The sequence below is a fragment of the Allobosea sp. 10L417 genome (assembly GCF_056395485.1).
In genome coordinates this window covers 1-55,354 of record NZ_JBFTJP010000009.1, presented here as the reverse complement: position 1 = coordinate 55,354, position 55,354 = coordinate 1, and the positions used below count along the sequence as shown (strand labels likewise).

Sequence of the window (55,354 nt, the reverse complement as noted above, 5' to 3'; positions counted from 1 at the left end):
GCTCGAAGCGGCTTTCGGTCCGCATCTCGATGACGTCGCGGAAGCCTTCCGTGGTGATCAGGGCGGTCTTGGCGCCGCGCCGCTCGATCAGCGCATTGGTCGCCAGCGTCGTGCCATGGATGATCTGCCCGACGGCGGAAGCCGCGATGCCCGCCTTGGAGCAGACCCTGTGCATCCCCTCGATGATCGCATCCTCGGGCGCTGAATAGGTCGTCAGTACCTTCGTCGAGTATCTCTGCCCGCCCTGTTCGAGCACGACATCCGTGAAGGTTCCCCCGATATCGACGCCCAGGCGGGCCCCGAGAATGGACATGGCTCACTCGCCTCCGTTGTCTGAGGGAGGAAAGATGGAATGGGCAGCCGATGCCGTCGAATTATTATTTTCTATATAACTCGATAAGATAACTTTATCGCTTGAATCAGCGCGCGGCTGCCTCCATGGGCCGCCGCGCATCGCCCTGATGATGCCGTGCAGCCCTTTCGCCGGCGAGCTCGGCGGCCCGCTTCAGCAGAAAACTGGCAGGCGTATGAGCGTATGACGCGGTGAAGATCAGCGCGCTGGGCTTCCACTCATAGGGGAATTCCACAAGCTCTCCCGTGTCGAGGAGCCTTTCGACGAGCGTCTGCGACATCGGTGCGATGCCGAGGCCGTCGATGGTCATCTGCAGGCTGGCTGCGAGACTGCTCGACGGCACGATCCGAACCGGCCTCTCCCAGTTGTCTCGAAAATGCGCGGAGAGCTCGACGAAATGGCGCGTGTTGCGCGCATGGGTCAGGATCGTATGCGAGGCCATCGTCGCCAGATCCGAGCCGACGAGCCCGAGCCGTGGCGAGGCCACCCACAGATAGGGTACGGAGCCGAGATCGACATTGGTGATGTTGAAGTTCGAGATCGGGCCGTTCAGTAGGCACAGGTCGAGCGAGCGCGAAACCAGCTCCTCACGCAGGTTGATCGTCAGGTCGACCCTCAGCTCGACATCGACGTTCGGGAAGACCTGCCGCAGGTCGAGCAGATAGTCGCGCAGCCAGGTCTGGGCGATGAGCTCGGCGACGCCGAGCCTGAGAATGCCAATCTGCTGATCGGAGCGGATCGACTGTTGCGAGAACTCCTCCGAGGCTTGCAGCACGCGCTCGGCTTGCCCCAGCAGGGAATGGCCGATCGGCGTCAAGGCGACCGAGCCGGAGTCGCGATGGAACAGCCGCACCCCCAAAACGGATTCGAGCTGAGAGATGCGCACCGAGATATTGGGCTGGGTCGTATTCAGGCGTTCCGCCGTTGCCCTGAAGCTGCCGAGCTTGGCCACCCAAACGAAGCTTTCGAGCTGCTTCAACGTCCAGTTCGGCATCCGCCTCCATAGCCTCCAGACAAGCAATTTTCGGGCCGCACCATCGGCCAATAAACAAAATCTATCGCAACAACAGATAATTTCAATTGGATGCTATCGCGATAACGCGCTCGACTGACCTTTAGCCGCCGATCGAGCCTCGGCCCGGTTCCGGCTCCTGAAACTCGCGCGGGTCTCGCCGCAGCGGGACAAGAACGAGGGGAACCATGAACCGCAGAGCCTTGATTGCGTCCGCCGCCCTTGCGTTGAGCCTCGGGCTGGCCGCTCCCGCCACCGCCCAGACGAGCTGGACGATGGCCTCCGGCTATCCGGAAAGCAGCTTCTTCACCCAGAACATCCGACAGATGATCAAGGAGATCGAGGAGAAGAGCGGCGGCAAGCTCAAGATCGATCTGCGCTCCAACGACAGCCTGATCAAGCTCGATGCGGTGAAGCGCGCCGTCCAGTCCGGCCAGATCCAGATCGGCGAGATCCGCCTCGGCGTCTACGGCAACGAGGCGGCGATGTACAATCTCGACAACATCCCCGGCGTTGCGACGACCTACGACCAGGCCACCAAGCTGACGGAGGCCCAGGCTCCGTTCTTCGACGGAATGTTCAAGAAGAACGGGCTGCGCGCCATTTCCTACGTCGCCTGGCCGGGGCAGGGCTTCTACACCAAGGAGCCGCTGAAGGGGCTCGCAGACCTCAAGGGGCAGAAGCTGCGGATCTATTCCAAGCAGACCCAGATCATGGGCGAGAAGCTCGGCATGGAAGCACTGATCCTGCCCTTCGCCGAGGTGCCGCAGGCCTTCTCGACCGGCATGATCCAGTCGCTCTGGACCAGCGCCCAGACCGGGACCGACGTCCAGATCTGGGATTACGTCAAGCACTTCACCTATACCGGGACGATGCACAACAAGAACGCGATCCTGGTCAATGAGCGCGCGTTCCGCCAGCTCGATCCGGCAACGCAGAAGGTGGTGCTCGAAGCCGGCGAGGCCGCGACCAAGCGCGGCTGGGAGATGTCGAAGAAGGCCGGCGAGGAGCGGGAGAACGTCCTGAAGGGCCATGGCGTGACGATCGCCCAGTCGCCGAAAGACGTTCTCGACGCCATCGCAGCCGCCGGCAAGGGCATGGTCCAGGACTGGCTGGCCACGGCCAGCGCCGAGGAGAAAGCCGTTTACGAAACCTATCAGAAGAGCCTCAACTGACGGCCCGCCTGCGCGCCATCCATTCCATGAACAGTGGCCAGCGGGGTGACCGGTGATACGTGGGGTTCTCGACAGGTTCTATGAGGCGTGCGGCTATCTCGCCGCCGTCTTCATGGTCGGCATCGGGCTGGCCATCGTCGCCCAGATCGTCGGACGGATGCGGGGCGTCACGATAGACGCCACCGAGGCGGCGGGCTTGTGCCTGGCGGCCTCGACCTTCTTCGGCCTCGCCCACACCTTCCGGCGCGGCGGCCATGTTCGCATCAATCTGATCGTCGACCGTCTGCCGAAGCGTTGGCGGCGGGGCGTCGAGCTCTTCAACTGCTTGCTGGGCACGGTGGTCGTGTCGTTCCTTGCCTGGCATGTCAGCGCGCTGGCGCTGCAATCGCGTGAATTCAACGATGTCAGCCCAGGCCTGCTGGCGATGCCGTTCTGGATACCGCAAACCGGCGTCGCCTTGGGCGTGACCGCGCTGGCGATCGCCTTCATCGACGAGCTCCTCTGGCTCCTGACCGGCGGCAAGCCTCGCTACGAGGCACCCGACGAGATCGAACTCGACAGGCCGGTGGCATAGGGGCCGATGATGGACACGACCGTTCTTGCTTCGCTGGTCCTTGCCGGCTCCCTGCTCCTGCTGCTCGCGGGCGGCGTCTGGGTCGCGCTCTCGCTGCTCACCGTCGGCATGGTGATGATGGGGCTCTTCACCAGCGCGCCGATGGGCTCGCTGATCGCCTCGACGCTCTGGGATTCGAGTTGGGGGTGGGCGCTGACCTCGCTCCCGCTCTTCATCTGGATGGGCGAGATCCTGTTCCGCTCCAAATTGTCGGCGGACATGTTCCAGGGGCTGGCGCCCTGGGTGTCGCGGCTGCCGGGCCGGCTGCTCCATGTCAACGTGCTCGGCTGCGGCATCATGGCGGCGGTCGCCGGTTCGTCGGCGGTGACCTGCGCCACGATCGGGCGCATCAGCGTGCCTGAGCTGGAGAAGCGGGGCTATCCGCTCAACATGACCATAGGCACGCTGGCGGGCTCCGGTACGCTCGGCCTGCTGATCCCGCCCTCGATCATCATGATCGTCTATGGCGTGACGGCCGAGGTCTCGATCGCGCGGCTTTTCATCGCCGGCGTCCTGCCCGGGCTGCTGCTGATGGCGCTCTTCATGGGCTATACGGCGATCTGGAGTCTGCTGAACCCCGACAGGATGCCGCCGGCCGAGCCGCCGGTGCCCTTTCTGGAAAAGATCTACCGCTCGCGGCGTCTGATCCCGGTGGCGCTTCTGATCGGCTCGGTCGTCGGCTCGATCTATGGCGGCATCGCCACCCCGACCGAGGCCGCGACCATCGGCGTGATCGGAGCGCTCATCCTCGCAGCGGTCGGTGGCGGGCTCACCCGGCAGAACTTCATGGAAGGGCTGATGGCGGCCATGCGGACCTCCTGCATGATCTCCTTCATCATCGCCTGCGCCGCCTGTCTGACGATCGCCGTCGCCTTCGTCGACATCCCCCGGTCTCTGGCGAGCTGGGTCGAGGCCATGCACCTCTCGCCCTATGCGCTGCTGGCGGTGTTGGCCGTGTTCATGTTGATCCTCGGCTGCTTCCTCGAGGGCATCTCGATCATCGTGCTGACCTCCTCGGTGATGCTGCCAATGGTGCAGGCGGCCGGCATCGACCTGCTCTGGTTCGGCATCTTCGTGGTGATCCTGATCGAGGCGGCGCAGATCACCCCGCCGGTCGGGTTCAACCTGTTCGTGCTGCAGAGCATCACCGGCAAGAACATCCTGGCGGTGACGAAGGCGGCGATCCCCTATTTCTGCGTGCTGATGCTGCTGCTCGTGCTCATCACTTTGTTCCCGCAGATCGTGACCGCCTTGCCGAAGATGATGGCGGGCTGACGGGGCGGAGCGTATCCGCCTGCGGGCGGACACGCGATACCTGCAAATCGCAAGTCAGGATGGCTGGTCGCGCGTCGGTCCGTTCGCGCGCCCGGATGCTGACGAGGATGTCCAGCCGTCAGCCGGCACCAAACGAACGTCGGCGCCGCCATGCGCCGCCGCGGACAAGGCCGGAACGCCGCCGGGCGATGCCTCGATCGCCTGGGTGACAAGCCGGTACTTCACGGTCGTCAGCGCCAGACCTCGCGCCCAGTCGACCACGTCATTCCACGGGTCGACGATCCGTGCGGTCGCGGACAGAAAGGTGACGACGGTCGCGATCTCGGTCTGTCCCTGGATGACCAGAATGCAGCCGATCCCGAGCACCAGCAGGTTGCCCAGGGAATAGGTCAGGTTCATCAGGAAGTTGAGAGAGAATTTGATCTCGAACATGCCGAGGTTGATCGTGAAGACCTCGTCCAGTCGACGCGCGCTCGATTCCGCTCTCGACGGAGACAGGATCTCCTCGCCGAAGCGCCGCAGAATGCGGGTTCGCTGCGCGACGCGTCGGTTGATCGCCCGTTGCATCAGCGGCACGAACACGAATTGCGGCATCAGGATTAGAAGGCTGACGACCATCATCTTGAGGTCGAGCACGGCGAGATAGATGAAGACGCTCGCCAGAAAGCCGATCTCGACGATGGGAAGGCTGAGGCTAGAGCCGACGAACGCGCCGATGTCGTCGGCTTCCCCAAGGATCATGGCGAGGCCGGTTCCATTGGTGAGGGCGGAGTCCTCGGCGTCCTGGCCCTCCAGCCTGCGGGTCACCACGAGGCGCAGATCCCGCGTCGCGCATTCGCCAAGCCAGGCGCGGTAGATGTTCATGGCCAGCTTCGCCAGCCCGAACGTCAGCAGGAGGGCGAATTGCAGCGCGACGAGAGTCAGGATCGCGGAGAGGCTGCCGGCATGGACGGCCGCGTCGATGATGCGCCGCTGCGTTTCGATCGGAGCGGCATTGAGAAGGAAGACGGCGACGGACAGCGCACAGACCGCCGCCTGATGCCAGCCGCCCGAGCAGAGGACGAAGCGCAGGAACGAGGAGGGCAGGGCGAAGCCCTGCGCATGCGGGGGCGGGGGCTCGGCTATCGCCGCGATAAAGTGCGAGAACTTCATGGAATGAGCACCGCCGCACCTTGCAACTTCCCGCTGCGCAGTGCGGACAGCGCCTCATTTGCCTGGTTCAGCGGGTAGATCGTCGTTTTGGTTGCAATGCCGGCCTGCCGCGCAACAGACAGAAATTCGCGGCCATCGGCCCGCGTGAGATTGGCGACGGAGACCAGCTCGCGCTCCTGCCACAGCAAGTCGTAGCTGAAGCTCGGGATGTCGCTCATGTGGATGCCGCCGCAGACGACGCGCCCACCCTTGACCACAGCACTCAGCGCCAGCGGCACGAGCGCTCCGACAGGCGCGAAGATCAGTGCGGCGTCGAGGGGCTCGGGAGGCTTTTCCTCGGAGCTGCCGGCCCAGCGAGCGCCGAGCGAGCGCGCATGGGCCTGCGCCGCCTCGTCGCCCGGGCGCGTGAACGCGTAGACCTCGCGGCCCTGCCAACGGCAAATCTGCGCCAGGATATGAGCGGCCGCCCCGAAGCCGTAGAGGCCGATCCGCCGCGCTGCCCCCGCGCTGCGCAGGCTCCTCCATCCGATCAGTCCCGCGCACATCAGCGGCGCGGCGGCGACGGGATCGGGAAAATCGTCCAGCGGGAAGACGTAGGCCGCGTCGGCGACGACATGAGTGGCGAAGCCGCCGTCGCGCGTATAGCCGGTGAACTCCGGAGCGTCGCAGAGGTTTTCCCGGAGGCTGCGGCAATAGGGGCAGTGTCCGCAGGTGTGCCCGAGCCAGCCGACACCGACACGCCTTCCCAGAAGTGCGTCGGCGGTGCCCGGCCCGAGCAAATCGACCCGGCCGACGATCTCGTGACCGGGCACGCGCGGGCATTGCAGGCCCCGCAACTCGCCGTCGACGACATGCAGGTCCGTGCGGCAGATCGCACAGGCCTCGACCCTGATCCGCAATTCCCCGGAGCGCGGTATCGGATCGGGGCGCCGCTCCTCGACAAGCGGTTGGCCAGGAACCTTCAGAACCATCGCTTTCATCGGCTTCTCCGGCCAACGCGCAACGGAAGGATGCCGGCGCGATGCCGAGCCGGCCTTGATCAAGCTCAAGGATTATACGGCTCTCAAGGCGAATCTTGGCGAAGAGTTTCCGCCGGTGCCGCGGACAATCCCGTCCACTCGGCCGTTCCGCCTGGCGCCGTGCCCGGCACATGCCCGAATGCGCACATCCTGCCAAAGAGCGCTGGGCGGAGCAGCCTGACGGCAGTCAGCTGCAGAAAGCTGGCGGATGAGCCGTCCGAGCTGCCTTGCGGGCGCTCAGACGGGCTCCAAGGGCAGCCTCTCAGGCCGCGGCCTTCCGGGGGCCCGGCCAGTTCGACGTGTCTTGGGCGCTGATCCCGGTCCAGGCATCCATATTCCGGCGGGCGAGCGTCGACAGCTTCTCGGCTTCGTCGGCGTAGGCGCCTCCGATACCCCTGGCAAAATCCTGATGAACGTCGACCGCCTGAGCGATCTCCTTGCAACGGCCGAGCTTGGCGCAGAATTCGGCCTGGGCCTGCATTCGGCGCCCCATGAAGGCCAGGACTTCGGAGACCATGGCGAACTGGGTTTCCCAGAGCTTCTGCGGCAGCACGGTCGCCGAGCCGAACTGCGCTTTGACGAGTTGCATGCCTTCATCGATCATGGCGGTGGCCCCGTTCTGGTCGGCGGGAAGGGAGTCGGAGACAGGCTTCATCGTAGGCATGTGAACCTCCTGCGTTGTCTCAGCCGCCTGAGCTGCGGCAGTGCGGAGTTTCCTCGGGGCGCGTCGCCCGGTCCTTGACGCATCGCAAATTCGGACCGCGGCCGAGGTTTTTCGATGGCTTCCTTCAGTGCCGGCATCCTGATGTATCGCCTGGCGGAAGAGGGCGCAGAGGTTCTGCTCGTCCATCCGGGCGGCCCGTTCTGGCAGCGCAAGGATCTTGGAGCCTGGTCTATCCCCAAGGGCGAGGCGCAGCCGGGCGAGACAGCACAGGAGACTGCGCGGCGGGAATTCACGGAAGAAGTGGGGGCGGCGCCCGACGGCCCTCTCATTCCGCTCGGGTGCATTCGGCAACGGGCGGGGAAGGTCGTCGAAGCCTTTGCGCTGAGGGGGGACCTTGCCGCGGAGCAAAGTCGCTGCACCAGCGAGGCCGAGATGGAATGGCCGCGCGGCAGCGGCCATATCCGCCGCTTTCCCGAAATCGACAGGGCGGCGTGGTTTTCGCTTCCCGAGGCTCGGCGGCGCATCCTGGAGGCGCAGGCCGAGCTTCTCGATCGCCTCGAGAAGAAGCTGGCCGACGAAGGCGATCGAGCCTGACCGCCGCTCGACGTCATGATCGCGGTGCGCTGGCGCGATGCAGCGGCGTGCGGCCCGAGCGGTCGCCGAGCCGGGCTTGATCTGGCGCAAACGCCGGCTCTTGCGTTCGGAGTATGATCGGCACTCCATCGTCCGCGGAGGTAGCCCATGAAAACGGCAATCACGCACGGGCCGGAATCCTGCAGGTCAGACCCGCCCAGGTTCACGATCGAGACCGCTCAGGACTATGCGCTCGCGAGGCACCGCATCAAAGCGCTCCTCGTACAGGATGGAACCAGTTTCCGGGAGTTGGAGGCGCTCAAGGACGCAGTCCGCGATTGGAAGTTGCGCCATCCTGCGCATGAACAGGGCAACTGAAGCGACACCAATATTCGCGTTCGCCCCGCGAAGCTGCGCTTGTTTCGGCGTTCGTCAAGGCCGCGCGGTCGATATCCTGCGCATGCTCAGGGATATGACCGCGCACGGATGGCGGCAGATCCGCATGGCTCACATAGGGTATGAACAAATTGCCGCAACTTGCTGCTACATATGTCCTCGCGGACAAGACCTGCGACCGGCCGTCTCGAACGCCAACAAGGCAAGCCGGCGTCGTCCCGAGACAATTCGCCTCGGCGGCCAGCCTCGATACCCGCATTGAGACGCGCTTCCCTTCTAGGCGCCGGTCAGAAGCCGTTCTATCGCGTGGATCGGATGCTTGGTCAGGTCTTTGTCGACCTCTGCGACGATGCGAGAGCGCGATTGCTCGTCGAGGTGCTGCCGGAGCACTGCGAGGATACGCGGGGGCGCCACCAATACGATGCCTCGCGAGCGGCCGGACTGGCTGGCAAGATTGAGGGCAGCCGCGGTTTCGCGTGCGAACTGCTTCTCCGCCAGGTCATGCCAGTCTGTTTCGTCGGTCGCGCTGGTGGGCGCGACGGCATTTTGCATGCGACCGGGCCGATCCGCTCCCTGCTGACCGTTCGGCGGGTTTGGCGAGGCCTGCTTGATCTGCTCGACTTCGAGCTTGAGGAGCGTCGGGCTGCCTTCGTTTCGCAGAAACATCGCCTTGCGGGCATCGCAGATGATCACCCATGCGTCGTGCGGAATCCGTAGGTTCATGGCGTTGCTCCTTGCGATGACCGGGGCGGCTTCAGCGGGAAATAATCTCGCGAACGAGGCTGATAAAGGCGCGCAAATGCAGCAAGAAAGAGAAGGCAGGCTTTTCGTCCAGTTGGTTGACGATTGCCGGGGCACGGTCGCGCCAGTTTCGCCAGGAGCGCCCGACCTTGGCGATCCAGCCACATGCGCTCGCTTCGGGCATGGCAGCCCCCTAAGGTGCAACCAGCTCAGATAATCGCAGCGCCGCCCCCGGTCCTTGATCCGCGTCAAGGACGAAAACCGATCGAGGACGCGAGACGATTGGCGGCCAGCTCATCCTGAAATCGTTCCGCTTTGCAGGGGCGTCAGGCCGTCGATATTGACAAGCATCAATGTCGTTTTTGGGGACTGAAGAATAGTGGCTCGTCCGAGGGGAGCCTTGTCATGCAGGTTGCCAGCCAGAATGAAACGATCTGCTATCTCGGATCGTGCGATGCTTTCGGAGGCGGCGCGGAGTGGATGGAGATGGTCTCCACCCACATCTCGATCGTCCTGCTGATCGGCTCCCGGGCCCTCAAGCTGAAACGACCCGTCAAGCTGCCCTATGTCGATCTGTCGACGCCGGAACGACGCTTGGCGATGTGCGAGCAAGAACTGCTGCTGAACCGCCGGACCGCTCCCGACCTCTATCGCGCGGTCCACCGGATCACGCGGGAGCAGAACGGCGATCTTGCGCTGAACGGCCGGGGCGAATTGGTCGATGCCGTCCTGGAAATGGAACGCTTCAACGACAATTTCCTGTTCGATCGGATGGCAGAGAGAAAGCATCTCACCGCGCCCGACATGGCTGCGCTCGCCGGTGCGATCGCGCGATTTCATCGCGCGGCGCCCATCTCGCCGGACGGCGAGGGCGCAAGGCGGATGGAGCGCGTGCTGTCGGTCAATGAGCGAGCTTTCGCCAATGCGGAGCTTCTCCCGCATCGCGAGGTCGAACCGGTGATCGCGGGGTGCCGCGAAGCGCTCGCGCGCCATGCCAGCTTGCTGAACCAGCGGGCACGGCAGGGAATGGTTCGGCGCGGGCATGGCGATCTGCATCTGCGCAACATCTGCCTGTTCGAGGGCAAGCCGTTGCTCTTCGATTGTCTCGAGTTCGATGAGGATCTGGCGACCGTGGATATCCTCTACGATCTCGCCTTCGTTCTCATGGACCTCTGGCACCGCAAGCTCGAGACACTCGCGAACGTCCTCTTCAATCGCTATCTCGATGCCATCGACGACGAGTCCGGCCTGTGCCTGCTACCGTTCTTCATGGCGGTGAGGGCCGCCGTGCGCGCGCATGTGACCGCAGTGGATAGCGGCAGACCGAAGGCCTCGCGATTGGCCGAGGCACGCGCCTATCTCCAGCTCTGCCGCAACCTTCTGAAGGCGCGGTCCCCTGTGCTGGTCGCGGTCGGCGGCTATTCCGGCTCCGGGAAATCGACGCTTGCGGCGAAGCTCGCGCCATCGCTTGGGCCGCCGCCGGGGGCCCGCATCGCCGCGAGCGACCGCATTCGGAAGAAGCTGTGCGGCGTCGCCCCAGAGATCCGCCTGTCGGCGGATGGCTATAGCGCTGACGTTTCCGCCCGGACCTATGCCGCGATGATGCAGGTTGCAGAAGCGACGCTGGCGCAAGGTCACGCGGCCGTCGCGGATGCCGTCTTCGATCGGCGCGTGGACCGGGAACGGATCGGCGAGGTGGCTCGCCATGCAGGCATGCCGTTCTGCGGCCTCTGGCTGCAGGCGCCGCAAGAGACGCTGGTGCGACGGGTCTCGGCGCGCTGTGGCGATCCCTCCGACGCCACGCCCGGCGTCGTGATCGACCAGATTGCCCGGCATGGCGCGGCGACGGAATGGACGAGGATCGCGGCCGAGGAGAACATCGACGGCGTGCTTCGAAGCACGTTCGAAGAGGCGCCGGCGTTGAAATACCTGCACGATATGGGTCGATAGCATCTCCGTCCCAAGTGGTGCCTGCGCGGCATCAGGCGGTGATCTCGTCCGCGAAGATCGTACGACCGCGCTCCCCGGCAAAATACTGCCTGAGCCAGGGATCCTTGTGCTTGAGCAGATCCTGTAGCGACCCGAGGGCGATGACTTTGCCGTGCGCGATGGCCGCGACCCTGTCGCAGGTCGTATGAAGGCTGCTCAGGTCATGAGTGATCATCATCACCGTCAGGTTCAAGCTCGCCTTCAGGGTCAGCAAAAGCTGATCGAACGCATCGGCCGCGATCGGATCGAGCCCTGACGTCGGCTCGTCGAGAAACAGGACCTCGGGATCGAGGGCGAGGGCACGTGCCAGGGCCGCCCGCTTGGTCATGCCACCAGAGAGCTCGGCGGGATATTTTTCCGCTGCATCTGGCGGCAATCCGACCAGATCGAGCTTGAGGATTGCCATCTCGGCGAGCAGGCTCGGCGACAGATGCAGGAGCTCGCGCATCGGCAGCTGGATATTCTCGGCGATCGTCAACGATGAGAACAGGGCGCCTTGCTGGAACATGACGCCGCAGCGCTGTTCGAGCAATCGCCTCTCGTTCTCCCGCAGATCATCGATGTTCCTGCCGAAGAGCTCGATGACGCCGCTTCGCTTGGGCACAAGGCCCAGAATGGTGCGTGCCAGGACCGACTTGCCGGATCCGGACGCGCCGATCACGCCGAGAACCTCGCCGCGCATGACGTCGAGGTCGAGATGGTCCAGCACGGTCTTGTCGCCGAACGCGACTGCAAGGTCCCGAACGCGGATGGCGACCTCACCGCTGTCCGGAGCCATGTCTCGTTCGGTCGAAGCCATGGATAACTCTCCGGCTGCGCACCATCATACACCCGAGCCGCAGGTGCTGCCGATCGGATAAGCCGGCAGACCAACGGCTGCGGTTGCGCTAGTGCGCGAGGAAAAGCGGCACGGGAGCGCTGTCGAGCAGATCCGCAGTCACGCCGCCCAGCACCCACTCCCTGAAGCGCGAATGACCGTAGGCTCCGGCGACGATCAGGTCTGCCGAGATCCTGCGGGCTTCGGCCAGGATGGCGTCGCCCGCGGAGGTTTCGGTGTCGAGAACGGTCGCCGTCGCCTCGACGCCGTGACGGACGAGATGGGCGCAGATGTCGGCGAGGACTTCGGCGCCGCCCATCCGTCCGTGGGCTTCCTCCCGGACCGTGACGACATGGACCTGCGTCGCCTGAACGATCAGAGGCAAAGCCTCGGCCACGGCGCGGGCGCTTTGCCGCGTGTCGGTCCATCCGACAAGGACGGTCTGGATCGCGGAACGCGGCAGGGCCTTGGGCGGCACGAGGTAGAGCCCTCTTCCGCCATCGAACATGACGCGCTCGAGCAGGGGACGCCAGCGTGCCTGACTATCGTCGCGCGGGCAGGTCGCGATGAAGAGGTCGTTCCAGCGGGCTTCCGTGGCGACGGCCTGTTCGAGGATACCGGGGAAAGCATCGACACGGCGCAACTCATGCGCAGGGTCGAGGCGCGTCAATCGCTGGCGCAGCCGCTTCTCGCTGGCATCTCCTTCCTCGGTTACGTCATCGACCAATTGCCCGATGGCGGAGGTGCCGAATTCACCGACGAAAATGGCAGGGTCGGGCAGGAGATTGGTAAAGACCCCGGTGAGGCGGGCACCGTGCCGCGCCGCGAGCGCTTCAGCGTGAGCCAGGCGGACCTCATCTTCCGGCGAACCGTCCAGATGAACCGCGATGTCGCGATAGGCAGCGTTGCCGGCGGCTCGTGCCTTCGCCGAGGCGCCTGACGATTGAGTGAAGTCCTTCATGCCAACCTCCGCATCGATAGCGCTGTTCATGGCGCCTATCGAGCAGCGGAAACAGGCCGGCCGCATTGATTCTCATCAAAACGAGACAGGGGTTCCCGGCGTTTGCGCTGAATCAAATGCAGCGGCGCGGATTCGCGGCAAGCTGGGGCTACGAAACCACAACGGCGATTTCGGAGAGCGAACATGCCGCCAATGCTTCAGTCCAGCGCATTGTCCGGGGGCCGGGCGGACGAGCCGCCCCAAGATGATGTGCGCCGCCGTCTTCCGAGAGCCAGGCCGCATCGAGCTCGAAGACAAGCCGATTCCGGATGTCGGGCCGCTCGACGCGCTGCTGCGCATCACGACCACGACGATCTGCGGCACCGACATCCATATCCTCAAAGGCGAGTATCCGGTCGCACGCGGCCTCACCATCGGCCATGAGCCAGTCGGCGTGATCGAGAAGCTGGGATCCGAGGTGAGGGGCTTCCGGGAGGGCCAGCGCGTGATCGCCGGTGCGATCACGCCGTCCGGACACAGCGCCGCCTGCCTCTGCGGCTGCGCCTCGCAGGATGGCCCTGGCGAGCGCCACGGCTTCAAGGCGATGGGTGGCTGGCGCTTCGGCAATACCATCGACGGGGCGCAGGCCGAATATCTGCTCGTGCCGGACGCCATGGTCAATCTCGCCCATGTGCCTTCCGGTCTGACCGACGAGCAGGTGCTGATGTGTCCCGACATCATGTCGACCGGCTTCTCCGGTGCCGAGAGCGGCGGCGTGAGGATCGGCGACTGCGTCGCGGTCTTCGCGCAGGGACCGATCGGGCTATGCGCCACGGCCGGAGCGCGCCTGATGGGGGCGACCCGGATCATCGCCGTGGAGAGCATCCCCGAGCGGCAGGCCGTGGCACGCAGGCTGGGAGCCGACGAGATCGTCGATTTCTCGAAGAGCGACCCGGTCGACGAGATCATGCGGCTGACGGAGGGCAGGGGCGTCGACGTCGCGATCGAGGCGCTTGGACGGCAGGAAACTTTTTCCGCGGCGTTGCGCGTGCTGCGGCCGGGCGGAACGCTCTCGTCGCTGGGCGTCTATTCCAGCGACCTGACGATCCCGCTCGGGGCTTTCGCCGCGGGCCTCGGCGACCACCGCATCGTCAGCACGCTCTGTCCCGGCGGCAAGGAGCGGATGCGGCGCCTGATCGAGGTCGTCGCTTCCGGCCGCGTCGATCTGGAGCCGCTGGTCACGCACCGATACCCGCTGGAGCGCATCAAGGACGCTTACGAGCTGTTCTCCCATCAGCGTGACGGCGTGCTCAAGGTTGCCATCACGCCGTAAGCGGCAGAGCCATGGACCAGCGCGTCACGCCATCGCCGGTTCAGCAGCCGGTTCTCGTTCTGGCCGACGAACCGACGGGCAACCTCGACAGCAAATCGGCCGATGGCGTGTTCGGGCTGATGCGCGAGGCGAATGGGCGCTCCGGCACCGGCTTTTTGATGGTGCCCCACAGCATGGATCTGGCCCGCCGCCGCGACAGGATCATCACCGCGATCGATGGGAGCATCAGCGGGAGCCCGGGATGACCATGGAACCAGCGAAAGCGGCGGCGGCAGGCGAGGGCGAGTTCTGGCGGGAAGGCCGCTGCGCGTCGCTGCAGCGCCTCGGGGCGACTCCGGATGGCTTGAGCGATGCGGAGGCGGCCGAGCGTCTGCGCCGCTGCGGACCCAATCTCGCGGTGGCCAGCCTGCGGCGCGGATTGCCGTTCAAGATCGCCAAGCGGCTTGTCGAGCCTCTGATCGCGATCCTGCTGATCGCCGCGTTGATCTCGGGCGTTACGGGCGATTGGCAGAGCCTGATCATCATCGTCCTCATCGTGCTGGCTTCGATCGCTCTCGATGTCTTCCAGGAGACCCAGGCCGAGAACGCCGTCGATGCCTTGCGGCGCACCGTTGCGGTTCAAGTCACGGCCGTTCGGAGCGGGCGGCCGGTCGAGATTCCGGTAAGGGAGGTGGTGGCAGGCGACGTGGTCGCGCTCCGTGCCGGCGATCTGATCCCGGCCGACGGGCTGATCCTCGAGAGCCATGACGCGATGGCCGACGAGGCGGTGCTCACGGGCGAGCCCTTTCCCGTCGAGAAGCTGGCCGCGGAATCCGACCGAGGCAACGACGGAACCGATACCGCGCTCTTCGGCGGAACGAGCCTCGTCGCCGGCGAGGCCAGGATGCTCGTGGTGGCGACGGGTGCCGATACGCGGCTAGGTTCGATCTCCCGCTCCATGCAGGCGAGCGAGCCGCCGACGGCCTTCGAACGGGGCGTTCATGGCCTCGGAATGCTGATCCTGCGCCTCACCGGCTTCCTGGTTCTGTTCGTCCTGCTGACGCAGCTCGTGCGGCACGGTCTGTCGATCGAGAGCTTCCTGTTCGCCGTCGCGCTTGCCGTCGGCCTGACGCCGGAGCTGCTGCCGGTGGTGATGACGGTGACGCTCGCGCGCGGTGCCCTGCGGATGGCTGCGCGCAAGGTCGTCGTGAAGCGCCTCTCCGCGATACACGATCTCGGCGCGATGGACGTCTTGTGTACCGACAAGACGGGGACGCTGACGGAAGCGCGGATCGCCCATGTCGGGAGCTTCGGCTGCGACGGCATCGAAAATGCCGACGTGACCGCGCTCGCGAGGGTGAACAGCCGCTTCTGCAGCGGGCTGCGCAACAACCTCGACACCGCCCTGCTCGCCGGCTCAGAAGACGATGACGGCTCCTGGCGTCCTCTGGCCGATCTGCCTTTCGATTTCGAGCGGCGCCGCTCCTCGGTCCTCGTAGCGAGAGGCGACGAACGGGAGATGATCGTCAAAGGCGCTCCCGAGGCCTTGCTCGCCTTATGCGACCGGTTCGAGGCAGCGGATGGCAATGCCGTCAGGCTTGAGGACGCGGCCAGAGGCCGGCTRCTCGCCCTCATCGATGCCAAGGGCGCGCAGGGGCTGCGCCTGCTCGGCATCGCCCGCCGATCCATGGCGCCGGGAACCGATGCGCTGGTCCGCGAAGACGAGGCCGGGCTCGTCTTTGCCGGCTGCGCCGCCTTCATCGATCCGCCGAAGACCTCGGCAGGCGCAGCCGTTCGCCAGCTCGCGGCGGCCGGCGTGCGCGTCAAGGTGATCTCCGGCGATGCGGCTCCCGTCGTCCGCCATCTGGCGGAAACGCTGGCGCTCCCGTCGCGCGGCCTGATGACGGGCGAGGAGATCGCGGCATTGGGTGACGCTGCGCTTGCCGCCCGGATCGGCAACATCGACTTGTTCGTCCGGGTCGCGCCGGAGCAGAAGGCGCGCATCGTCCTGGCGCTGCGCAGGGCAGGGCACACGGTCGGCTTCATCGGCGACGGCATCAACGATGCGCCGGCCATCCACGCCGCCGATGTCGGCCTGTCCGTCGAGGGCGGCACGGAAGTCGCGCGCGAGGCGGCCGCGATCGTCCTCCTCGCGCCCGATCTCGGCGTGCTCGCGCAGGGCATCGCCGAGGGGCGGCGCACCTATGCGAACATCATGAAGTATGTCCGTATGGGCACGAGCTCGAATTTCGGCAACATGCTCTCGATGGCACTGGCCTCGATGGTGCTGCCGTTCCTTCCGCTCAACCCACTGCAGATCCTGGTCAACAATATCCTCTACGACCTCTCCGAGGTCGGCATCCCCTTCGACGAGGCCGATCCCGCCGACCTCGAGCGACCGCGACGCTGGGACATGAACGCCGTCCTGCGTTTCACGCTCGTCATGGGCCCGCTCTCCTCACTGTTCGACGCCGCGACATTCGCCGTTCTGCTCGGCGTTTTCGGCGCCGGTGTGGAGATGTTCAGGACCGCATGGTTCGTCGAGTCGATCCTGACACAGATCCTGGTGATCTTCGTCATCCGCACGGCGGCTCCCTGCTGGCGCAGCCGGCCGCACCGCTTCCTTGTCGCAACCTCGCTGGGCGCGCTGGCGATCGCGTTGATCCTGGCGCTGACGCCGGTCGGACGCCCGCTCGGTTTCATAGGGCTGCCGATGCCGATCCTACTGTCCATTCTGGCCATCGCGGCCTTCTATCTCGTCCTCGCCGAGCTGCTGAAGCCGCTGGCGATGCGTGCCGGCACCGGCAGGGGAAAGCCCCGCGCTGCCGGCGCCGCCATGCGCCGCCGCGCCCGGCCGTTCTGAGCGGCCGGCTGGGCAGGCCGCCGCGGAACGCCGCCGGGCGGTGCCTCGATCGGCATCAATCGTATCGGAACGATCGCGCGATCTGGTCCTCGATCGGCTTCACGAGATAGACGAAGGCGGTGCGCAGGCCGGTCTGGATGAAGGCCTCGACTGGCATGCCCGGAAGCAGCACCTTGCCATCGAGCCGCTTCACTTCGTTCAGCCCCAGGCTTATGCGGGCGGTGTAGAAGGAGACACCCGTCTTCTCGTCAGTGGAGGCGTCGGCCGAGATCCGGATCAGGCGCCCCTCCAGGTCGGGGGTCGTGCGACTGTCGAAAGCAGGAAATCGCAATACGACAGCCTGGCCGATGCGCAACCGGTCGATCATGGCCGGCTCGATGCGCGTCTCGATGACGAGCCCGTCCGTCTCGGGCACGATCAGCATGATCTGCTCCGCCGGCGAAATGACGCCGCCGATCGTGTGCACCGTGCTCTGGTGAACGATGCCGTCCTGCGGCGCGCGCATCTCGGTCCGGTCGAGCTGGTCGACCGCTGYGATGCGCCGCTCGGAGAGATCGGCGATCTTGCCGTCGACATCGCGCAGCTCGGTCGTGACCTCGCGACGCAGGTCCTCGTCGATCTGCAGGATCTGCAGCTCGATCTCGGCGATGCGCCCCTTCACCCGGGCCGTGTCGGCAATGAGGCTGCCCTGCTCGCCGGCGAGTCGCGAGGCCTCGCGCTGCAGCGCCGTCAGCCGCGACAGCGCGACGAGGTTCTGGTCGTAGAGCTTCTGTACGGCGTCGAGCTCCTGCTTGATCAAGCCGGCCTGCGCCTGCTTCGCCTCGATCTGGGCCGCGATCCCCCTGATCTCCTCGCGCGACTGGACGATGCGCTCGCGGAACTGCGAGCGCTGCAGCTCGGCCGCGCTGCGTCGCGTGCGGAACAGGGTCTGCTCGCTGTCCAGGGCCTGGATCACCGTCGGCGCTCTCGCCCGCTCCGCCAGCTCCGTTGGGACGACGACCTCGGCCTTGCCGTCGCGCTCGGCCTCGAGGCGGGCCTTGCGGGCCTGGAACCTGCGCAGTTCGATCTCGATCAGTGCCAGGCTTGCCCTGGCATGGGTCTCGTCGAGCCTGACCAGGACGTCACCGGCCTTGACGTGGTCGCCGTCCTTGACCCGGATCTCCGCTACGATGCCGCCGGCTGCATGCTGGATGCGGCGGACATTGCTCTCGACAACGATCTTTCCGGAGGCGATGACCGCGCCCGCCAGCGGTGCCGTCGCGGCCCAGAGCCCGACCGTGCCGCAGAGCACGGCGATGGTGGCGACGCCGGCGATCGCCGCCCGGCGGATATCGCGGCGGGGATCGAGGCGGCGCGCGATCTTCCGGCTCGCACCTGACAGGTGCCCACCCACCACGTTCTCGTTAGCCGTGCGCATCGGTTGTCACGATCCTCTTCGAAGCCTGGAAGCCGGCGCCCGCCGCTGCCGGGGCAGCCGCCAGACTCTTCCGCAGGATCTCCTCCTTCGGCCCGAACGCCTGGACTTGGCCCTCGGCCAGGATCAGGACGAGGTCGGTGCCAGCGAGCGCCGAGGGGCGGTGGGCAATGACGATCACGATGCCGCCGCGCTCGCGCACGCTGCCGACGGCGGCGGTGAGCGCCGCATCGCCCGCTGCATCGAGGCTAGCGTTCGGTTCGTCGAGCACAACCAGGAACGGGTCGCGGTAGAGCGCCCGGGCGAGCGCGATATGCTGCCGCTGGCCGCCGGAAAGAAGGCTGCCGGCTTCGCCGATCGGCGTCTCGAAGCCCCTGGGCAGGCCGAGGATCATGGCGTAGGCGCCGGCCGCCTTGGCTGCGGCGAGAACGGCCTCCTCGCTGATGTCCGGATCGAAGCGGGCGATGTTCTCCGCCACCGTGCCGGCGAAGAGCTGCACGTCCTGCGGCATGTAGCCGATGATCCCGCCGCGCTGCTCGGGGGCCCATTGGTCGAGCGTCGCGCCGTCGAGACGCAGGCTGCCGCGCATGAGCGGCCAGACCCCGACCACTGCCCGCGCCAGCGTCGACTTGCCGGAGGCGGAGGGGCCGATGATCGCAAGCCCTTGCCCCGCATTCAGCGCAAAGCCTGCATCCTTCACGATCGGGCTCTGGGCGCCCGGCGCCGCGACAAAGACATGTTCCAGCACCAGCCGCTCCGTCGGCCGGTCCGGCGCGATGGAGGGATGGGCGCGCGGCTCCGCCAGCGCCGCCTTCAGCCGCTGCCAGGCCTGGCGGGCACCGATGAAGGGCCGCCAGCTGCCGATGGCGAGTTCGATCGGCGCCAGCGCCCGGCCGCTCAGGATCGAGGCGGCGATCATCACGCCCGAGGAGGCCTCGTTCTTCATCACCAGCCAGGCGCCGAGGCCGAGCATGGCCGACTGCAGCATGAAGCGGATGGTCTTCGACATCGTGCCGAGCGTGCTGACGAGATCGGACGAGCCAAGATTGGTCACGACGTAACGGTCGTTTATGCGGTCGAACAGAGTGGCGACGCGCCGCTCCATGCCGAGCGCGCCGATCACTTCGGCATTGCGCCTGGCGGCCTCGAGCAGGGCCGAGCGCTCGGCACCCGCGCGAGACGACTCGCGCGCGGGGCCACGCGTCAGCACTTCGGTCAGCAAGGCGATGAAGATGAGGATCGCCGCGCCGGCGACCAGGGTCCAGCCGAGAGAAGGGTGCAGCAGGAAGCACAGGCCGCCATAGAGGGGGATCCAGGGCAGGTCGAACAGCGTCGTCGGCCCGAGCCCCGAGAAAAAGCCGCGCACGCTGTCGAGGTCGCGTGAGAGCTGAATGCCGCCCGGCCCGCCGCGCAGGTGCGTACCGAGGATTGCGCCGACCACCGGCGCGCTGAGTTGGCGGTCGAGCACGATCCCGATCCGGATCATGATACGCTGGCGCAGCCAATCGAACAGGCCGAGCAGAATGTAGAGGGCTGCGACAATGATCGAGAGCGCGACCAGCGTCGGCACGCTTCGCGAGGGCAGCACCCGGTCATAGACCTGCAGCATGTAGATCGACCCGGTCAGCATCAGCACGTTGACCAGGGCAGAGAACAGCGCGACCGCCAGGAAGGCGGAGCGGCAGGATGCCAACGCCTCGCTGGCAGCATCGGAAGAGGGCTTGGGAAGCAAGGCAGCCATCCCTAAGCAGATGTGAACGGGTCAGACAGGGCCCACCCTATGGCCCCGGCGGATCTCACCGGAGATCCGCCTTCGGCCAACGGCAGGCAAGATTTTCCGGAACTTCCGACAGCTGCGCTCCGCAGAACGAGCCACCGGCAAACCCCGCTTTGCTTTCAGGCGAACAAAAAATCACTATGCGTCAGCATGTGCGTGAAATTGTGCAGCGTAACCTGGTCCGCCCCGGCGGTAATGACGGTGTCGGAGCCGCTTTGCGCGATAGTCAGATCAGCGAAGGAATGTACGCCAGCCACACCGCTGAACCCGATCTTGTCATGCTGGGCCTGACTGAAATCTTCGATGGTGTTATTGGTCCCGACCGTCATCGAACCAGAATCCTTGAACAGGAACAGATCGGCGCCGCCACGCGCCTGGTCGCTCAGTTGTCCGTCGCCCCACATGTCGTTGCTGACCGCGGATCCGGATGCAGCTGTCCCGGCGATCAAGGTATCATTGCCGCCCCTGGCGAAGCCTGACAGGGTTGCGGCGTCACCGAAGAGGCTGTTCGTCACCGTGCCTGCGCCGCTGTTGCTGCCACCGGTCAGCGTATCGTTGCCGCCTCTCGCCGCGTCGCGCATGGATTGCGCGTCGCCATAGAACTGGTTGACGACATCCCCGGAACCGACGCCGCCCGACAGGCGGTCATTGCCGCCGGCAGCATCGCCGAACATCGTCTGCGCGTCGCCATAGGCCGCATTCGTGAACTGCGCGGATAGTCCCTCATTGCCGGCAAAGAACGCGACGTCATCGCCGCCCTGAGCCCGGCCGAACATGTTGTGGCCGGCATCACCGAAGAAAGTGTTGCTGGAGCCGGGACCGCTGGTGAAGGTGTCGTTGCCGCCCTTGGCAAAGTCGACCATGTCGAACGCGTCACCGTAGAAAAAGTTGGTGGAAAAGGCGCCATTATTTGTGAAACTGTCGTCGCCGCCCCGCGCATGACCGGACATGCTGCGCCCGGCGTCGCCGGCGAAAACGTTGTTGCTGAAGGCGCCGCCACCCGTGAAATCGTCGTTGCCGCCTTGGGCGAAATCCGACATGTCGCGGAGCGCATCACCGTAGAAACTGTTGTCGGCATCTTGGCCGCCGCCAGTGAAGCTGTCATTGCCGCCTCGAGCATGGTCGAGCATGCTGCCGACCGTGTCGCCATAGAAGGTGTTGTTGGCCTGGTTGCTGGCGCCGATGAAGTTGTCGCTGCCGCCCCGAGCATGGCTGGACATATCGCCGCCCGCATCTCCGATGAAAATGTTGTTGGACAGGGCAGCGCCCACGAAACGATCATCGCCGCCCTGAGCCTGACCGGACATCCGGCCGCCCGCATCGCCGAAAAAAGTGTTGGTGGAGAGGCCTCCACCCGTGAAGGCGTCATTGCCGCCCTTGCCTTGGTCGAGCATGTCGCCACCCACGTCACCGTAGGCCGTGTTGGTGGAGCTGAGCGCACCCCTGAAAGAGTCGTTGCCGCCCTGAGCATGGTCGAGCACGTTGCCGACCGCGTCACCGTAGAAGGTGTAGCTGGCAGGGGCGCCGCCGCTGAACGTGTCGTTGCCGCCCCGGGAATGATCGCGCAGGTTGCCGCCGGCGTCGCCAATCAAAACAGTGTTGGTCGGATCGCCGGCAAGAGTGTCATCAGCGCCCAATTGATGATCGGTCAGATCACCCGGGGTAAACGGCACGCGGTGAGACATGGTCATGCTCCCACTGAGTTACCCCAGCGCCCGTCGCGATATTAGGCTGATATGCCCGAGCCCACAACGAGCACAAACGGGGTAGTTCGCTTGGATCGACGACACTCCGGGCGCTCCGCGCATGCTCGCTGCCAAGCAGGAGCCAGCCTCCAGTTGCATCGGCCGAAGGACACACCGCTCAGCAAAGCCGGCTTTCTCGGGGGGCCTCGCTCGCGCAACGAGCCAAGCACGCGCAATGCATTTTCGATCGCTCGATGCTCGGTAGGGCGGATCCGAGCGAGATCGCGATCGGAGCCGAGAGCTCGGCGCGGGGCGGCGAGCTTCAGCAACGCGGGGGGCAGGCGGTCGGGGCAGGTCCCGGATTTGTGAAGCCTTTGCCTGCAGACCGGATCTTGGGGCGGGCTATGGTCATTGGGCGGTGAGCACATTCGCCGCAATCTTGAAGCAGGGGTCGGTCGAGTGACGCATCCAAGGAAAACGGCCGGGCGTCCGAGTGGTTGGTCGGTGACGATCGCTTTGCTTGTCGCCCTGTTCAGCGCGGCAACTGCTTATGCACAGGAGGGGGCGGCCAACAGTCCGGCCGCTGGAGCCAGGCCCTCGGCCGAGGTCGCGGAACGGCGAGTGGTCACGGCGTCCAGTTTGCCGCCCGCGTCGATCACACAGCATGAACTCGCTCTGGATGAAGGCCTTCTGCGATACACCGCCATTGCGGGCGCACTTCCGGTGCGCGAAGCCTCCGGCCGAGTTCTGGGAGAGATCGCGTATATTGCCTATCAGCGCTCGCTCGCCGGCGAAAAGGCCGATCAGCGTCGCCGTCCGGTGATCTTCGCCTTCAATGGCGGACCGGGCGCCGCTTCAGCCTTTCTCAATGTCGGGGCATTCGGACCCAAACGCGTTGCGTTCGGGCGACCGGGCGATGCGCCATCTGCTCCGCCAACCCTGGTAGACAATCGAGAGACCTGGCTCAGTTTCGCCGATCTCGTCTTCATCGATCCGGTTGGAACAGGGTTCAGCCGGTTCTCATCTGGCGCGGACGACGCGCGGGGCATGCTCTGGTCCGTCGAGGGGGACTATCGCTCGCTCTCGCGCTTCATCGTCAATTGGTTGAGGGCAAACGACAGGATTGGCTCGCCCGTCTATCTGGTCGGCGAGAGCTACGGTGGATTCCGGGCCCCCAAAATCGCCGGCGAATTGCAGACCTCGGACGGCATCGGCGTTTCCGGCCTGATCCTGATCTCGCCGGTTCTGGACTTCACCTTCCAGCGGGACGCGCGCGACACGCCGCTGAAATGGGCGGTCTCTTTGCCCTCCTTGGCAGCAACCCACTTGGAGGCAAGAGGCAAATTCTCGCCCGAGCGGCTCGCGGAGGTCGAGGCCTATGCCACCGGCGAATACGTCATTGATCTTTTGAAGGGGCCGCGCGACGCCCAGGCTCGCGCTCGCATCGTTGAACGCGTGGCGGGATTCACGGGGCTCGATCGGGATCTTGTCGAGCGCCGCGGTGGCAAGATCGATAATGGCACCTTTTTGCGCGAGGCAGGGCGAAAGGACTTTGTCGTCGGCAGCCCTTATGACGGAGCGGTTGCCGCGATGGATCCCGAGCCGGATGCCGCTCGTAGCCGGGCGCCGGATGCCGTCCTGGAGGCGGCGACCGCACCGCTGACGAGCGCGATGCTGATTCACTACGCAAACGATCTGAAATGGAGCCCCGACGGGCGCTATATGCTGCTCAACAACGAAGTCAGCAATCGTTGGAGTTACGGCCCGGGGCGGGGCGATCGGGAGTCGATCTCGGAGCTGCGGAAGCTTCTGGCGCTGGACCCTCATATCCGCGTGCTCGTCGCCCATGGTTACGCCGACCTCGTCACGCCGTACCTCGAAAGCAAGCTCCTGCTCGACCAACTTCCCGCTCTCGGCGATCCCAGACGGGTTAAGCTATCGCTGTTTGAAGGGGGGCATATGTTCTACTCCCGGGACAAATCGCGCGCCGAATTACGCGATGCAGTTCGGCAGATCGTGGAGCCGCGCCAGGAGCTTTAGCGCGACACAGACCGAGGCCGCGCGATGCAATTTCGTGAGGGCTGGCGCGCGATGTGGGGTTTGGGGCGAACACCCAACGTCCGGAAGTGGCGCTGGGCGCACCCGCACGGTCAAGCTTTAAGATGAAGCGTAACCAGGACGGTCACTGTGGCGCCATCGGGTAGCGTTGCTGCGACGCGCAGGAAATTGCCGAAATGCGACAGGCGCTGGAAAGTAACGGCGTCCTTCGCCGCTGGCAGCGCGAACTCCGAGCCTTCATGGCACCAGTGCATGCCGTCGGCGGAGATTTCGATCCGCGCCTTCGGCAGAGGTCCTTCGGGGTCCTTCAGCGCTCTGACGAAGACGATCGCCTCCTTCGCCCAGCCCGCCTCGTAGGGCTCTGTCGCACTGGTCCCCGTCCAGGTTTCGTTGCGGGCGACGACGGCGGTCAGGTTTTCGGGCAGCATCAGAAATCCCCCGACAGGCAGACGGAGTCGAGATAGGCGAAGGCGCGCTTGTTGGTATCCGTCTCGGCGAAGAAGGCGAGGTTCAGCATGCACCACAGGTTCTTCATCGCGGGGATGCGGATGCAGTCGAAGCCGTCCATGGCGAAGACCCGGTCATTGACCTGGAAGCGCGTCGCCTGCATCGCGGCGAGGTCGAAATCGAAGCGCAGATAGTGCCAGTTCACCTTGGTCGGAATCTCGTTGTAGCAGAGCCGCTGCTCTCCGCCCGGCAGATCCTCCCAGTCCTCGGGCGCGAGGTGGTAATGCGTGATCGTCTTGCCGGCGGTGCCGATCGGTTTGATCGGCGTCGTCCGGCGCTTGAACTGCCATTTCTGGATGTGCTGCCCGTCCTGCGCGTTGAGAAAGCGCAGGTGCGGCATGACGCGATCGCCCGGCCCTGAGGTGTCGCCGATCTGGAGATCGTAGAGGAAGCCGAAAGATCGGATGTCGGTCTCCGAGAGCGCGAGCTCCGTCGCCTCGGGCTTGAAGGTGAAGTAGGCCTCGAGCCGGATCGGCCCGGCCTTGCGGAAGGTCAGGCGCTTGATCGCGACATTCTGCGCGCCCTTCCTCGGACGCGTCGCGATCTTCAACGCATAGGAGCCGTCGACGCCGCCATGCGAGCCGAAATCCCAGCTCGGCAGCGTCGAGAGCATGGCGTGGCTGTGCTGGGCATAGCCCGGCAGCATCGCGTCGAGCGTATCCTCGTAGTTGCCGACGAGCTGGGTCCAGCCGCACATGCCGCGGTCGAAATCGTCGAGGCAGATGATGCGTGGCAGCGGGTCGAAGCGGCTGAGTTGCGGGTCACTCTCGCGGAGCGCGCGCCTCATGTCGTCTAGCCGGGAATCCGATGGGTTCATGGCGGTTACCCCTTCACCGCGCCGGCGGTCAGGCCCGCGACGAGGTGTTTCTGCATGAGGATGACGAAGGCGAGCACGGGCACGAGCTGCACGGTCGAGGCGGCAAAGAGCACGCCCCATTCGACGCCCTCGACGGCGCCGATCATCTCGGAGATCACCAGCGGCGCGGTCTTGGCATTGGTGGTGGTGAAGATGAAGGCGAAGAGGAACTCGTTCCAGGCATAGACGATGACGAAGACCGAGACCGCGAGCATGCCCTGTGCCGCCATCGGCAGGATGACGCGGACAATGATCTGCATCTGCGAGGCGCCGTCGACCATCGCGGCTTCGTCGAGTTCGCGCGGGATCTGGTCGACGAAGGTGCGCATCACCACCGTCCCCAGCGAGACGAAGAAGGTGGCGTAGAGCACGATCAGGATGAAATGCGTGTCGTTGAGCCCGAGCCAGTTCACCACCGGGAAGAGCGGCAGCGTGATCACGATCGGCGGGATCAGCCGGATGAAGATCAGGAAGAAGGCCGAGGCCTGCAGGCCGCGCGAGGCGAAGCGCGAATAGGCGAAGCCGGCAAGCAGCGAGACTCCGACTGCCAGCACAGTCGCGCCGACCGTGACGAGGAAGCTGTTCCACAGGCCGAAGAAGAAATCGCCCCAGCGGCTCCAGAGCGCCTGATAGTTCGCCAGCGTCGGCGCGAAGGAGAAGGTGCCGGTGGTCGAGAAGATGTCGCGGTCGGCCTTGAAGGACGACATCGCGATCAGCCCGATCGGCACGAGCGACCACGCGACGACTGCGAGCACGCCGACGAATTTCAGGAGATGGCGCAAAACCTTGGGCAGGGAGAGCTTAGGCACGCGCGAACATCTCCCGGTAGAGCCGGCGCAGATAGAACAGCGCGAGCAGGAGCGAGGCGAGTACCAGGAGCCAGCCGGTGGCGGCGGCCGAGCCGAAGGCGTTGTAGCGGAAGGCCTCGAGATAGAGATAGACCGCCATCACCTCGGTCGAGCGTGCCGGGCCGCCGCCGGTCATCAGCCAGACCTCCGAGAACAGCCGGAAGGCGAAGATGTAGCGGAACAGCGCGGCGATGAGCAGCGCCGGCATCAAAAGCGGCAGCGTGATGCGGCGGAAAGAGGTCCAGGCCGAGGCGCCATCGATCGAGGCGGCCTCGTAGAGATCGCCGGGAACCGACATTCTCGCCGCATAGAGGATGATGAAGCTGAAGGGCAGGTGCAACCAGATCGAGAGCAGGCTGACCATGGCGAGGCCATGGCTCGGATTGACCGCCCATTCGATCGGCGGCAGGCCGATCGCGGCCAGCAATCGGCTCATCATCCCGACGTCGGGCTCGAACAAATAGCGCCACATCACCACCGCCGAGACCTCGCTCACCGCATAGGGCGCGAGCACGATGGCGAGCAGGAGAGGGCGAAACGGCACGCCCGAGGCGAAGAACAGCGCCATGCCAAGCCCGATCAGCAACTCGACATGCACGACGATGGCGACGACGATGACGGTGTTGAGCAGCGCCTTCCAGAAATACGGATCGGCCAGCACCTTGGCGTAGTTGGCGAGGCCGACGAATGTCGCCGCCTGACCGAAGGAGGACTGGTTGAGGCTGAGCCAGAAGACATAGATCGCCGGCAGGAAAATGATCCCGCCGATCATGAGCTGGACCGGCGTGACCAGTGCGATGGCGGAAATGGGCGTGCGGGTGGTCATGAGAGCACTCGCGCTTCAGATTTCACCCATCCCGCTCTTCCAAACCGCTCCGTCATCCCGGGCAAGCGAAGCGCAGACCCGGGATCCATCGTAGAGTTCGACACCTTTCGATGGATCCCGGATCGGCGCGGCTGCGCCGCTTGTCCGGGATGACGGCGGAGCTTGGATGGAAGGGAAGCGCTCGAATCCATCGCCGCCTCACGCGATCCCGAAGCGCTTCAGCGCCTCGCGGTCGATCTCGATGCCCAGCCCCGGCCCTTGCGGGATCGCGAGCTTGCCGTCGACGAGCTGCGAACCCTCGCCGACGAGCGGCTTAGTGAAGGCGTCGCGCAGCGGGTTCTCGTAGACCATGCATTCGAAGGTGCGGAAGCTCTCTGCCGCCGCTGCGAGCTGCAAACTGGCGGCGACGCAGATCGCACCGGACCAGCCGACATGCGGCGCATAGGCCGTGTTGAAAGTCGCGGCGAGCTCGGCGATGCGCCAGGTCTCGGTGATGCCGCCGGAGCGCGTCACGTCGGGCTGGATCAGTCCGAGCGAGCGATCCTGCAGCATGGTCAGCGCCTCTCCTGCGACGAAATCGCTTTCGCCGGCCGCAAGCCGGATCGGCAGGTGCTGCGCGAGGCGGCGATACCCCTCGCGATCACCAGGCGCGATCGGCTCCTCGAAGAAGCCATAGCCGAGATCGGAAAGCGCGCGGCCGACGATCAGAGCGTCGTCGACGTCATAGGCCCAGTTCGCGTCGACATAGAGGGCGATATCGTCGCCGGCGAGGCGCCGAATCAGTCCGGCACGGGCGATGGCGTCCTTGAGCGGATGGCCGAGCTTGACCTTGATCTCGCGGAAGCCGGCCTTCAGCGCCGCCGCCACCTCGGCCTCGACAGTCGCATCGTCGAGCCAGTTGATCGAGGAGGCATAGGCCGCGACCGCCTTGCGCCCCATGCCGCCGAGCAGGCGGTGGATCGGCTGGTTCGCCTGCTTCCCGGCGATGTCCCAGAGCGCGATATCGATTGCCGCGATCGCCTCGACGATCTGCCCGCCGGGGCGGCCCGAGAGCGCCGCGCGCATCGCCTTCCAGAGCGCGCGCCGGTCGGCACCATCGCGCCCGATCAGGCGTGGCACCAGCGCCTCCTCGATGAAGCGCGCATAGCCGGCCGCGCCGCGCCGGCACAAGCCTTCGCCGAAGCCGACGGTGCCATCCTCGGCCTCGACTTCGACCACGACGATCTCGATCGCCGGATAGTCGCCCTGCGACGTCCGCTGGACCTTGGGCAGGGTCGCCCGCAGCGGATGGACATCAATTCTGGCGATGCGGCTGGCCGACATGCGGCATGGCCCTCCCGAGACGTGCCGCTGAGCGGCATCTACTTATCAGATAAGTTGAACAGTTGCCAAGGAACGCGGCACCTGTCAATGATCACCGCCGGAGGACATTGATGAGCGATCTCGCCCGTTCCGTTCTGGATGCAGACGACCCGTTCGCGGGTGGCGATGTCGTGCCGATGCGCCTTGGCGATGCGGTGATCCAGCGCATCACGCAGGCGATTCATGAGGGGCGCCTGAAGCCCGGGGACTCCCTGCCATCGGAGGCGCGCATCGCGGCCTCCTTCGGCGTCAGCAAGCCGATCGCGCGCGAAGCCATCCGCCAGCTCGCAGCCATGGGCGTCGTCCATATCCAGCAGGGCAAGCCGACGCGGGTGCAGGCGCTCGATGCCGCCCCGCTCGACCGCTTCTATCGTTTCGCCGTGCGCGGCCGCGCCAACGGCCTGAGCGAGGCGGTGGAACTGCGCCGCATCCTCGAGCCGCCGATCGCGGCCCATAGCGCGGAGCGGCGCTCGGCCGAGGATATCGAGAAGCTCGATCTCATTCTCGCCCGGATGGAAGATGCTCTCGGCAATGTGCCGCGCTGGATCGAGGCCGATCTCGATTTCCACGAGGCCGTCGCCGCCTCATCCGGCAACCGCCTGCTCGATTTCCAGATCCGGGGCCTGCGCCCGGTGATCCGCGAGGTCATGGAGATCTTCAACTCGCGCGAGGCGAGGGGGCCTGAGGACTGGCGGCGCACCTTCGAACGGCATGTCCGCGTCGTCGAGGCGATCCGGGCGAGCGATCCGGCTGCGGCCTTTGCCGCCATGAACAAGCATTTCGAAGCGGCAGAAGCCGCCATCGCGGAACTCGCGAACCACAGGGAGGATCAGCATGAACCAGAGGACGACGCTCGATCGTAGACAGTTCGGGGCCGGCATCCTTGGGGTGAGCTTCGCCGGGCTCGGCGGGGCCGCGCTGGCACAGAGCGGCCCGTTCAACGTCTTCACCCACCGCGTCATGCAGACGGTCGCGACCGGCGCGCAGGCCGGCGACATCACCAGGGACTGGGCGCAGAAGAACGGCGTCACCGTCCAGTGGACGACCTTCGACACCAGCCCCTTGCAGGAACGACTGTTCCGCGAGGCCAGCCTCGGCGAGACCTCGGTCGATGTCGGCTTCGTGGTCAACACCCAGGTCGTGCCGCGCGCCGCGACCCTGTTCGAGCCGCTCGACGACTATCTGAAGAAGGACCCGGTCGAGGACGTCGCCGACATCTTCCCCGGCCTGATGGAAGGCATGAAGGTCGGCGGCAAGCAACTCGCCATCCCGTTCCGCCACGCCTCTTCCGGCCTGCATTACAATGAGGAAATCCTGGCCGAGAAGGGTTTCTCCAAGCCGCCGGCGACGATCGAGGAGATGATCGAGATCGCCAAGGCCTGTAGCTATCGCCGCAGCGACGGCACGCAGGTCGTGGGCTTGTGCACGCCGGGCGTGACCTATCCCAACGTGATCGACCTCGCGCGCGCCTGGGACGGCGAGTTCATCACGCCCGACTTCAAATGCGTCGCCGACCAGCCGCCGATGCTGAACGCGATCCATACGCTGCGCGCGCTCTTCCAGGCCAATGCCTTTCCGCGCAATTTCGCGACGCTTTCGCCCGAGGACGTCAATGTCTGGATGCAGCAGGGCCGCGCTGCGATGAGCCTGCAGAGCATGGGCCGCAACCGCATCTACAACGACCCGCAGAAGTCGAAATTCCCCGGCAAGATCAAGACGATCGCCGTTCCCGCCTCGAAGACGCTCGCCGGCAAGTACGACGCCGCGCCGGCCAAGGTCGAGTTCTGGGGCATGGTCATCCCGAAGAACGCCAGGCGCAAGGACCTCGCCTGGAGCTTCATCAAGGCGATGGCCTCGAAGGAGGCGACGCTGAAGGCGGCGCTCAACGGTAATGGACCGGTGCGCGCCTCGACCTACGCCGATCAGAGCTTTGCCGGAACTGTGCCCTACGCCGCCGAGGAATTGAAGGTGCTGAAGGTCGCGCGCGTGCCGATGCCGGCCTTCGACGAGGCGGCGCGTGCCGGCGACCTGTTCAAGGAAGAGGCGGAAGCCGCCGTGCTCGGCATGAAGACGCCGGAGGAGGCGATGGGGTCGCTGGTCAAGCGCGTGCAGCCGCTGCTGCCGGCCTGAACGGTCGAGAAAGCGGCGCGACCAAAGCGCCGCCGGGGACATATCCGGGAGGACAATCGATGACATCCAGCATCTCGCGCCGCAGATTCGGTGCGCTTGCCAGTGCCGCCGCGACCGCCGCCCTTATACCGAAAGGCGTCCTCGCCCAGGCGAAGACGCTGACGGCGCTCGGCCACCGCGTCCACCAGACCGCCGCGACGACCGGGCCCGGCGGCGACGCGACCGAAAGCTTCCGCAAGGCTGCTGGAGCCGATGTGAACTGGGTCACCTTCGGCGACGTCAACGCCGTGCATGAGCGGCTGCTGCGCGAGGCCTCGCTGTCGGAGACCTCGATCGACGTCGCCTATCTCGTCAACGGACGCGCTGTGCAGCGCAATCTCCAGCTCTTCGAGCCGCTCGACAGCTTGATGAAGCAGGCGCCGATCGAGGCTTTCGATGATTTCGCTCCGGGCCTGCTCGCCCCGCTCAAGGTCGGCGAAGCCCTGCACGGCATCCCCGTCCGCCACGCGACCAATGCCCTGATCTATAACGAGGCCCTGCTGGAAGAGCGCGGCGTCACCAAGCTGCCGACGACATTCGAGGAGCTGACCGAGCTTGCCCGCAAGCTCACCTTCAAGCGCGAGGATGGCACGCAGGTCTATGGCCTCGCCTTCACCGCCGTATTCGCTTCGAACTTCCTGACGCTCGCCCGCTCCCTCGGCGGCGATTACATGACATCAGACGGCAAGATCGTCGCGGCCGAGCCGCCGATGGTGAAGGCGCTCACCCTGCTCGCCGATTTCTACAAGGCCGGCGTGCTGCCGCGGAATTTCGCGACGGTGAACAACGAGGAGATCACCACCTGGATGCAGCAGGGCAGGGCGGCGATGACGATCAATCCCTTCGCCCGCCTCGTCACCTATAACGACCCGTCGAAGGGCAAATATGGCGGCCGCTTCAAGTCGCTGCTGCCGCCAATGGCCGCCGACCTCGCCGGCAAGGTCGCATACGCGCCGACGGTCGAGTTCTGGTCGCTGGTGATCCCGAAGAGCGCCAAGCAGAAGCCATTGAGCTGGGAGTTCATCCGCGCGCTCTCCTCGAAAACCGGCACGACCGCCATGGCGCTGAACGGCAACGGCCCGGTGCGCATCTCGACCTATGCCGACGAGAAGCTGAAGGCGGCGATGCCCTATGCCCCCGACGAGGCCGCCGCGCTCAAGGCCTCGCGCATCCATCTGCCAGCCTTCGACGAGCAGGCCCGCGCCCACGACATCTTCATCGAGGAAACGCAGGCCGCCGTGCTCGGCCGCAAGCCGGCGCAGCAGGCGATGGATGATGCCACCGCGCGCGTGAAGCCGTTGCTCGGCTGATGGCTGGAGCGCTTTCAGACCGCGTCGCGCTTGTCACCGGCGCGGCACGCGGCATCGGCCTTGCGATCGCGACGCGGCTCGCCGAGGCCGGCGCCCATGCGATCATCCATGACCGGGATGCCGGCGCCGCCGACGCTGCGGTGGCCGACCTGCGGGCGCGAAACCTCCTGGCCTCGCCCCTGATTGCCGACCTCGCGGGGCCCGCAGTCCCGCCAGCCATGGCGAATGAGCTGAAGGCGCGGGGGACCGAGCCCGATATCCTCGTGCTCTGTGCCTCCGTCGAAATGCTGGAGACCTGGGACGCGGTCTCGGAAGCGGCGATGAGCGCCCAGACTGAGATTAATCTCCACGCCACGGTGCGGCTGCTACAGGCCTTCCTGCCCGCCATGCTCGCACGCGGCTTCGGCCGGGTGATCGCGATCGGCTCCGTGCAGGAGGCGCGCCCCAATCCGACGCATTTCTATTATGCGGCCACCAAGGCCGCGCAGACCAACATGATCCTGAACCTCGCCCGCACGACGCAGGCGCCGGGCGTTACCTTCAATATCGTCAAGCCCGGCGCGATCCTGACCGACCGCAACCGCGCCGTCCTCGCCCAGCCCGGGCGGAAGGAGCAGGTGCTCGCCCGCATTCCCCTTGGCAGACTCGGCAAGCCGGAGGACTGCGCGGGGATCGCCCTGCTGCTCTGTTCGCCCGAGGGTGGCTATATCAACGGCGCCGAGATCGCGGTGGATGGCGGCCTGCAACTGTGACAGCCGCCACGACCTTCTTGCCGAGCTCCCATCTGGATATCTGCTAACGACCGCTTTTCGGCACCGATCCAACTCCCGGTGTTGGCCCGCAGCGCCACTCGTCTGCCAATCACGGCATCGCAGTTTAAGCGACCCGGCTATCTGGAGGCTGGGCCTCTAGAGCTTACGCCTGAAGAGCTCAGCCAAATCGTGGAAATGGAGAGGTGAGGCCGAGCGGTTGCCGATGGCGGCCATGGCTCACGCCGTCGGCGCTATCGCATACGCCCGAAACACAGCCCCATAGAAACAGCCGGAAGCAATAAGAACGAAGCCGTGCCAGATCGCATTCTGGAACGGCAGGCTATGCCAGACGTGGAAAACGACACCAATCGAATACAGAAGACCGCCTGCAACGATCAGCCATACGGTAGTCGCTGGAAGGAGGCTGACGCTTTCCCAGATCAGAAGACCGCTCCACCCGATCAGGAGATAGAGCGCTATCGACAGGCGATCAAATCGACCCGGCAAAGCGACCTTAATGACGACGCCGGTCGCCGCCGCGAGCCATACGATTATCAGGAGAGCCTGGGCGAAAATGCTCCCGCTCAGCTTCATCAGGAATGGCGTGTAGGTGCCGGCGATGAGGACGTAGATCGCCGAATGGTCGAAGCGCCTGATGAGCCACTTGCGGGGCGAGATCGGCCACATGTTGTAGGTTGCCGAGACGATGAGAACCGTCAGAAGGGCCGCACTGTAGATTGATACGGGGATCAAATCGAACAACGGAGCACTGTTCGCGACCTGAACGATCAAAGCTGCGACGGCAGCCAGCCCTAAGGTAACGCCCAGGGCATGGATCACGCCGTCAGCCCAAAGCTCGGCACGCCTGAAGACGAAGCGCCCTGTTACGGGAACATTCACAGCAATTCCTAACGTGCTGGCGGCTTGGTTTGGCTTCGCCGGGTACCGAGCATCTATGTCATTCCGATGTCGAAACCGGTGCCGCTGATACCTGCCGCCGCTTCAATGGATGCGTCCCCGCGGTCTAGAGCGAAGGTGAGCCGTTTCGCCCGGGCGAGGCGCTCGGCCTAGAAATCCACGTCGTAGCGTGCCGTAGAGGGCGGCTGCCCCGCGAAGCCGACCGTCGACACATGCCCGCACCGACCAGCCCTACAGAACGCTCAATAGCCCTTGCCAAAGGAGAACCGTCCACACCTGGCGCGTTCTTACCGGACTTCATTCATATAGGCATGTGAGGCGGTCGTCGCACGGTGCCATCCGAGGATTGTGGGAACGCCGGCCTGATCGTACGCGACCTCGTCGATCGTGAGGACGGCCTGACGCTCAGGCAGGTCGAGTAGCGCCATGTCCTCATCGCTCGCGAGATCGGCCGTGATTTGCTCGCGGACGGCCGAGATACGAATGCCGTATTGCTCCAGGAGATGCAGGTAGAGCAAGGCCGGGAGCGCCTCCGGCTCGCGCGGCAGGTCCGGCACCCTTTCCTCGGCGAGCAGCAGCTTGTCGTGCATGACGGGGCGGCCGTCGGCATGCCTGATGCGATGGATGGCGACGATGCCACCCGCGGTAATCTGCAGGCGCTCGATCTCTTCCGCCGTGGCCGGTCGCGCCGTGACGCTCAGGAACTGGCTGGTGGATTTCACCAGGCTGCCATCGGCACGGTGCAAGCGGAAATACTGGAAGAAGAAGCGCAAGCTGTGATGCGGTGTCCGCCCGGTTACGACGGTGCCGGTCTTGCGGCGGCGCGAGAGCAAGCCCTCCGCGACGAGATCGCTCATCGCCCGGCGCACCGTGCCGACGGCGATGCCGAAGCCCTGGGCCAAAGCCGTTTCGCTGGGCAGCACCATGCCGGGCGGCCACTCGCCGACCAGGATGGCCTCCGACATATGCCGCTTCACGCGCTCATAGAGCGGCGCCGCCTCGCCGGCGCCGAAATTCGGCAGGACCGGCGCGGACGCGCCGGCGCCATTGCCTGTTCCGGCGGCAGCGCTCGACGCTTTTTTGGCATTGACAGGGGGCATGCCAGTCTGTCCTATTTCTATATAGTTTATATGAAAGAAGGAGGTCCGCAAATGGTGTTGCCAGTTGCGGCAGTTCAAGTGCTCCATCGCAGATCGGGCCGGCGCCGGACAAGCGCGGCCTTTGCGGGCTGAGCGATGTCGGAAGCTTCCTCGCCTCGATATCAGGAAACCGTGCTGGCGCAGGCCGGCGGCTGGATTGCCGGTCATGTCGACGGCGCGGTCGCCGAGCTCGACCGGATGATCGCAGTCGATACCTCCTTCCCGCCGGGCCTCGGCTATGACGATTTTGCGGGGCTGTTGGAGGAGCTCGTCGCTCCGCTCGGCTTTGAGAGCGAGCGCGTCGCGGTTCCCGAGGCGCTTTGGCATCTCCCGCACGGCCCCGCCGCCGGAGCACGCACGAACCTGATCGCCAGCCGCGCGAGCGGGCGGCCAGCCTGCGGCCTCTACTTCCATGTCGATACGGTGCCCGCCGCGGCAGGCTGGGAAACCGACCCGCTGCGGATGGAACGCGATGACGAGCGCCTGATCGGCCTCGGCGCGGCCGATATGAAGGGCTCCATCGCCGCGATCCTGCTGGCTCTGCGGGCGGCCAAAGCCTGCGGGGTCGAACTGGCTTATGATCCAGTGCTGCTGTTCTGCACGGACGAGGAGGGTGGCCTCTATCCCGGCATTCGCTATCTCGCCGAGCAGGGCCGGGTTCCGGGGCACATCCTCAACTTCAACGGCAGCGCCGAGGCCCGGGTCTGGGCCGGTTGCTTTGGCCTGTTCAACCTGCTCGTCCGCATTCACGGCCAAACCGTCCATGCTGGCGAGGGTAATCGTCGGGGTGGCGGCCTCAATGCGATCGAGGCCGCGTTGCCGCTGCTCAATGCGCTGGCGGCGCTGAAGGCCAGGGTCGCGACCCGCGTCTCGGCCTTGCCGCCGCCGCCGGGCAAGCCGCCGCTTGCCGCCCAGCTCAACCTCGCCGCGATCCGGGGCGGCACGGCCGGCGGGCAGGTTCCCGCGCTGCTCGAACTGACCATCAACCGACGCTACGCCCCCGAGGAACGCTTCGAGGATGCGCTGGCCGAGATCGAGGATGTGATCCGCCGTTGCGCTGCCGCTGTGCCGGAGCTGACGGTCGAGACGGCTCTGGTGGGCCATCTCATGCCGACTGCGGACCCCGCCGGGCCGCATTGGCCGCGCTGGCAGACGGCCATGGGCGAGGGCTTCGGCTATGCGCCGGGAGAGTTCCGCAAATGGGGAGCTGCGAGTTGCTCCGATTTCGGTTGGGTCCAGCGAGCTACCGGCCGAAGCGAGGTCCTGCTCGGCGGGCTCGGCCGGCCCGACCGCAACATCCATTCGCCCGGTGAGTACACGACCGTGCCCGACATTGTCGCGCTGGCCAAGGCCGTGCTCGCCTATCTCGCCGCCGATTTCAGGCCAGACATCAACCCCGATCTGCCCACGTCACAGAGCTGAAGGAGCGTCCCATGCCGAGCATCCATCGCCGCGATTTCCTCGCCGCCTCCGCCGCTCTCAGCGGCCTCGCCATGAGCGGCATCCCGGCCTTCGCGCAGACGCCGCGCCGCGGCGGCACGCTGCGCGTCAGCGTCGACCAGGCGGTCGCCAAGCTCAACCCGCTCGTCACCCGCGTGAACCCGGAATATCTCGTCGCCGAACTGCTCTATTCCGGCCTGACCCGGCTCAAGGTCGATATGAGCGCCGAGCCCGATCTCGCCGAGTCCTGGACCAACTCCGCCGACCTGACCGAATGGACCTTCGTCCTGCGCAAGGGCCTGACCTTCCATGACGGCTCGCCCTGCGCGGCGGCCGATGTCGTCGCGACCTTCGAGGCGATCCTCGATGCCAAGACCGCCTCGCCGGCGCGCCAGAATGTCGGCCCGATCGCCAAGGTTTCGGCGAAGGACGATGCGACCGTCGTCTTCAATCTCTCGGCGCCCTTCGCCGATTTGCCGGTGACGCTGGCCTATACCAACGCCAAGATCGTGCCGGCGGCCGTCATCAAGGGCGGGCTGGAGAAGCTCGACCGTCAGGCGATTGGCACCGGTCCGTTCAAGCTCGTCTCCTTCGAGCCGGAGCGGCAGATCGTCGTCACCCGCAACGACGCCTACTACGACAAGGCGAGGCCCTATCTCGACAAGATCGAGGTCGTCGTCTTCCCGGATGTCAGCGCCGAGGCCTCAGCTCTGATCGCGGGTGATACCGACCTGATCAGCACGACCCCACCGACCGAGTTCGGCCGGCTACAAAAGGCGAATGGCGTCAAGGCGCTGCGCGTGCCCTCGGGCCAGTTCTGCAACGTCAATTTCGGCTGCGACCAGAAGCCCTTCAACGATGTGCGCGTGCGCCAGGCCCTGGCGCTCACCGTCGACCGCGCCGCCATGGTCGATTTCGTCACCGAGGGCTTCGGCTCGGCCGGCAACGACACGCCGCTCAACCCGGCCTATCGCTTCTATGCCGACCTGCCAGCCAAGAAAGCCGACATCGCCAAGGCCAAGGCGCTGCTCACCGAGGCCGGCTATCCGAAGGGGCTCGAGGCAACGCTGATCGCCTCCGACCGACCGGGCCAGCGCACCCAGCTTGCAGTGGCCCTGCGCGAGATGGCCAAACCCGCCGGCTTCGACATCAAGGTCGAGACCATGCCGCATGCGACCTATCTCGACCAGGTCTGGAAGAAGGGCTCGTTCTATGTCGGCTTCTACAACATGCAGGCGACGGCCGACGCCATCTTCTCGCTGCTCTACACCTCCAACGCCGCCTGGAACGAGACGCGTTGGAACAATGCCGCCTTCGACAAGCTGATCTTCGAGGCGCGCGCGACCGTCGACGAGGCCAAGCGCCGCGCGCTCTACGCCGAGGCGCAGAAGCTGATGTATGACGAGGTGCCCTCGATCATCCCGGCCTTCTTCGACCTGCTCGGCGGGCAGCGCGACTGGGTCGAGGGCTATCAGCTCCATCCGCGCGGCGCAGTGTTCCGGCTCGACCATGTCTCGCTCGGCGCCAACGCGCCGAAGCGCGGCTGAGCGCAGGCGAGGGCAGCGGCGTGTCGCCGGCCTATATCCTCAAGCGCATCCTGCTGATCGGCTACACGCTTCTGGTGGTGTCGCTGATCGTCTTCGCGATCACCCAGATCCTGCCGGCGGATGCCGCCGTCATGATGCTGGGCGAGAACGCGACGCCGGATGCGCTGGCGGCGCTGCGCCTCAAGATGGGGCTGAACGACCCCATCTGGATGCAGTATCTGCACTGGCTCGGCGGCGTGGTCCGTGGCGATTTCGGCATCTCGATGCGCACCGGTCAGCCGGTCGCGCCCGCGATGATCGAGGCGCTTGGCCGCTCGCTGCTGCTCGCGCTGTTCTCGATCCTGCTGATGCTGGCGGTCGCGATCCCGCTCGGCATCGTCGCGGCTGTCAGGCGCGGCAGGGCGGCCGATCTCGGCGTCAGCTTCCTTTCCTATATCGGCGTCTCCTTGCCGGAATTCGTCACGGCGACGCTGATGGTGCTCATCCTGGCCGACTGGCTGCAATGGCTGCCGGCGACGGGCTATGTCCCGCTGACGGAAGATCCGCTGCGAGGCCTCAAGCACCTCGTCCTGCCCGTGCTGACGGTGTCGATGATCCTGATCGCCCATGTCTCGCGCATGGTGCGTTCCGAACTCGTCGACGTCTTGCACTCCGACTATATCCGCGCCGCGCGCCTCAAGGGGCTGTCGAAGCGGCAGGTGCTGTTCAAGCATGCGCTGCGCAACGCGCTGCTGCCGACCATCACCATCGTCGCGCTCGATGTCGGCTACCTGCTTGGCGGCGTCATCGTCGTCGAGGAGATCTTCGCCCTGCCTGGCATCGGGCGCCAGCTCATCGTCGCGATCCAGGCGCGCGACCTGCCCTCGATCCAGGCGGGCGCGCTGATCATGGCGACGACCTATGCCGTCGCGAATTTCCTCGCCGACATCGCCTATGCCTGGCTCGACCGGAGGATCCAGTATGATTGAGATCCTCAAGCGCATGCTGCGCTCGCCGCAAGGCGCTCTCGGCCTCGTCATCGTCGGGCTGATCCTGCTCGTCGTGATCGTCGGGCCGTGGTTCGCCCCTTACGATCCCGAGAAGATGGCGCCGCTGATGCGCTACAAACCGCCGAGCGCGCAGTTCTGGCTGGGCACCGACCAGTATGGGCGCGACATCCTGAGCCGCCTGCTGCACGGCGCACGCGCCACCGTCGTCCTGGCCGTGCTGGCTACCGTGCTCGGAACGCTGGTCGGAGCCGTGATCGGCACGGTCTCGGCCTTCTTGGGCGGGCGCAGCGACGAGGCGATCATGCGCACCGTCGACGCGATCATGTCGATCCCCAGCCTGTTGCTGGCGCTCCTGATCGTGAACCTGCTCGGCAAGAGCAGCCTCAACGCGCTGCTCGCCATCGCGCTCGCCTTCGCGCCGGGCATGGCGCGGGTGACGCGCTCGGTCGCGCTCGCCGTGCGCAAGCAGGATTACGTCAACGCTGCGATCGCGCGCGGCGAGAGCGCAGCCTTCATCGTCGGGCGCGAGATGCTGCCGAACGTGGTGGCGCCGATCATCGTCGAGATGACGATCCGCGTCGCCTTCGCGGTGATGCTGTTCGCGACGCTCTCCTTCCTCGGGCTGGGCGCGCAGCCGCCGGCTTCCGAATGGGGGCTGATGGTCGCCGAGGCCCGCCGCTTCATGCATCTCAGCGCCTGGATGATCCTGTGGCCGAGCCTCGCCATCGCGCTGGTCGCGATCGGCTTCAACCTGCTCGGCGACGGCCTGCGCGACGCGCTGAACCCGAGGACCTGACGCGATGAGCACGATCCTCGACATCGCCGGCTTCAGCCTCGACTACGCGACGCCGACCGGCTTCATGCGAGCCCTCGACGATGTCAACCTCCAGGTCGCCAAGGGCGAGGTGCTGGGCCTCGTCGGCGAATCCGGCTCCGGCAAGACCTCGCTCGCCTGGGCGATCATGCGTTACCTGCCCGCGACTGCGCGCGAGGCGGGCGGCATCCGATTGACCGGGCAGGACCTGCTGAAGGCGTCCGAAGCCGAGATCGACGCGATCCGGGGCAAGCGCATCGGCATGGTCTTCCAGGATCCGAGCACCTCGCTCAACCCGACGCTGCCGCTCGGCGAGCAGCTTGCCGAGGTGTTGGTGCGCCATCGCGGCCTGACCCGGAAGCAGGCCTGGGCCGAGGGCGAGGAGCGCCTCGCTCATGTCGGGCTGAAAATGCCCAAGCAGATGATGCGGCGCTACCCGCATGAGGCCTCGGGTGGTGAGAAGCAGCGCGTCGTCATCGCCACCGCCTTCGCCTGCCAGCCGGAATGCATCATCTTCGACGAGCCGACGACGGCGCTCGACGTCATCACCGCCCGTCAGATCCTCGATCTTTTCAAGGAACTGCAGGAAGAGACCGGAGTCGCCTCGCTCTATATCTCGCACGACCTCGCTCTGGTCTCGCAGATCGCGACCAAGGTCGCGGTGATCCATCGCGGCAGGATCGTCGAGCAGGGCGCTGTCGGCGATGTCTTCGCCCGGCCGCAGGACAGCTACACCCGGAGGCTTCTGGCCGCAGTGCCGCGGCCGGACCACAGGCTGGTCGAGACGCAGGGACCGGAGACCGGCAAACCGCTGGTCGAGGTCGAGAAGGTCAGCGTGCTCTATGGCCGCAAGCCTTTCCTTGGCGGGCTGCTCGGCCGGGCGAACACGCAGTTCACCGGCAATCGCGAGGTCAGCCTGTCGGTGATGCCCGGAGAAATCCTCGGCATCGTCGGCGAATCCGGCTCGGGCAAGTCGACGCTGGCGAAGGCGATGACGGGGCTCAACCGCTTCGAGGGTGAGATCCGCTTCGCCGGGCGACGGATCACCGGGCTGTCCGACATGGACCGGACCTATCGCCGCGACGTCCAGATCATCTTCCAGCACCCGGATTCCTCGCTCAATCCGCGGCAGCGCATCCGCGAGATCCTGTCCCGGCCGCTCGCGCTCTATGGCGAGCCGGGCGCCCGCAGGGACACTGCTGCCATCGGCGAATTGCTGGAACAGGTCAGGCTGCCGGCATCCTATGCCGAGCGCTACCCGCACCAGCTTTCCGGCGGCGAGAAGCAGCGCGTCGCCATCGCGCGGGCCTTCGCCTCGAAGCCGAAGCTCGTGATCTGCGACGAGATCACGTCAGCGCTCGACGTCTCCGTTCAGGCCTCGGTGGTCGAGCTTCTCGTCGATCTGCAGAAGCGCTTCGGCACCGCCTATCTCTTCATCACCCATGATCTCAATCTGGTGCGCCAGATCGCCCACCGGATCGCGGTGATGTATCGCGGCGACCTCGTCGATCTCGTCGATATCGCCGCGCTCTCGACCGGCCCCCTCCATCCCTACACCCAATCGCTGCTCGAAGCCGTGCCCGCCCCGGCCACGGCTGCCGCCTGACATCAGAGGCCACACGCATGAACCCCCGCGACCTGATCCATTCGCTCGACGAGAAGGCCTGCCTCGCGCTGCTCTCGGACTGGGTGAAGCAGAAGAGCTATTCCGAGACCGAAGGCGAGAAGGCGCTCGTCTACCATGTCGTCGATCAGATGAAGGCGATGGGCATAGAGGCGGAGGCGCAATCCTTCGACGAGGGTCGACGCGCCAATGCCATCGGCCGCTGGACGGGGCAGGGCGGGGGCAAAAGCCTGCTGTTCAACGGCCATCTCGATACCAACCCGGCGACCGAAGGCTGGACGGCCGACCCGTGGGGTGGCGTCATCGACGATGAATTCATCTACGGAATCGGCGTCTCCAATATGAAGGCGGGCGACGCCGCCTATTACTGCGCGGTCAAGACGCTGATCAATGCCGGAGTGAAGCTGAAGGGCGACGTGATCCTGACCTTCGTCGTCGGCGAATTGCAGGGCGGTGTCGGCACCGTCGCGGCGATCCGCAACGGCATCCGCGCCGACTATTTCGTCAACAGCGAACCGACCGACCTGCAGGCCGTGACGATGCATGCCTGCGCCTTCTCCTTCGTCATCGAACTCACCGGCAACACCCGCCACCTCTCCAAGCGCGAGCAGGCGGTCGACGCGATCATGGCGGCCTGCGATCTCGTCCCGCGCCTCAATGCGATGACCTTCTCGGGCGCGCCGTCGCCCGAGCATGAATCGATCAACCGCGTCCATGTCGGCGTCGTCCATGGCGCCCTCGGCAAGGAGCTGCACGAGTGGCGCGCGCCGCAGGTGGCGGATTACTGCAAGCTCAAGGGCTCCGGCCGCTATGCGCCCGGCCAGACCCAGGAAGGCGCGCTCGCCGACATGAAACGCGAGCTCGCCGCGCTGGAGCAGCGCTTTCCAGGGTTGAAGACGACGATCCGCATTGAGAAGAAGGAAGGGCATCAGTCGATGCCGGCCTTCGAGGTCGCCAAGGATGCCCGCATCGTGAAGACCGTCAACGCGGCTTACGAGGCCGTGCGCGGCGAAAAGCAGCCGACCGGCGCGATCAAGCCGCCCGGCTTCTTCGGCACCGATGCCGGCCATCTCTATGCCGAGGCCGGGATGGAAGGCATCGTCTGCGGACCGGGCGGGCGCTACAACACCATGCCCGACGAGCGCGTCGAGATCCGCGATTTCCTCGACATGATCCGCATCTACATGCTGACGATCCTGGATATCTGCGAGGTCGCGTGAGCCCGCCCTTTCCGCGTGAGGAATTCGCGGGACGGGTCGCTAGGGCCCGCGCCGCGATGGCGCAGGCCGGCGTGGACATCATGCTCGTCGATCATGCCGAATTCCTGGCATGGCTGACGGGCTACACCGTCTCCGAGACGATGTATCGCGCGGCCTTCCTGCCGCGCGAGGGCGAGCCCTGGTTCGTGCTGCGCGAGCTCGATGCCGGGCCTTGCCGCGCCGCCTGCTGGTTCTCCGACATCGTCGGCTATGCCGATACGGCCGAGCCCCATGCGATCATGGCCGATGAGCTGCGCCGCCGCGGCTTGGCGGGCGCCCGTATCGGGGCCGATCACAGCTCCTACGGCTTTACCGCCGCGACGCGCGACAAGCTGGGCGCCCTGCTGCCGGAGGTGCGCTTCATCGACCTGCCTGCGGCAAGCGATCTGCTCAGGGCCGTGAAATCGCCGCTGGAGATCTGCCTGATCGGAGACGCCGGCTGCATCGCCGACAAGGCCATGGCGGCCATTGCCGCTCAGGCGAGGCCGGGGCTCTCGCCGCGTGCAGCGGCCGCGATCGCTGCGGCTTGTTTCCTCGAGAACGGGGCCGACACCGGCGAAACCGGCCCCATCGTGCCCGGGATCGGCGACCATGAGTTCCTGCATGGCGTCATGACGGCGCAGCCGCTGCGAGATGGCGACATCCTTCACGTCGAGCTGATCCCGAAGGTCCGCAATTACGGCGCACGCCTGATGCGGCCGGTCCTGATCGGCGAGGATCGCCGCGGGCTTGCGTCGCTCGCCGAACGCCTCGTCGCCCTGCAGGACCGGCAGCTCGCGGCCATGAAGCCAGGCGCTGTCGCGCGCGATGTCGATGCCATCCTCCGAAAGGCTGTTCTCGCCGAGGGCCTGCGGCCAGCCTATGACAACGTGAGCGGCTATACGCTGGGTCTCTACGGCCGAACTCCGCGGCCAAGCGATTTTTCCCGCGTTTTCCTGCCGAGCTCCGATTGGCGGCTGGAGGAGGGCATGGTCTTCCATATGTATGTGTCTGCGGGCGGGCTGGGCTTCAGCGAAAGCGTCGTTGTGGAAATGGAGGGCGCGCGACGCCTGACGCAGGCGCCGCGCATGCTGCTTTCGGCCAACTGGCGGTAACTCGTCGAGATAACGCAACGAACGACTTCATGGACCTGGCCTCTGTAGCGATACGCCGCGGGAGATGAGTGTCCGCTTTCTGGCGATAATCCAATGCCAGGGGTTGGCGCGAGGAGCCCGGAGACATCTCGATCGCTCCAATGATCGCTTGGGCTGGTGGCCAACGCCCATCGGTGGCTGATTAGGCGCTGGCTCGGATCGAGGCGATAGAGGGCACACGCTGGCCGGCTCGACCATCTGTTGCTTCGGCCCTATCAATGCCTCCGGTGCGGTGGGGAGCGCGACAGGGATAGCGGATGCGGATCGATTCCAGTCTTAGAGTAAGCCAAGAAGCCCGAATTCTCGCAAAAGATATCGAGGAGCAATCAGGCTACCTCGTCAGAATACGTCGCCCCGCGCCCAGCGAAGCGGGGTTCTTCGATCTCTGGAACCGCTCCTTTGCCAAGGTCGATCCCAACTCCCGAACCGCTCATGTCGTAGTCAGTGGCGACCTCGACCATCGAATTGAAGCCCATGAATTGCGTCACCTGGAACGCTACCTGGTCGATCGGGTTTGGCAGTTCGCTTCCACCGAAGCGTTGCCGGTAAGGCAACGGCATCAGGTCGAGGCGCTCGACAACGACCTCGAGCATTTGACGATGATTCCGTTCGAGCTCGTTCTCCCGGGCGCCGAGGAGTTTTGGGAAGCACTTTACTCCGAGGTTCTCAAAGGTGTGCCCAGCTCCGATGACGGATCTTTTGATCTATCGAGGCATTTGCTCATTCTTCGCGTCGTTCTGCCCAGCTCGGCAGTCAGGCGCGATGCAGAGAAAATGGCTGAGGCGATCGGTATCACGGCGCATGTTGATCGGCTGGAAAGCTGGTACCGGCAGGCGCCAGACGACAAGGTTGGCCTCGGGCGGCTGATGATCGAGGAAGCTGGGCTGCCAGTGGCCTGCATCAGACTGCAGAGATTTCGGCCTGCGCCTGACGTCATTGAGATCCAAGCACTTTAGCATGCTTTCGCGGGATCCCGTTGGTTCCTGCGGATTGAAACCTGGAACGACTGCCTCCGCGAGGCTGGCGTTTAGCTGTCAGCTTCGGCGCATCCTCGATTTCGGGGGGAAGAATGCACTGCTCCATGGTTGGATGTCCTAGATGCCACCGAGATGAAGCGTTTTCATTTCCAGGAACTCTTCGATGCCGTGGTGAGACCCTTCGCGACCGAGACCGGACTCCTTGATGCCGCCAAAGGGAGCGGTCGTTGTCGAAACCGACCCGGCGTTGATGCCGACCATTCCGAATTCCAAAGCCTCCGCCACCCGGAATGCTCGGGATATGTCCCGGGTATAGAGATATGACGCCAAGCCGAACGGCGTGTCGTTCGCCTGGGTGATGACCTCGGCTTCCTCGGAGAAGCGGAACAGCGGAGCCACCGGGCCGAAGGTCTCCTCGCTGGCGATCTTCATCTCCACGGTGGCTCCCTTCAGCACCGTCGGCTCGTAGAACAGCCCGGAACGGACCTTGCCACCGAGGACGAGCGAGGCTCCGCGCGCGGTAGCATCGTCGACGTGCTGCTGGATCTTGTCGATAGCTACCCGGTTGATCATGGGGCCGATCGTGGTGCCGTCCGCCAGGCCGTCGCCGAGGACGAGATTGGCTGCCGCGGCTGCCAGCTTTTCCGCGAAGGCGTCGTAGATGCCGTCCTGGACGAAGATGCGGTTGGCACAAACGCAGGTCTGGCCGCCATTGCGGAACTTGCTGGCCATGACACCCGCGATGGCGGCATCGAGATCGGCGTCATCGAAGATCACGAACGGAGCGTTTCCACCCAGCTCCAGGCCAACGCGCTTCACCGTGGCAGCGCATTGCTCCATCAGGATCTTGCCCACGCGGGTCGAGCCGGTGAAGGTCAGCTTCCGCACGAGCGGGCTGCGCGTCAGGGCGCCGCCGATCTCGCCGGGCTGGCCCGTCAGGATGTTGATCACCCCCTTCGGAATCCCCGCACGCTCGGCGAGCACGCCGAGTGCGAGTGCCGAGAAGGGCGTGGCTTCGGCGGGCTTGATCACGATGGTGCAGCCGGCCGCAAGGGCGGGCGCCGCCTTCCGCGTGATCATCGCGTTCGGGAAGTTCCAGGGCGTGATCGCGGCGACCACGCCGATCGGATGCTTCTGGACGATGATGCGGCCGTCGGTGGTCGCGGCAGGAATGGTCTCGCCGTAAACGCGACGCGCCTCTTCGGCGAACCACTTCACGAAGGAGGCGCCGTAGACGATCTCTCCGCGCGCCTCGGCCAGCGGCTTGCCCTGCTCGAGCGTCATGATGCGCGCGAGATCTTCGCTGTGCTCCATCATGAGGCCGTACCAGCGCTCCAGGAGGTGCGCCCTGTCGGCGGCGGTCCGCGTCTTCCAGGAGTGGAAGGCGCGCTCTGCGGCCGCGATGGCTGCCTCCGTCTCCGATGCTCCGCACCGAGGAACGTTGCCGATGATCGCCCCGCTCGCGGGATTGTCGACGGCAAAGGTCGAGGCGTCGTTCGCTCCCACCCATTCTCCATCGACGTAGCAGAGCTCGCTGAAGAGCGAGGGATCTTTCAACTGGGTAGCGATCGTCATGCCAGACCTCCGACGGGTTGTCGGCATCATGCTTCGCGAACCACGGCACGATCTGCTGAAAGGAGCATCGAGATCGATCGCAAAGCGCGAATGCGGCTTCACTTCTTGCCGATCCAGCCAGGCAGGCAGTGCTTTCTGTAAGGCGAATATGCGGGGCTGGAAAATGACCAAGGATCAGATCGTCTACGAGGATTTTTCGAAGATCGACATTCGGATCGGCCGCATCGTGCAGGTATTGCCGTTCGAGCGTGCCCGAAATCCCTCCTACAAGGTCGAGGTCGATTTCGCAGAGTTCGGCAAGAAATGGTCGAGCGCCCAGATCACCAGCTATGCCGCCGACGAGCTCGTGGGCCGCCTGGTGTCCTGCGTCATCAATATGCCGCCTCGGAACATCGCCGGCTTCCAATCGGAAATCCTGATCCTCGGCGCGCGCGACGCCGCCGGCAATGTGAAGCTGCTGTCGCCGACCAACGAGGTCGGACTGGGCGAGCAGGTCTTCTGAGGGACCGAAATCATGGAAACCGCGGATTTCATCGTCATTGGCGGAGGCATCGCCGGTGCTTCGGTCGGCTACGAGCTGAGCCGCCACGGCAAGGTCGTCGTGCTGGAGATGGAAGCCTCTGCCGGCTACCACTCTACGGGCCGGTCGGCCGCCGTGATGTCCGAGAATTACGGTCCGGCCTTGTGGAGCAGGCTCGTGACGGCGTCGCGAGCCTTTCTGGAGACGCCTCCGGATGGCTTCACCGACGTTCCGCTGGTCACGCCCCGCGGCGCGCTCTTCCTCGCCCGAGATGGAGAGCAAGCGCAGCTTCAGTGCCAGGCCGACGAAATGCTCCGACGCGGCGCGACGATCGAAATGACCACGGCCAAGGAGGCTCTGAGGTTCTGCCCGGTCGTCCGAGACAGTGAATTCGTATCGGCGCTTTACGAGCCCGACTGCAAGGATATCGACACCAACGCTCTCCTCATGGGCTATTTGAGGGCGCTCCGGAAGAACGGCGGGACATTCGTCCCCGACGCGAGGGTTCAGTCGCTTCAGCACGCGGGGGAGACATGGCGGGCCTCAAGCCGTCGGGGCCGCTTCGAGGCTCCGGTGGTGGTCAATGCCGCCGGCGGCTGGGTCCAGGAGATCGCCGAGCTCGCCGGCCTATCCTTCCGGAACGTCGTGCCCTTCCGCAGAACCGCCGTTGTCTTCGATCCGCCGGCAGGCAGCACGATCCAAAGCTGGCCGATGACCTTCGACGTCGCCGAGACCTTCTATTTCAAGCCCGAAGCGGGCCGGATCATGGTGTCGCCCGTCGACATGGCACCGTCCGCTCCCTGCGATGCACAGGCTGACGAGTTGGAAGTCGCCGTGGCGATCGACCGGATCCATCGCTGCACGACGATGGAGGTGAGGACCGTCGTCCACAAATGGGGCGGTCTGCGGACCTTTGCTCCGGATCATGAACCGGTCATCGGGCGAGACCCGGAGCAGCCCGGTTTCATCTGGCTGGCCGGGCAGGGCGGCAATGGCGTGATGGCTGGCGCGGCTGCCGCGCGCCTCGCCGCGAGCTTCGCGCTGGACACCTCGATTCCAGCCGACCTCGCGGCGCTTGGCATCACCGCCGAGAATGTCTCGCCGGGGCGTGCCTGCGTTGTTGATCCCGACGCCGGAGTGCCGGTCGTCGGCACGCTGGAAGACTTCGCCTGACGAAAACGCGCTTCGTTCCAACGGAAAGGAAAACCCATGCCTGTCGATCAGCGAACTTCCGAACAGCTTCTGGCGGCGCGCGCCGACAACATTCCGCGCGGCATTCTGACCGCCCATCCCATCGTCATCGATCGTGCGGAGGGCGGGTATCTCTGGGACAAGACCGGTCGGCGCTATCTCGACTTCGTCGGCGGCATCGGCGTCATCAATGTCGGGCACAACCATCCGCGCGTTGTGGCCGCCGTCCAGGAGCAGCTCAAGCGCGTCACGCATACTGCTTTCCAGGTTGCGGCCTATGAGCCCTACATCGCTCTGGCCGAACGTCTCAACAAGCTCGTCGGCAAGGGGGCCCCGTACAAGAGCGTCTTCCTCACCACCGGCGCGGAGGCGGTCGAGAATGCAGTGAAGATCGCCCGCGGCTACACCAATCGTCCGGGCATCATCTCCTTCCGCGGCGGCTTCCACGGCCGCACTTTGCTTGGAGTGACGCTCACCGGCTTTGCCCAGCCATACAAGCAGAACTTCGGCCCCTTCGCAGGCGAAATCTACCATACGGCCTACCCGGACAGCTATCGCGGCGTATCCTCGCAGGATGCGATCGCGGCCCTGGAAGAGGTGTTCGCCACCGAAATCGCGCCGGATCGCGTCGCTGCGATCATCATCGAGCCCGTCCAGGGCGATGGCGGATTCCTCGAGGCTCCCGCCGCGTTCATGAAGGCGCTTCGGGAGATCACCCAACGCCACGGCATCGTGCTGATCTCCGATGAGATCCAGACGGGCTTCGGCCGGACCGGGAAGCTCTTCGGCTTCGAGCATTCCGGCATCCAGCCGGATCTCGTTACGGTCGCCAAGAGTCTGGCCGGCGGCTTCCCGATCTCAGGCGTCGTCGGCAAGGCGGAGATCATGGATGCGCCGGCTCCGGGAGGCCTCGGCGGAACCTATGGCGGCAACGCAGTCGCCTGCGCTGCGGCGCTGTCTGTGCTCGACGCCTTCGAGCAGGACGGTCTCGTCGAGCGCGCCGGGGTTCTCGGCGGGAAGCTGTCGGCTGCCCTCGATGCGCTCAAGGCGAAGCATCCCGATATCGGCGTGGTGCGTGGCCTCGGCTTCATGCGCGCGCTCGAATTCGTGACCGACGCCGAGACCAAGGCGCCGGACGCGGACCGGGCCCATCAGGTCATGGAACGCGCACGCGAACGGGGCCTGCTGGTGATCAAGTGCGGCGTTCACCGCAATATCGTCCGCTTCCTCGCTCCGATCGTCATTTCTGACGCGGATCTCGACGAGGCGATGCACATCCTCGGTGAGGTGCTGGCTGGCACGGAGGCGGCCAAGGCGGCTTAAGGCAATCATGCTACCCCGGTGAGCTTCGCGTTCACCGGGGGCCAGAAAAGACGTTTCAGCGCCTCGTGGAATTTCACAGGGGGTCTGAGGCAGGTATATCGAGCGCGGCCGCTGAGATGGTGGCACCTCAAATTGTGCTGGAGAGCACGCCACACCTACGGCCGGCCTCCGATGCAAGCCTGGGTGCGAGCGCGAACTTGTCTGCGAGACCGCACCAGGCCTCAGTCGACATTCGGTATCACTTTTCCAGGGTTCATCAGTTTCTGCGGATCCAGTGCCTGCTTGACGAGGCGCATGATGTCGACCTTCGACGCAGCCCCGAAACGGGCGAGCAGGTCGAGCTTCACGCGTCCGATTCCGTATTCGGCACTGAAGGTCCCGCCCATGTCGAAAGCGAGCTCGTAGATCTTCGGCGATACCTGCTCCTCGAACCGCGCCTTGAATTCAGGCGCGGAAATGCCCTGCGGCGCGACGACGTTGAAATGGACGTTCCCGTCACCGACGTGGCCGTACACGGAGAGGATGGCCCCGGGACGGTTCTCGTTCACGATTTTCGAAGCTGCCTGAATAAACGCCGCGAGACGGGACGTGCGAACGGCAACGTCATGTTTGACCGAGCCTCCGTGATGGACTTCGGCCTCCGGGATATTTTCCCGCAATTGCCAGAAGTCCGCGGCCTGCTGTCCGCTTGCGGCGATGGCTCCATCGCTGACAAGGCCGCTTTCCATCAATTCTGCGAGCAGTTGGGTGCTCGCCTCCTCGAGGTTGAGCACCGACGACGACGTCGAAGCCTCCATCAGGACGTAGTGATCGGCTGGGTTCGCGAGCGGGCGACGAAAGTCAGGCCGTGACGCCAGCAGGAGCTGCAACGACGTCTCCGAGACATATTCGAAGGAGGTGATCGCTTCGCCTGTTTCGCGCTGGGCGGCATCGAGAATCCCGGCCAGATCTTCGATATGCTTGATCGCGAGGAACGCGGTTATCGTCTGCTGCGGTTTCCTCGTCAGTTTGAGCGAAGCGCCTGTGATGATGCCGAGCGTGCCCTCCGCGCCGATGAAGAGCTGCTTCACGTCGTAACCCGAGTTGTTCTTTCGCAGCGGGCTGAGCTCGCTGTAGAGCGCGCCATCGGGGAGCACGACTTCAAGCCCGAGAACCAGGTCCCGGGCCATGCCATAACGCAGAACCGAAACGCCGCCGGCATTCGTCGACAGGTTGCCGCCGATCCGGCAGGACTGCTGCGAGCCGAGCGAGAGTGGGAGCAACAGGCCAGCATCGTCGGCGGCGCGCTGAAGCTCGCTAAGGATGATTCCTGCATCCACCGTGACGGAAAGGTTGCCGGGGTCGAGGTCGCGCACCCGGTGCATGCGCTCGAGGCTGACGACGAGCTCGTCGCCGCTGCGACTTGGCGTGGCCGCGGTGCAGTAGCTCGTGTTGCCGCCTTGGGGGACGAGCGGAACGTGCTCCTCCGCGCAGGCCCGGACGATCGCCTGGACTTCCGCGGTATCCCGTGGCCGCAGCAATGCCCGGGTACTGCCGGAATACAACTTCCGGAAATCGGTCGTGTAGGCGGCAATGATGTCCTGGTCGCAGGTCACGATGTCTTGCGGTAGTTTGGAAAGCACCCGAGCGATGGCATCCATGGGGGCAGCGTTCTTCCTGAGGTTGCGGTTCGAAGGACAGGCTAGGAACGAGCGAGCAACGTGGGCGGCACCGAGTTGTATTCCCCGAAGCGATGGGGTCCCTGCGAGACAGCCTGTCTGAAATGATCCGCAGCGGACCGGCGGGCCTATTGGTCGAGAATGTACTTCACCGGGACGTGCTCCTTATCGAGGATCGTCTTGATCACGATGTAGCTGAAGTACTTCTCCACGCCGATGTTGCGCTCCAGGATGCCCTCCATGAGTTCCTGGTAACGGGCTACATTCTTGGTCACGAATTTCAGAAGATAATCGTACCCACCGCTCACCAGATGGCACTCCTGAAGGGCCTCATAGCGCTTGATCTCGACCTCGAACTTGATGAAGTCCTCGCGGCGATGATCGTTGAGCGTCACTTCGGTGAAGACGGTTATGTGGTCGACGAGCTTCGACAGCTGGATGCGGGCATTGTAGCTGACGACATAGCCCGCTTCCTCCAGACGTCGCAGCCTGGCAAGGCACGGACTCGGGGATAGCCCCACCGCGTCCGCCAGGTCGACATTGGTCAACCTGGCGTTCTGCTGGAGCTGCGCGAGGATGTTGATGTCGATGCGATCAAGTCTCGGTGCGCCCGCCATTCCCGCGTCTCTCCCCTCGTGATCAGCCGCGAAGCGCTTCCTGATGCGCCTTCGCGAGATCGGCCATGCTGTTGAAGCGGAAATCATACTTGGGCATGTCGCCCGGGTGCATCGTCGCGCCGAACCCATCCTGGTCGTAGCGGCGATAGATCCAGCAGGATGCCAGGCCGTGCTTGTTCGCCGGTCCGTGGTCGTGGAACATGCTTTCGGCAGTGTGCAGGACCTCGTGCTTCTGGATACCGAGCGTCTCCAGCTTCTTGAGCATGTAGTCGAAGTTGCGATCGGACGGCTTGTAGGAGCCGATATCCTCGGCCGTGTAGATCGCGTCGAATTCGACCTGGAGCTTCGCGTTGCTGGCGGCGAAGCTCTCATTGTCGACGTTAGACAGAATCACGAGCTTGTAGTGCCGCTTGAGGTATTGGAGGGCGCCGGCGGAGTCGGTGAATGCCGGCCAGTTCTTGACCGACTGGCCATAGGCCACGCACTCGTCCCATGTCACGGCGACACCCCATTCCTCGGCCAGTCGCTTGTAAACGATCGGCAGGAGGTCGCGATAAGTCTTCGCCGGCGTCTGCAACTGCTGCGACGACTCGTGGCGGGCGTGCGCTTCCAGCACCTGATCGCGCGTGAGGGGCGTCGCGAGCCGGCTGGTGAGTGGCTTGAGTCCCTCGAACATGCCCGTTTCCCAGTCGATCAGCGTTCCATAGCAGTCGAAGGTGAGCGCTTTGAAGTCTGTGAGTTTCATAGGTCTTGTCCTGTCTTTGAGGGAACGAAACGATGGTCGGCGCCTGAGGGCGGCCGCATGGCGATCGATGAAGTCTTGCCAGCAGCCCCGGTCGGCATCTCCTGTCTGTCCTCAATGTGCCGCGTGTTCCGCCGCAACAGCGAGAAAACCTGCAAGCGCAATCCGCAGCTCTTGCTGAATGCGACCGGTGAAACAGCGGCATCTGCCGCTCGCGTGCACTCGGGGCAGGGCGCTGCGGAACTCGAATTTATAAGCCGCTGCAACTGCTTGGCCCGGCCGGCGGCGTGCTTCTCCCACTGACGAGCGAGACGCCGCGGCAACGCAGCACGATGTGCTGGTCCGGCCTCATCGGGGTAATCGCAACGGGTTTGGGCTGGAAATGAACGCATCCCGGTCAGACCGTCTTGAGGAAGAGGGGCACCGCCAATTGCGCGTAGACCGAAAATCGCGATGCCGTTTCTTCCTCGAACTGCGCCGCTCTGCCGAGAATATTGATCGAGCCAACCGTTCGATCCAGCCAGCGCACCGGGATGTTCATCACGCTCTCGCAACCGATCGCCCACAGCGCCTCGTGGTCGAAGAAGACGTCCTTGAGGTCCTGCCGGCTCCGGCCGACATAGCTTCTGCCTTCCAGGATGAGCCGATCGGCCCATCGGCTGCTCGGCAGCGGTTTCGAGCCGCCGGTCGGGCTGACGTCCTCCCGGTTCGAGTAAAGACGCGACATGACCATGTCGTCGTAGTCGAAGCGCAGGCAGGTGAAGAGCAGATGAGCGTGAAGTCCTGCGGAATGCTCTTCCAGGGCGGAAAAGATAGCCTTCTCGCTCGTCGCTTTCGTCAACACGGCGAGAAAGGCCCGGATGTCGTCGTGCGCGATCATCGAACCCTCACCGTCGGCTGGTTCTCGCCACCGAAGGGCTGGATAAGATCGCCGGCTGTGACATCGCGCAGGATCAGCATCAGGCCGAGGCAGACATCGTCCTTCACCCGCATCCGACGGGGAGGGGAGAACGCATCGCCGACGCCATTGATGAGCATGGGATCCGGATGGCCCTCGGGCCTGACGAGGCCCTTCAAGCGCAGGAGGCGGGTTCCGAAGAATCCGGCCAGATTCTCGATCCATTCGGAGATCGAGCTCCAGGAGGCATCCGGCTTCCATTCCGCGAAGGCTACCGTGATGCGCGAGGCCGTGGCAGCGATCGCAGAGAAACGAGCTGTCCCGGGGACAGATCGATCGCCCTGCGCCGAGAACGCCAAAAGCGCCCGCTCGCGAGGCTGATCCGTCAGGACCTGCGCCGCCAGGGGATTGAAGCCTTGAGCTTCGGTGGCGCAGCGGTTCCATTCCCGCTGGGAAAGCCGATCCAGCTTGGTCATCACGATCGTCTGCGCGGCCGCGAGCTGCGATGCATAGTGCGGAAGGAAGTTGTCGCCGACGAATGGGGCCGAGGCGTCGAAGGTGGCGATGATGCGGACATCGAACGCGACTTGCCGGATCGCGCGCAGGGAGCGGATGATCGGCGCGGGTTCGGAGAGGCCGCTCGTTTCGAGAATGATCCGCCGCGGAGGTGCCAGATGCCGCTCCGCCCAGGCCAGCAGCAAGGCATCGATCCCCTCCTGCAAATCATTGCCGAGGGAACAGCAGACGCAACCGCCATCGAGCGTGGCGAGAGCGAGATTTCGATGGTCGGCACTGATCACCGCCCCGTCGATATTGACCTCGCCGGCATCGTTGACGAGGACGCCGGTGTCGGAGGTGTCCGCGAAGGAGAGGTGATCCGAGAGAAGCGTCGTCTTGCCGGAGCCCAAAGGGCCGGTCAGCACGATGAACTCCGGCCGCTCCGTCGTTGGGGCAGGGCGGTGCATCACGCCCCCTGCCGGGCTGCCGCAACCATCGCCTCGACATCGACGAGGAGTTCGGCCGGGTCATAGAGCAGGCCGCCCTTGATCACGGTCTCGAGGCTGCGCTCCCAATCGACCGACTTCGTGGCGTCGTTCAGCCGCATCGTGCCGGTGCCGTAGAGCAGCTTGAAATCGTTCAGCGGATTGCTGCGGTGGATCAGGATGTCGGCGCGCTTGCCGATCTCGAGCGTCCCGGTATCCTGATCGATGCCCAGAAGCTCGGCGCCGCAGGCGGTGGCGGAACGCAGCACCTCAAGCGGGGTGAACCCGGCCTCCTGCAAGAGCTCCAGCTCCCGGACATAGCCGAAGCCGTAGGTCTGGAACATGAAGCCGGAATCGCTGCCGACGGCGATACGCCCGCCGAGATTCTTGTAGTCGTTGACGAAGCGCATCCAGAGACGGAACGTTTCCCGCCACTCGATCTCGTTCGTCGTCGACCAGCGATACCAATAGGCGCCGTGCCCGCCGCGCTGGGGCTGGAAATAGGCCCAGAGCGTCGGATCGGTAAAGCGCTCGTGCCAATCCGCCCGCCGCGTGCGCATCAGGTCGCGGTTGGCATCGTAGACGTTGAAGGTCGGCACGAAGCTGTGACGCGCTTCGAGGAAGCGCCCGAGCACCGTTTCCCACTTCGGCGAACCAGGACGGGCGGCCTGCATAAAAGTCTGGCCCGCCGCCGAAAAGCGCAGATATTCGTCGCCGTAATCGTAGTCCGGCGGAAAGGCTTGCAACGTCCGGTTTTCGAGCAGCGTCTCGGGGATACCGTAGGAGTGCTCGGTGCTGCTGAGACCCCAAGCGGCCGTCTGGAGCGGGTTCATCCGGCCGACGGCGAGCTGTGCGTGATGGCAGCAACTCCGCAGGTCGTGCCGGGCACACTCTTCGAGCGCCGCCTTCATCAGTGCGGGCGGCGTCCCGAAGAACTTGACGCCGTCGGCACCGGCCGCCCTCACGGCGCGAACCCAGGCGGCCGCCTGTTCCGGCGTGTGCAAGCTCTTGACGTAGTCGGTCGTCGCCGGGAACGGCGCGTAGGCCATGATCCGCGGCGCGTCGATCCGATGCTCCTCGGCCGCCGCCTTCTGCTGCAATGTCCAGGACAGTCCGTTGAAGCATCCGGTCTCGCGGACGGTGGTGACCCCGTGGCCGAGCCAGAGCTTGTAGATGTAATCGGCCGACGGCTGCGGTCCGTTCTTCGCATGGAACGGAGCACCGATATGCGCATGGCAGTCGATGAGGCCCGGCGTGAGGAACTTCCCGGAGCAGTCGATGTCCAGAACATCCTCGGCGCGAGCTTCCTCGGGCAGCTTCGCCTTGCCGGTCTTGGCCAGGATCACGATGCGGCCGCTCTCGACGATCAGGTCGGCCGGGCCCCAGGGCGGGGCACCGGTTCCGTTCTCTAACGGGTCAAGGTCTGGCAGCTTGGTCCTGAGCGGTTGATGCCGTTGGGTGCCTGCGTTCTCTGCGTGCTCATCGGCACTTGATGGGGTCAGCTGGGTGCAAGGTGGCTTGGTTGAAAGCGCAGTCGGCCGACCTGGTCG

At 65.2% G+C, this 55,354-nt stretch carries 52 protein-coding genes (1 of these 52 cut by a window edge); 26 read left to right on the top strand and 26 right to left on the bottom strand.

From position 1 onward, the window contains the following. Positions 1 to 313, bottom strand: partial view of a hydantoinase/oxoprolinase family protein gene (locus AC1DE3_RS20585; RefSeq protein ID WP_476778227.1) — the start only. Its footprint begins 1,814 nt before the window's first position; 313 of the gene's 2,127 nt are visible here — the first part of the coding sequence; the start codon lies at positions 311 to 313; its stop codon lies beyond the left edge, outside the window. Between the two features lie 106 nt (positions 314 to 419). Next, positions 420 to 1,346 carry a LysR family transcriptional regulator gene (locus tag AC1DE3_RS20580; RefSeq protein WP_476852715.1) on the bottom strand — a complete coding sequence of 309 codons (927 nt, stop codon included), beginning with the start codon at positions 1,344 to 1,346 and terminating at the stop codon, positions 420 to 422. Between the two features lie 206 nt (positions 1,347 to 1,552). Here AC1DE3_RS20580 and AC1DE3_RS20575 point away from each other — a divergent pair, with 206 nt between their 5' ends. The 3 genes from AC1DE3_RS20575 to AC1DE3_RS20565 are packed head-to-tail and all read left to right on the top strand — an operon-like array spanning position 1,553 to position 4,427. Next, positions 1,553 to 2,539: a TRAP transporter substrate-binding protein gene (locus AC1DE3_RS20575; protein ID WP_441513404.1), complete on the top strand. Its 987-nt coding sequence runs from the start codon at positions 1,553 to 1,555 to the stop codon at positions 2,537 to 2,539. A gap of 52 nt (positions 2,540 to 2,591) precedes the next feature. Then, positions 2,592 to 3,113 (top strand): TRAP transporter small permease, encoded by a 522-nt coding sequence (locus tag AC1DE3_RS20570; protein WP_441513403.1) that lies wholly within the window; start codon positions 2,592 to 2,594, stop codon positions 3,111 to 3,113. A 9-nt stretch (positions 3,114 to 3,122) separates the two neighbouring features. Beyond that, positions 3,123 to 4,427, top strand: a complete 1,305-nt coding sequence (locus tag AC1DE3_RS20565) for a TRAP transporter large permease (RefSeq protein ID WP_476778229.1) — start codon at positions 3,123 to 3,125, stop codon at positions 4,425 to 4,427. 54 nt (positions 4,428 to 4,481) lie between these two features. Here AC1DE3_RS20565 and AC1DE3_RS20560 read toward each other — a convergent pair whose 3' ends face one another. The 3 genes from AC1DE3_RS20560 to AC1DE3_RS20550 form a co-directional block, all read right to left on the bottom strand. Beyond that, positions 4,482 to 5,579, bottom strand: a complete 1,098-nt coding sequence (locus tag AC1DE3_RS20560) for an ABC transporter ATP-binding protein (protein ID WP_476778230.1) — start codon at positions 5,577 to 5,579, stop codon at positions 4,482 to 4,484. Further along, on the bottom strand, positions 5,576 to 6,559 hold the full coding sequence (locus tag AC1DE3_RS20555) for a zinc-dependent alcohol dehydrogenase family protein (RefSeq protein WP_476852714.1): 984 nt from the start codon (positions 6,557 to 6,559) through the stop codon (positions 5,576 to 5,578). The genes AC1DE3_RS20560 and AC1DE3_RS20555 overlap by 4 nt, the downstream gene beginning before the upstream one ends. Positions 6,560 to 6,860: 301 nt before the next feature. Beyond that, complete coding sequence (locus AC1DE3_RS20550) at positions 6,861 to 7,262, bottom strand: phasin family protein (RefSeq protein ID WP_476778232.1); 402 nt, start codon at positions 7,260 to 7,262, stop codon at positions 6,861 to 6,863. A 114-nt stretch (positions 7,263 to 7,376) separates the two neighbouring features. Here AC1DE3_RS20550 and AC1DE3_RS20545 point away from each other — a divergent pair, with 114 nt between their 5' ends. Together AC1DE3_RS20545 and AC1DE3_RS20540 are read left to right on the top strand one after the other, a co-directional pair. After that, complete coding sequence (locus AC1DE3_RS20545) at positions 7,377 to 7,856, top strand: NUDIX hydrolase (protein ID WP_476778233.1); 480 nt, start codon at positions 7,377 to 7,379, stop codon at positions 7,854 to 7,856. 147 nt (positions 7,857 to 8,003) lie between these two features. Continuing rightward, complete coding sequence (locus tag AC1DE3_RS20540; protein WP_476778234.1) at positions 8,004 to 8,213, top strand: hypothetical protein; 210 nt, start codon at positions 8,004 to 8,006, stop codon at positions 8,211 to 8,213. A gap of 294 nt (positions 8,214 to 8,507) precedes the next feature. On the opposite strand, the gene AC1DE3_RS20535 is transcribed toward AC1DE3_RS20540, so the two are convergent. Together AC1DE3_RS20535 and AC1DE3_RS20530 are read right to left on the bottom strand one after the other, a co-directional pair. Continuing rightward, positions 8,508 to 8,954 (bottom strand): host attachment protein, encoded by a 447-nt coding sequence (locus AC1DE3_RS20535; RefSeq protein ID WP_476778235.1) that lies wholly within the window; start codon positions 8,952 to 8,954, stop codon positions 8,508 to 8,510. A 31-nt stretch (positions 8,955 to 8,985) separates the two neighbouring features. Further along, a complete protein-coding gene (locus tag AC1DE3_RS20530) occupies positions 8,986 to 9,156 on the bottom strand; it encodes a hypothetical protein (protein WP_441513396.1) in 171 nt (56 codons plus the stop codon). A gap of 221 nt (positions 9,157 to 9,377) precedes the next feature. Between AC1DE3_RS20530 and AC1DE3_RS20525 the strand changes: the two genes are divergently transcribed. Next, complete coding sequence (locus AC1DE3_RS20525) at positions 9,378 to 10,922, top strand: bifunctional aminoglycoside phosphotransferase/ATP-binding protein (protein WP_476852713.1); 1,545 nt, start codon at positions 9,378 to 9,380, stop codon at positions 10,920 to 10,922. Between the two features lie 31 nt (positions 10,923 to 10,953). Here the strand turns inward: AC1DE3_RS20525 and AC1DE3_RS20520 are convergent, their stop codons facing one another. Both AC1DE3_RS20520 and AC1DE3_RS20515 read right to left on the bottom strand, forming a co-directional pair. Then, positions 10,954 to 11,760, bottom strand: a complete 807-nt coding sequence (locus AC1DE3_RS20520) for an ABC transporter ATP-binding protein (RefSeq protein ID WP_476778237.1) — start codon at positions 11,758 to 11,760, stop codon at positions 10,954 to 10,956. Positions 11,761 to 11,848: 88 nt separating this feature from the next. Continuing rightward, the gene (locus AC1DE3_RS20515) at positions 11,849 to 12,739 is read right to left on the bottom strand and encodes a universal stress protein (RefSeq protein WP_476852712.1); all 891 of its coding nucleotides are present in this window, start codon (positions 12,737 to 12,739) and stop codon (positions 11,849 to 11,851) included. Positions 12,740 to 12,986: 247 nt separating this feature from the next. On the opposite strand from AC1DE3_RS20515, the gene AC1DE3_RS20510 reads away from it, so the two are divergent. The 3 genes from AC1DE3_RS20510 to mgtA are packed head-to-tail and all read left to right on the top strand — an operon-like array spanning position 12,987 to position 16,893. After that, positions 12,987 to 14,051 carry an NAD(P)-dependent alcohol dehydrogenase gene (locus AC1DE3_RS20510; RefSeq protein ID WP_476852772.1) on the top strand — a complete coding sequence of 355 codons (1,065 nt, stop codon included), beginning with the start codon at positions 12,987 to 12,989 and terminating at the stop codon, positions 14,049 to 14,051. A gap of 11 nt (positions 14,052 to 14,062) precedes the next feature. After that, positions 14,063 to 14,296, top strand: a complete 234-nt coding sequence (locus AC1DE3_RS20505; protein ID WP_476778239.1) for a hypothetical protein — start codon at positions 14,063 to 14,065, stop codon at positions 14,294 to 14,296. After that, complete coding sequence (mgtA, locus tag AC1DE3_RS20500) at positions 14,293 to 16,893, top strand: magnesium-translocating P-type ATPase (protein ID WP_476852711.1); 2,601 nt, start codon at positions 14,293 to 14,295, stop codon at positions 16,891 to 16,893. The genes AC1DE3_RS20505 and mgtA overlap by 4 nt, the downstream gene beginning before the upstream one ends. 55 nt (positions 16,894 to 16,948) lie before the next feature. Here the strand turns inward: mgtA and AC1DE3_RS20495 are convergent, their stop codons facing one another. The 3 genes from AC1DE3_RS20495 to AC1DE3_RS20485 form a co-directional block, all read right to left on the bottom strand. Beyond that, a complete protein-coding gene (locus tag AC1DE3_RS20495) occupies positions 16,949 to 18,310 on the bottom strand; it encodes an HlyD family type I secretion periplasmic adaptor subunit (protein WP_476852710.1) in 1,362 nt (453 codons plus the stop codon). After that, positions 18,297 to 20,048, bottom strand: coding sequence for a type I secretion system permease/ATPase (locus AC1DE3_RS20490; protein ID WP_476778242.1), 1,752 nt, complete (start codon positions 20,046 to 20,048; stop codon positions 18,297 to 18,299). The genes AC1DE3_RS20495 and AC1DE3_RS20490 overlap by 14 nt, the downstream gene beginning before the upstream one ends. A gap of 155 nt (positions 20,049 to 20,203) precedes the next feature. Next, the gene (locus tag AC1DE3_RS20485) at positions 20,204 to 21,769 is read right to left on the bottom strand and encodes a hypothetical protein (protein WP_476778243.1); all 1,566 of its coding nucleotides are present in this window, start codon (positions 21,767 to 21,769) and stop codon (positions 20,204 to 20,206) included. A 504-nt stretch (positions 21,770 to 22,273) separates the two neighbouring features. Here AC1DE3_RS20485 and AC1DE3_RS20480 point away from each other — a divergent pair. Continuing rightward, the gene (locus AC1DE3_RS20480; protein WP_476778244.1) at positions 22,274 to 23,809 is read left to right on the top strand and encodes a S10 family peptidase; all 1,536 of its coding nucleotides are present in this window, start codon (positions 22,274 to 22,276) and stop codon (positions 23,807 to 23,809) included. Between the two features lie 110 nt (positions 23,810 to 23,919). On the opposite strand, the gene AC1DE3_RS20475 is transcribed toward AC1DE3_RS20480, so the two are convergent. The 5 genes from AC1DE3_RS20475 to AC1DE3_RS20455 form a co-directional block, all read right to left on the bottom strand. Then, positions 23,920 to 24,255 (bottom strand): hypothetical protein, encoded by a 336-nt coding sequence (locus tag AC1DE3_RS20475; RefSeq protein ID WP_476852709.1) that lies wholly within the window; start codon positions 24,253 to 24,255, stop codon positions 23,920 to 23,922. Continuing rightward, complete coding sequence (locus tag AC1DE3_RS20470; RefSeq protein ID WP_476778246.1) at positions 24,255 to 25,121, bottom strand: DUF6772 family protein; 867 nt, start codon at positions 25,119 to 25,121, stop codon at positions 24,255 to 24,257. The genes AC1DE3_RS20475 and AC1DE3_RS20470 overlap by 1 nt, the downstream gene beginning before the upstream one ends. A gap of 35 nt (positions 25,122 to 25,156) precedes the next feature. Further along, complete coding sequence (locus AC1DE3_RS20465; RefSeq protein WP_476852708.1) at positions 25,157 to 25,999, bottom strand: carbohydrate ABC transporter permease; 843 nt, start codon at positions 25,997 to 25,999, stop codon at positions 25,157 to 25,159. After that, the gene (locus AC1DE3_RS20460) at positions 25,992 to 26,864 is read right to left on the bottom strand and encodes a carbohydrate ABC transporter permease (RefSeq protein ID WP_476778248.1); all 873 of its coding nucleotides are present in this window, start codon (positions 26,862 to 26,864) and stop codon (positions 25,992 to 25,994) included. The genes AC1DE3_RS20465 and AC1DE3_RS20460 overlap by 8 nt, the downstream gene beginning before the upstream one ends. 198 nt (positions 26,865 to 27,062) lie before the next feature. Beyond that, entirely contained in the window at positions 27,063 to 28,187 is a 1,125-nt protein-coding gene (locus AC1DE3_RS20455; RefSeq protein WP_476778249.1) for a mandelate racemase/muconate lactonizing enzyme family protein, read from the bottom strand. A gap of 110 nt (positions 28,188 to 28,297) precedes the next feature. Here AC1DE3_RS20455 and AC1DE3_RS20450 point away from each other — a divergent pair, with 110 nt between their 5' ends. Genes AC1DE3_RS20450 through AC1DE3_RS20435 form a run of 4 tightly spaced genes read left to right on the top strand, consistent with a single transcriptional unit; the run spans position 28,298 to position 32,457 of the window. Beyond that, positions 28,298 to 29,089, top strand: a complete 792-nt coding sequence (locus AC1DE3_RS20450; RefSeq protein ID WP_476778250.1) for a FadR/GntR family transcriptional regulator — start codon at positions 28,298 to 28,300, stop codon at positions 29,087 to 29,089. After that, on the top strand, positions 29,061 to 30,356 hold the full coding sequence (locus tag AC1DE3_RS20445; protein WP_476778251.1) for an ABC transporter substrate-binding protein: 1,296 nt from the start codon (positions 29,061 to 29,063) through the stop codon (positions 30,354 to 30,356). The genes AC1DE3_RS20450 and AC1DE3_RS20445 overlap by 29 nt, the downstream gene beginning before the upstream one ends. A 59-nt stretch (positions 30,357 to 30,415) precedes the next feature. Then, a complete protein-coding gene (locus tag AC1DE3_RS20440) occupies positions 30,416 to 31,705 on the top strand; it encodes an ABC transporter substrate-binding protein (protein ID WP_476852707.1) in 1,290 nt (429 codons plus the stop codon). Further along, the gene (locus tag AC1DE3_RS20435; RefSeq protein WP_476778253.1) at positions 31,705 to 32,457 is read left to right on the top strand and encodes an SDR family NAD(P)-dependent oxidoreductase; all 753 of its coding nucleotides are present in this window, start codon (positions 31,705 to 31,707) and stop codon (positions 32,455 to 32,457) included. The genes AC1DE3_RS20440 and AC1DE3_RS20435 overlap by 1 nt, the downstream gene beginning before the upstream one ends. A 237-nt stretch (positions 32,458 to 32,694) precedes the next feature. On the opposite strand, the gene trhA is transcribed toward AC1DE3_RS20435, so the two are convergent. Both trhA and AC1DE3_RS20425 read right to left on the bottom strand, forming a co-directional pair. Beyond that, positions 32,695 to 33,363, bottom strand: coding sequence for a PAQR family membrane homeostasis protein TrhA (gene trhA, locus AC1DE3_RS20430; RefSeq protein ID WP_476778762.1), 669 nt, complete (start codon positions 33,361 to 33,363; stop codon positions 32,695 to 32,697). A 299-nt stretch (positions 33,364 to 33,662) separates the two neighbouring features. Next, positions 33,663 to 34,475, bottom strand: a complete 813-nt coding sequence (locus AC1DE3_RS20425) for a GntR family transcriptional regulator (RefSeq protein ID WP_476852706.1) — start codon at positions 34,473 to 34,475, stop codon at positions 33,663 to 33,665. Positions 34,476 to 34,610: 135 nt separating this feature from the next. Here AC1DE3_RS20425 and AC1DE3_RS20420 point away from each other — a divergent pair, with 135 nt between their 5' ends. From AC1DE3_RS20420 to AC1DE3_RS20385, 8 genes are all read left to right on the top strand, one after another. Next, positions 34,611 to 35,936 (top strand): M20 family metallopeptidase, encoded by a 1,326-nt coding sequence (locus tag AC1DE3_RS20420; RefSeq protein ID WP_476852705.1) that lies wholly within the window; start codon positions 34,611 to 34,613, stop codon positions 35,934 to 35,936. An 11-nt stretch (positions 35,937 to 35,947) separates the two neighbouring features. Next, a complete protein-coding gene (locus AC1DE3_RS20415; protein ID WP_476778256.1) occupies positions 35,948 to 37,501 on the top strand; it encodes an ABC transporter substrate-binding protein in 1,554 nt (517 codons plus the stop codon). 20 nt (positions 37,502 to 37,521) lie between these two features. Next, entirely contained in the window at positions 37,522 to 38,469 is a 948-nt protein-coding gene (locus tag AC1DE3_RS20410; RefSeq protein WP_476852704.1) for an ABC transporter permease, read from the top strand. Further along, on the top strand, positions 38,462 to 39,286 hold the full coding sequence (locus AC1DE3_RS20405) for an ABC transporter permease (RefSeq protein WP_476778258.1): 825 nt from the start codon (positions 38,462 to 38,464) through the stop codon (positions 39,284 to 39,286). Before AC1DE3_RS20410 ends, AC1DE3_RS20405 begins: the two co-directional genes overlap by 8 nt. A 4-nt stretch (positions 39,287 to 39,290) precedes the next feature. Beyond that, positions 39,291 to 40,910 carry a dipeptide ABC transporter ATP-binding protein gene (locus AC1DE3_RS20400; RefSeq protein WP_476852703.1) on the top strand — a complete coding sequence of 540 codons (1,620 nt, stop codon included), beginning with the start codon at positions 39,291 to 39,293 and terminating at the stop codon, positions 40,908 to 40,910. A 17-nt stretch (positions 40,911 to 40,927) separates the two neighbouring features. Then, a complete protein-coding gene (locus tag AC1DE3_RS20395; RefSeq protein ID WP_476852702.1) occupies positions 40,928 to 42,148 on the top strand; it encodes a M20 family metallopeptidase in 1,221 nt (406 codons plus the stop codon). After that, entirely contained in the window at positions 42,145 to 43,281 is a 1,137-nt protein-coding gene (locus tag AC1DE3_RS20390) for a M24 family metallopeptidase (RefSeq protein WP_476778261.1), read from the top strand. Before AC1DE3_RS20395 ends, AC1DE3_RS20390 begins: the two co-directional genes overlap by 4 nt. Positions 43,282 to 43,577: 296 nt before the next feature. Beyond that, positions 43,578 to 44,276, top strand: a complete 699-nt coding sequence (locus tag AC1DE3_RS20385) for a hypothetical protein (protein ID WP_476778262.1) — start codon at positions 43,578 to 43,580, stop codon at positions 44,274 to 44,276. 138 nt (positions 44,277 to 44,414) lie between these two features. On the opposite strand, the gene AC1DE3_RS20380 is transcribed toward AC1DE3_RS20385, so the two are convergent. Beyond that, on the bottom strand, positions 44,415 to 45,872 hold the full coding sequence (locus tag AC1DE3_RS20380) for an NAD-dependent succinate-semialdehyde dehydrogenase (protein WP_476778263.1): 1,458 nt from the start codon (positions 45,870 to 45,872) through the stop codon (positions 44,415 to 44,417). A 163-nt stretch (positions 45,873 to 46,035) separates the two neighbouring features. Here AC1DE3_RS20380 and AC1DE3_RS20375 point away from each other — a divergent pair, with 163 nt between their 5' ends. From AC1DE3_RS20375 to gabT, 3 genes are read left to right on the top strand one after another with little or no spacing between them, the layout of a single operon-like run. Next, positions 46,036 to 46,374 (top strand): tRNA-binding protein, encoded by a 339-nt coding sequence (locus AC1DE3_RS20375; RefSeq protein WP_441513367.1) that lies wholly within the window; start codon positions 46,036 to 46,038, stop codon positions 46,372 to 46,374. Between the two features lie 12 nt (positions 46,375 to 46,386). Then, positions 46,387 to 47,565 carry an NAD(P)/FAD-dependent oxidoreductase gene (locus AC1DE3_RS20370; protein ID WP_476852701.1) on the top strand — a complete coding sequence of 393 codons (1,179 nt, stop codon included), beginning with the start codon at positions 46,387 to 46,389 and terminating at the stop codon, positions 47,563 to 47,565. 36 nt (positions 47,566 to 47,601) lie between these two features. Then, positions 47,602 to 48,906, top strand: coding sequence for a 4-aminobutyrate--2-oxoglutarate transaminase (gabT, locus tag AC1DE3_RS20365; RefSeq protein ID WP_476778265.1), 1,305 nt, complete (start codon positions 47,602 to 47,604; stop codon positions 48,904 to 48,906). A gap of 221 nt (positions 48,907 to 49,127) precedes the next feature. Here the strand turns inward: gabT and AC1DE3_RS20360 are convergent, their stop codons facing one another. The 3 genes from AC1DE3_RS20360 to AC1DE3_RS20350 form a co-directional block, all read right to left on the bottom strand. Then, positions 49,128 to 50,546 (bottom strand): FAD-binding oxidoreductase, encoded by a 1,419-nt coding sequence (locus AC1DE3_RS20360; protein ID WP_476852700.1) that lies wholly within the window; start codon positions 50,544 to 50,546, stop codon positions 49,128 to 49,130. Between the two features lie 146 nt (positions 50,547 to 50,692). Further along, positions 50,693 to 51,181, bottom strand: coding sequence for an Lrp/AsnC family transcriptional regulator (locus tag AC1DE3_RS20355; protein ID WP_476778267.1), 489 nt, complete (start codon positions 51,179 to 51,181; stop codon positions 50,693 to 50,695). 22 nt (positions 51,182 to 51,203) lie between these two features. Beyond that, positions 51,204 to 51,926, bottom strand: coding sequence for a haloacid dehalogenase type II (locus tag AC1DE3_RS20350; protein ID WP_476778268.1), 723 nt, complete (start codon positions 51,924 to 51,926; stop codon positions 51,204 to 51,206). Between the two features lie 57 nt (positions 51,927 to 51,983). Here AC1DE3_RS20350 and AC1DE3_RS20345 point away from each other — a divergent pair, with 57 nt between their 5' ends. After that, on the top strand, positions 51,984 to 52,226 hold the full coding sequence (locus AC1DE3_RS20345) for a hypothetical protein (protein WP_441513360.1): 243 nt from the start codon (positions 51,984 to 51,986) through the stop codon (positions 52,224 to 52,226). 94 nt (positions 52,227 to 52,320) lie between these two features. On the opposite strand, the gene AC1DE3_RS20340 is transcribed toward AC1DE3_RS20345, so the two are convergent. The 3 genes from AC1DE3_RS20340 to AC1DE3_RS20330 are packed head-to-tail and all read right to left on the bottom strand — an operon-like array spanning position 52,321 to position 55,306. Then, positions 52,321 to 52,803 (bottom strand): GAF domain-containing protein, encoded by a 483-nt coding sequence (locus tag AC1DE3_RS20340; RefSeq protein ID WP_476778269.1) that lies wholly within the window; start codon positions 52,801 to 52,803, stop codon positions 52,321 to 52,323. Next, on the bottom strand, positions 52,800 to 53,786 hold the full coding sequence (locus AC1DE3_RS20335) for a CobW family GTP-binding protein (protein ID WP_476778270.1): 987 nt from the start codon (positions 53,784 to 53,786) through the stop codon (positions 52,800 to 52,802). Before AC1DE3_RS20335 ends, AC1DE3_RS20340 begins: the two co-directional genes overlap by 4 nt. Next, positions 53,786 to 55,306 (bottom strand): amidohydrolase family protein, encoded by a 1,521-nt coding sequence (locus AC1DE3_RS20330; protein WP_476852771.1) that lies wholly within the window; start codon positions 55,304 to 55,306, stop codon positions 53,786 to 53,788. Before AC1DE3_RS20330 ends, AC1DE3_RS20335 begins: the two co-directional genes overlap by 1 nt. Positions 55,307 to 55,354 lie beyond the last annotated feature (48 nt).

What these genes read in the sequence shown, in the direction of transcription:
- AC1DE3_RS20580 (WP_476852715.1), bottom strand. Translation starts at nt 1,346, where the DNA reads ATGCCGAACTGGACGTTGAAGCAGCTCGAAAGCTTCGTTTGGGTGGCC.
- AC1DE3_RS20575 (WP_441513404.1), top strand. Translation starts at nt 1,553, where the DNA reads ATGAACCGCAGAGCCTTGATTGCGTCCGCCGCCCTTGCGTTGAGCCTC.
- AC1DE3_RS20565 (WP_476778229.1), top strand. Translation starts at nt 3,123, where the DNA reads ATGGACACGACCGTTCTTGCTTCGCTGGTCCTTGCCGGCTCCCTGCTC.
- AC1DE3_RS20560 (WP_476778230.1), bottom strand. Translation starts at nt 5,579, where the DNA reads ATGAAGTTCTCGCACTTTATCGCGGCGATAGCCGAGCCCCCGCCCCCG.
- AC1DE3_RS20555 (WP_476852714.1), bottom strand. Translation starts at nt 6,559, where the DNA reads ATGAAAGCGATGGTTCTGAAGGTTCCTGGCCAACCGCTTGTCGAGGAG.
- AC1DE3_RS20550 (WP_476778232.1), bottom strand. Translation starts at nt 7,262, where the DNA reads ATGCCTACGATGAAGCCTGTCTCCGACTCCCTTCCCGCCGACCAGAAC.
- AC1DE3_RS20545 (WP_476778233.1), top strand. Translation starts at nt 7,377, where the DNA reads ATGGCTTCCTTCAGTGCCGGCATCCTGATGTATCGCCTGGCGGAAGAG.
- AC1DE3_RS20540 (WP_476778234.1), top strand. Translation starts at nt 8,004, where the DNA reads ATGAAAACGGCAATCACGCACGGGCCGGAATCCTGCAGGTCAGACCCG.
- AC1DE3_RS20535 (WP_476778235.1), bottom strand. Translation starts at nt 8,954, where the DNA reads ATGAACCTACGGATTCCGCACGACGCATGGGTGATCATCTGCGATGCC.
- AC1DE3_RS20530 (WP_441513396.1), bottom strand. Translation starts at nt 9,156, where the DNA reads ATGCCCGAAGCGAGCGCATGTGGCTGGATCGCCAAGGTCGGGCGCTCC.
- AC1DE3_RS20525 (WP_476852713.1), top strand. Translation starts at nt 9,378, where the DNA reads ATGCAGGTTGCCAGCCAGAATGAAACGATCTGCTATCTCGGATCGTGC.
- AC1DE3_RS20520 (WP_476778237.1), bottom strand. Translation starts at nt 11,760, where the DNA reads ATGGCTTCGACCGAACGAGACATGGCTCCGGACAGCGGTGAGGTCGCC.
- AC1DE3_RS20515 (WP_476852712.1), bottom strand. Translation starts at nt 12,739, where the DNA reads ATGAAGGACTTCACTCAATCGTCAGGCGCCTCGGCGAAGGCACGAGCC.
- AC1DE3_RS20510 (WP_476852772.1), top strand. Translation starts at nt 12,987, where the DNA reads ATGTGCGCCGCCGTCTTCCGAGAGCCAGGCCGCATCGAGCTCGAAGAC.
- AC1DE3_RS20505 (WP_476778239.1), top strand. Translation starts at nt 14,063, where the DNA reads ATGGACCAGCGCGTCACGCCATCGCCGGTTCAGCAGCCGGTTCTCGTT.
- AC1DE3_RS20490 (WP_476778242.1), bottom strand. Translation starts at nt 20,048, where the DNA reads ATGGCTGCCTTGCTTCCCAAGCCCTCTTCCGATGCTGCCAGCGAGGCG.
- AC1DE3_RS20485 (WP_476778243.1), bottom strand. Translation starts at nt 21,769, where the DNA reads ATGTCTCACCGCGTGCCGTTTACCCCGGGTGATCTGACCGATCATCAA.
- AC1DE3_RS20475 (WP_476852709.1), bottom strand. Translation starts at nt 24,255, where the DNA reads ATGCTGCCCGAAAACCTGACCGCCGTCGTCGCCCGCAACGAAACCTGG.
- AC1DE3_RS20470 (WP_476778246.1), bottom strand. Translation starts at nt 25,121, where the DNA reads ATGAGGCGCGCGCTCCGCGAGAGTGACCCGCAACTCAGCCGCTTCGAC.
- AC1DE3_RS20460 (WP_476778248.1), bottom strand. Translation starts at nt 26,864, where the DNA reads ATGACCACCCGCACGCCCATTTCCGCCATCGCACTGGTCACGCCGGTC.
- AC1DE3_RS20455 (WP_476778249.1), bottom strand. Translation starts at nt 28,187, where the DNA reads ATGTCGGCCAGCCGCATCGCCAGAATTGATGTCCATCCGCTGCGGGCG.
- AC1DE3_RS20450 (WP_476778250.1), top strand. Translation starts at nt 28,298, where the DNA reads ATGAGCGATCTCGCCCGTTCCGTTCTGGATGCAGACGACCCGTTCGCG.
- AC1DE3_RS20445 (WP_476778251.1), top strand. Translation starts at nt 29,061, where the DNA reads ATGAACCAGAGGACGACGCTCGATCGTAGACAGTTCGGGGCCGGCATC.
- AC1DE3_RS20440 (WP_476852707.1), top strand. Translation starts at nt 30,416, where the DNA reads ATGACATCCAGCATCTCGCGCCGCAGATTCGGTGCGCTTGCCAGTGCC.
- AC1DE3_RS20435 (WP_476778253.1), top strand. Translation starts at nt 31,705, where the DNA reads ATGGCTGGAGCGCTTTCAGACCGCGTCGCGCTTGTCACCGGCGCGGCA.
- AC1DE3_RS20425 (WP_476852706.1), bottom strand. Translation starts at nt 34,475, where the DNA reads ATGCCCCCTGTCAATGCCAAAAAAGCGTCGAGCGCTGCCGCCGGAACA.
- AC1DE3_RS20420 (WP_476852705.1), top strand. Translation starts at nt 34,611, where the DNA reads ATGTCGGAAGCTTCCTCGCCTCGATATCAGGAAACCGTGCTGGCGCAG.
- AC1DE3_RS20415 (WP_476778256.1), top strand. Translation starts at nt 35,948, where the DNA reads ATGCCGAGCATCCATCGCCGCGATTTCCTCGCCGCCTCCGCCGCTCTC.
- AC1DE3_RS20405 (WP_476778258.1), top strand. Translation starts at nt 38,462, where the DNA reads ATGATTGAGATCCTCAAGCGCATGCTGCGCTCGCCGCAAGGCGCTCTC.
- AC1DE3_RS20400 (WP_476852703.1), top strand. Translation starts at nt 39,291, where the DNA reads ATGAGCACGATCCTCGACATCGCCGGCTTCAGCCTCGACTACGCGACG.
- AC1DE3_RS20395 (WP_476852702.1), top strand. Translation starts at nt 40,928, where the DNA reads ATGAACCCCCGCGACCTGATCCATTCGCTCGACGAGAAGGCCTGCCTC.
- AC1DE3_RS20385 (WP_476778262.1), top strand. Translation starts at nt 43,578, where the DNA reads ATGCGGATCGATTCCAGTCTTAGAGTAAGCCAAGAAGCCCGAATTCTC.
- AC1DE3_RS20380 (WP_476778263.1), bottom strand. Translation starts at nt 45,872, where the DNA reads ATGACGATCGCTACCCAGTTGAAAGATCCCTCGCTCTTCAGCGAGCTC.
- AC1DE3_RS20375 (WP_441513367.1), top strand. Translation starts at nt 46,036, where the DNA reads ATGACCAAGGATCAGATCGTCTACGAGGATTTTTCGAAGATCGACATT.
- AC1DE3_RS20370 (WP_476852701.1), top strand. Translation starts at nt 46,387, where the DNA reads ATGGAAACCGCGGATTTCATCGTCATTGGCGGAGGCATCGCCGGTGCT.
- gabT (WP_476778265.1), top strand. Translation starts at nt 47,602, where the DNA reads ATGCCTGTCGATCAGCGAACTTCCGAACAGCTTCTGGCGGCGCGCGCC.
- AC1DE3_RS20360 (WP_476852700.1), bottom strand. Translation starts at nt 50,546, where the DNA reads ATGGATGCCATCGCTCGGGTGCTTTCCAAACTACCGCAAGACATCGTG.
- AC1DE3_RS20355 (WP_476778267.1), bottom strand. Translation starts at nt 51,181, where the DNA reads ATGGCGGGCGCACCGAGACTTGATCGCATCGACATCAACATCCTCGCG.
- AC1DE3_RS20350 (WP_476778268.1), bottom strand. Translation starts at nt 51,926, where the DNA reads ATGAAACTCACAGACTTCAAAGCGCTCACCTTCGACTGCTATGGAACG.
- AC1DE3_RS20345 (WP_441513360.1), top strand. Translation starts at nt 51,984, where the DNA reads ATGGCGATCGATGAAGTCTTGCCAGCAGCCCCGGTCGGCATCTCCTGT.
- AC1DE3_RS20340 (WP_476778269.1), bottom strand. Translation starts at nt 52,803, where the DNA reads ATGATCGCGCACGACGACATCCGGGCCTTTCTCGCCGTGTTGACGAAA.
- AC1DE3_RS20335 (WP_476778270.1), bottom strand. Translation starts at nt 53,786, where the DNA reads ATGCACCGCCCTGCCCCAACGACGGAGCGGCCGGAGTTCATCGTGCTG.